General features: G+C 70.7%; 58 protein-coding genes (2 of these 58 only partly in view). 28 read left to right on the plus strand and 30 right to left on the minus strand.

Annotated features, from left to right (window positions below):
• A protein-coding gene (locus E5F05_RS11020) for an AAA family ATPase (protein WP_129118674.1) crosses the window boundary here: on the plus strand, positions 1–156 show its 3' end. 336 nt of this gene lie to the left of the window's left edge; the window shows 156 of its 492 coding nt (coding positions 337–492); its start codon lies off the left edge, out of view; it ends in the stop codon at positions 154–156.
• 28 nt (positions 157–184) lie between these two features.
• Here E5F05_RS11020 and pdxR read toward each other — a convergent pair whose 3' ends face one another.
• Positions 185–1,651, minus strand: coding sequence for a MocR-like pyridoxine biosynthesis transcription factor PdxR (gene pdxR / locus E5F05_RS11025; RefSeq protein ID WP_129118675.1), 1,467 nt, complete (start codon positions 1,649–1,651; stop codon positions 185–187).
• Between the two features lie 17 nt (positions 1,652–1,668).
• On the opposite strand from pdxR, the gene E5F05_RS11030 reads away from it, so the two are divergent.
• From E5F05_RS11030 to E5F05_RS11055, 6 genes are all read left to right on the plus strand, one after another.
• The gene (locus tag E5F05_RS11030) at positions 1,669–2,025 is read left to right on the plus strand and encodes a cupin domain-containing protein (RefSeq protein WP_129118676.1); all 357 of its coding nucleotides are present in this window, start codon (positions 1,669–1,671) and stop codon (positions 2,023–2,025) included.
• Complete coding sequence (locus E5F05_RS11035; protein WP_129118677.1) at positions 2,022–2,468, plus strand: GNAT family N-acetyltransferase; 447 nt, start codon at positions 2,022–2,024, stop codon at positions 2,466–2,468. The genes E5F05_RS11030 and E5F05_RS11035 overlap by 4 nt, the downstream gene beginning before the upstream one ends.
• Positions 2,465–3,085, plus strand: coding sequence for a pyridoxamine 5'-phosphate oxidase family protein (locus E5F05_RS11040; RefSeq protein WP_129118678.1), 621 nt, complete (start codon positions 2,465–2,467; stop codon positions 3,083–3,085). The genes E5F05_RS11035 and E5F05_RS11040 overlap by 4 nt, the downstream gene beginning before the upstream one ends.
• Entirely contained in the window at positions 3,082–3,957 is an 876-nt protein-coding gene (locus E5F05_RS11045) for a DMT family transporter (RefSeq protein WP_129118679.1), read from the plus strand. Before E5F05_RS11040 ends, E5F05_RS11045 begins: the two co-directional genes overlap by 4 nt.
• Before the next feature lie 75 nt (positions 3,958–4,032).
• Positions 4,033–5,274 carry an aspartate aminotransferase family protein gene (locus E5F05_RS11050; protein WP_129118680.1) on the plus strand — a complete coding sequence of 414 codons (1,242 nt, stop codon included), beginning with the start codon at positions 4,033–4,035 and terminating at the stop codon, positions 5,272–5,274.
• Positions 5,275–5,383: 109 nt separating this feature from the next.
• The gene (locus E5F05_RS11055; protein WP_129118681.1) at positions 5,384–6,784 is read left to right on the plus strand and encodes an MATE family efflux transporter; all 1,401 of its coding nucleotides are present in this window, start codon (positions 5,384–5,386) and stop codon (positions 6,782–6,784) included.
• 103 nt (positions 6,785–6,887) lie between these two features.
• On the opposite strand, the gene E5F05_RS11060 is transcribed toward E5F05_RS11055, so the two are convergent.
• The 10 genes from E5F05_RS11060 to E5F05_RS11105 form a co-directional block, all read right to left on the minus strand.
• Positions 6,888–7,631: an ABC transporter ATP-binding protein gene (locus E5F05_RS11060; RefSeq protein WP_129118682.1), complete on the minus strand. Its 744-nt coding sequence runs from the start codon at positions 7,629–7,631 to the stop codon at positions 6,888–6,890.
• Complete coding sequence (locus tag E5F05_RS11065) at positions 7,628–8,461, minus strand: ABC transporter permease (protein ID WP_129118683.1); 834 nt, start codon at positions 8,459–8,461, stop codon at positions 7,628–7,630. The genes E5F05_RS11060 and E5F05_RS11065 overlap by 4 nt, the downstream gene beginning before the upstream one ends.
• A gap of 4 nt (positions 8,462–8,465) precedes the next feature.
• Positions 8,466–9,413 carry an ABC transporter substrate-binding protein gene (locus E5F05_RS11070; RefSeq protein ID WP_129118684.1) on the minus strand — a complete coding sequence of 316 codons (948 nt, stop codon included), beginning with the start codon at positions 9,411–9,413 and terminating at the stop codon, positions 8,466–8,468.
• Between the two features lie 74 nt (positions 9,414–9,487).
• Positions 9,488–10,660, minus strand: coding sequence for a sulfate adenylyltransferase (sat, locus tag E5F05_RS11075; protein WP_129118685.1), 1,173 nt, complete (start codon positions 10,658–10,660; stop codon positions 9,488–9,490).
• Positions 10,661–10,805: 145 nt separating this feature from the next.
• Positions 10,806–11,525 (minus strand): phosphoadenylyl-sulfate reductase, encoded by a 720-nt coding sequence (locus tag E5F05_RS11080; RefSeq protein WP_129118686.1) that lies wholly within the window; start codon positions 11,523–11,525, stop codon positions 10,806–10,808.
• A complete protein-coding gene (gene cysC / locus E5F05_RS11085; RefSeq protein WP_129118687.1) occupies positions 11,522–12,067 on the minus strand; it encodes an adenylyl-sulfate kinase in 546 nt (181 codons plus the stop codon). The genes E5F05_RS11080 and cysC overlap by 4 nt, the downstream gene beginning before the upstream one ends.
• Positions 12,064–13,629 carry a nitrite/sulfite reductase gene (locus E5F05_RS11090; RefSeq protein ID WP_129118688.1) on the minus strand — a complete coding sequence of 522 codons (1,566 nt, stop codon included), beginning with the start codon at positions 13,627–13,629 and terminating at the stop codon, positions 12,064–12,066. Before E5F05_RS11090 ends, cysC begins: the two co-directional genes overlap by 4 nt.
• 408 nt (positions 13,630–14,037) lie before the next feature.
• Positions 14,038–14,283, minus strand: a complete 246-nt coding sequence (locus E5F05_RS11095; RefSeq protein ID WP_129118689.1) for a hypothetical protein — start codon at positions 14,281–14,283, stop codon at positions 14,038–14,040.
• 92 nt (positions 14,284–14,375) lie between these two features.
• Positions 14,376–14,843, minus strand: a complete 468-nt coding sequence (locus tag E5F05_RS11100) for an Rrf2 family transcriptional regulator (protein WP_129118690.1) — start codon at positions 14,841–14,843, stop codon at positions 14,376–14,378.
• A 26-nt stretch (positions 14,844–14,869) separates the two neighbouring features.
• Complete coding sequence (locus E5F05_RS11105; RefSeq protein WP_129118691.1) at positions 14,870–15,751, minus strand: DUF1028 domain-containing protein; 882 nt, start codon at positions 15,749–15,751, stop codon at positions 14,870–14,872.
• Positions 15,752–15,800: 49 nt separating this feature from the next.
• On the opposite strand from E5F05_RS11105, the gene E5F05_RS11110 reads away from it, so the two are divergent.
• From E5F05_RS11110 to E5F05_RS11120, 3 genes are read left to right on the plus strand one after another with little or no spacing between them, the layout of a single operon-like run.
• On the plus strand, positions 15,801–16,520 hold the full coding sequence (locus E5F05_RS11110) for a 3-keto-5-aminohexanoate cleavage protein (RefSeq protein WP_129118692.1): 720 nt from the start codon (positions 15,801–15,803) through the stop codon (positions 16,518–16,520).
• Positions 16,517–17,317, plus strand: coding sequence for an orotidine-5'-phosphate decarboxylase (pyrF, locus tag E5F05_RS11115; RefSeq protein WP_129118693.1), 801 nt, complete (start codon positions 16,517–16,519; stop codon positions 17,315–17,317). Before E5F05_RS11110 ends, pyrF begins: the two co-directional genes overlap by 4 nt.
• 9 nt (positions 17,318–17,326) lie before the next feature.
• Entirely contained in the window at positions 17,327–17,788 is a 462-nt protein-coding gene (locus E5F05_RS11120; protein ID WP_129118694.1) for a DIP1984 family protein, read from the plus strand.
• Positions 17,789–18,015: 227 nt separating this feature from the next.
• On the opposite strand, the gene E5F05_RS11125 is transcribed toward E5F05_RS11120, so the two are convergent.
• Complete coding sequence (locus E5F05_RS11125) at positions 18,016–19,296, minus strand: replication-associated recombination protein A (protein WP_129118695.1); 1,281 nt, start codon at positions 19,294–19,296, stop codon at positions 18,016–18,018.
• Positions 19,297–19,366: 70 nt separating this feature from the next.
• On the opposite strand from E5F05_RS11125, the gene E5F05_RS11130 reads away from it, so the two are divergent.
• The 3 genes from E5F05_RS11130 to E5F05_RS11140 are packed head-to-tail and all read left to right on the plus strand — an operon-like array spanning position 19,367 to position 21,422.
• Entirely contained in the window at positions 19,367–19,906 is a 540-nt protein-coding gene (locus E5F05_RS11130) for a hypothetical protein (RefSeq protein WP_129118696.1), read from the plus strand.
• Between the two features lie 31 nt (positions 19,907–19,937).
• Positions 19,938–21,122, plus strand: a complete 1,185-nt coding sequence (locus E5F05_RS11135) for a hypothetical protein (RefSeq protein ID WP_129118697.1) — start codon at positions 19,938–19,940, stop codon at positions 21,120–21,122.
• Between the two features lie 18 nt (positions 21,123–21,140).
• Entirely contained in the window at positions 21,141–21,422 is a 282-nt protein-coding gene (locus E5F05_RS11140; RefSeq protein WP_129118698.1) for a hypothetical protein, read from the plus strand.
• Between the two features lie 78 nt (positions 21,423–21,500).
• On the opposite strand, the gene E5F05_RS11145 is transcribed toward E5F05_RS11140, so the two are convergent.
• The 4 genes from E5F05_RS11145 to E5F05_RS11155 form a co-directional block, all read right to left on the minus strand.
• Positions 21,501–22,937, minus strand: coding sequence for a phytoene desaturase family protein (locus E5F05_RS11145; RefSeq protein WP_129118699.1), 1,437 nt, complete (start codon positions 22,935–22,937; stop codon positions 21,501–21,503).
• Between the two features lie 39 nt (positions 22,938–22,976).
• Positions 22,977–23,837: a M28 family peptidase gene (locus tag E5F05_RS11150; protein WP_241687131.1), complete on the minus strand. Its 861-nt coding sequence runs from the start codon at positions 23,835–23,837 to the stop codon at positions 22,977–22,979.
• A gap of 8 nt (positions 23,838–23,845) precedes the next feature.
• A complete protein-coding gene (locus tag E5F05_RS21625) occupies positions 23,846–24,154 on the minus strand; it encodes a hypothetical protein (protein ID WP_241687132.1) in 309 nt (102 codons plus the stop codon).
• A 119-nt stretch (positions 24,155–24,273) separates the two neighbouring features.
• Entirely contained in the window at positions 24,274–24,930 is a 657-nt protein-coding gene (locus E5F05_RS11155; protein WP_129118700.1) for a hypothetical protein, read from the minus strand.
• 56 nt (positions 24,931–24,986) lie between these two features.
• Between E5F05_RS11155 and E5F05_RS11160 the strand changes: the two genes are divergently transcribed.
• From E5F05_RS11160 to E5F05_RS11180, 5 genes are all read left to right on the plus strand, one after another.
• Positions 24,987–26,927 carry a serine/threonine-protein kinase gene (locus E5F05_RS11160; protein WP_129118701.1) on the plus strand — a complete coding sequence of 647 codons (1,941 nt, stop codon included), beginning with the start codon at positions 24,987–24,989 and terminating at the stop codon, positions 26,925–26,927.
• Between the two features lie 99 nt (positions 26,928–27,026).
• Entirely contained in the window at positions 27,027–27,344 is a 318-nt protein-coding gene (tatA, locus tag E5F05_RS21910; RefSeq protein WP_129118702.1) for a twin-arginine translocase TatA/TatE family subunit, read from the plus strand.
• A gap of 100 nt (positions 27,345–27,444) precedes the next feature.
• Positions 27,445–28,302 (plus strand): DegV family protein, encoded by an 858-nt coding sequence (locus E5F05_RS11170; protein WP_241687133.1) that lies wholly within the window; start codon positions 27,445–27,447, stop codon positions 28,300–28,302.
• Entirely contained in the window at positions 28,302–29,801 is a 1,500-nt protein-coding gene (locus tag E5F05_RS11175) for a YifB family Mg chelatase-like AAA ATPase (protein ID WP_129118703.1), read from the plus strand. Before E5F05_RS11170 ends, E5F05_RS11175 begins: the two co-directional genes overlap by 1 nt.
• A 100-nt stretch (positions 29,802–29,901) precedes the next feature.
• Positions 29,902–30,918 carry a hypothetical protein gene (locus E5F05_RS11180; RefSeq protein WP_129118704.1) on the plus strand — a complete coding sequence of 339 codons (1,017 nt, stop codon included), beginning with the start codon at positions 29,902–29,904 and terminating at the stop codon, positions 30,916–30,918.
• A 125-nt stretch (positions 30,919–31,043) separates the two neighbouring features.
• Here E5F05_RS11180 and E5F05_RS11185 read toward each other — a convergent pair whose 3' ends face one another.
• From E5F05_RS11185 to abxC, 4 genes are all read right to left on the minus strand, one after another.
• Positions 31,044–32,708 carry a HAMP domain-containing protein gene (locus E5F05_RS11185; RefSeq protein ID WP_129118705.1) on the minus strand — a complete coding sequence of 555 codons (1,665 nt, stop codon included), beginning with the start codon at positions 32,706–32,708 and terminating at the stop codon, positions 31,044–31,046.
• A gap of 307 nt (positions 32,709–33,015) precedes the next feature.
• Complete coding sequence (locus E5F05_RS11190; RefSeq protein WP_129118706.1) at positions 33,016–33,441, minus strand: DUF8082 domain-containing protein; 426 nt, start codon at positions 33,439–33,441, stop codon at positions 33,016–33,018.
• Positions 33,438–34,265 (minus strand): hypothetical protein, encoded by an 828-nt coding sequence (locus E5F05_RS21635; RefSeq protein ID WP_129118707.1) that lies wholly within the window; start codon positions 34,263–34,265, stop codon positions 33,438–33,440. The genes E5F05_RS11190 and E5F05_RS21635 overlap by 4 nt, the downstream gene beginning before the upstream one ends.
• A 222-nt stretch (positions 34,266–34,487) precedes the next feature.
• On the minus strand, positions 34,488–35,132 hold the full coding sequence (abxC, locus tag E5F05_RS11200) for a monothiol bacilliredoxin AbxC (RefSeq protein WP_129118708.1): 645 nt from the start codon (positions 35,130–35,132) through the stop codon (positions 34,488–34,490).
• A gap of 84 nt (positions 35,133–35,216) precedes the next feature.
• On the opposite strand from abxC, the gene E5F05_RS11205 reads away from it, so the two are divergent.
• Positions 35,217–35,453 carry a hypothetical protein gene (locus E5F05_RS11205; RefSeq protein WP_129118709.1) on the plus strand — a complete coding sequence of 79 codons (237 nt, stop codon included), beginning with the start codon at positions 35,217–35,219 and terminating at the stop codon, positions 35,451–35,453.
• Positions 35,454–35,457: 4 nt separating this feature from the next.
• On the opposite strand, the gene E5F05_RS11210 is transcribed toward E5F05_RS11205, so the two are convergent.
• From E5F05_RS11210 to E5F05_RS11220, 3 genes are all read right to left on the minus strand, one after another.
• The gene (locus tag E5F05_RS11210; protein ID WP_129118710.1) at positions 35,458–36,414 is read right to left on the minus strand and encodes a class I SAM-dependent rRNA methyltransferase; all 957 of its coding nucleotides are present in this window, start codon (positions 36,412–36,414) and stop codon (positions 35,458–35,460) included.
• A gap of 95 nt (positions 36,415–36,509) precedes the next feature.
• Positions 36,510–37,424, minus strand: coding sequence for a phospho-N-acetylmuramoyl-pentapeptide-transferase (locus tag E5F05_RS11215; protein ID WP_129118711.1), 915 nt, complete (start codon positions 37,422–37,424; stop codon positions 36,510–36,512).
• A 58-nt stretch (positions 37,425–37,482) separates the two neighbouring features.
• Positions 37,483–38,463, minus strand: a complete 981-nt coding sequence (locus E5F05_RS11220; protein ID WP_129118712.1) for a helix-turn-helix transcriptional regulator — start codon at positions 38,461–38,463, stop codon at positions 37,483–37,485.
• A 104-nt stretch (positions 38,464–38,567) separates the two neighbouring features.
• Between E5F05_RS11220 and E5F05_RS11225 the strand changes: the two genes are divergently transcribed.
• The 3 genes from E5F05_RS11225 to E5F05_RS11235 all read left to right on the plus strand — a co-directional run bounded on the left by E5F05_RS11225 (position 38,568) and on the right by E5F05_RS11235 (position 40,245).
• Complete coding sequence (locus E5F05_RS11225) at positions 38,568–39,068, plus strand: DinB family protein (protein WP_129118713.1); 501 nt, start codon at positions 38,568–38,570, stop codon at positions 39,066–39,068.
• A 169-nt stretch (positions 39,069–39,237) separates the two neighbouring features.
• The gene (locus E5F05_RS11230; protein WP_129118714.1) at positions 39,238–39,762 is read left to right on the plus strand and encodes a hypothetical protein; all 525 of its coding nucleotides are present in this window, start codon (positions 39,238–39,240) and stop codon (positions 39,760–39,762) included.
• A gap of 27 nt (positions 39,763–39,789) precedes the next feature.
• A complete protein-coding gene (locus E5F05_RS11235; RefSeq protein ID WP_129118715.1) occupies positions 39,790–40,245 on the plus strand; it encodes a DUF421 domain-containing protein in 456 nt (151 codons plus the stop codon).
• 61 nt (positions 40,246–40,306) lie between these two features.
• On the opposite strand, the gene E5F05_RS11240 is transcribed toward E5F05_RS11235, so the two are convergent.
• The 5 genes from E5F05_RS11240 to E5F05_RS11260 form a co-directional block, all read right to left on the minus strand.
• Entirely contained in the window at positions 40,307–41,308 is a 1,002-nt protein-coding gene (locus tag E5F05_RS11240) for an isocitrate/isopropylmalate dehydrogenase family protein (RefSeq protein ID WP_129118716.1), read from the minus strand.
• Positions 41,309–41,343: 35 nt separating this feature from the next.
• Entirely contained in the window at positions 41,344–42,345 is a 1,002-nt protein-coding gene (locus tag E5F05_RS11245; RefSeq protein WP_129118717.1) for an NAD(P)/FAD-dependent oxidoreductase, read from the minus strand.
• Entirely contained in the window at positions 42,318–43,007 is a 690-nt protein-coding gene (mnmC2, locus tag E5F05_RS11250) for a tRNA (5-methylaminomethyl-2-thiouridine)(34)-methyltransferase MnmC2 (RefSeq protein ID WP_129118718.1), read from the minus strand. Before mnmC2 ends, E5F05_RS11245 begins: the two co-directional genes overlap by 28 nt.
• Positions 43,008–43,141: 134 nt before the next feature.
• The gene (locus E5F05_RS11255) at positions 43,142–43,594 is read right to left on the minus strand and encodes a DUF2382 domain-containing protein (protein ID WP_129118719.1); all 453 of its coding nucleotides are present in this window, start codon (positions 43,592–43,594) and stop codon (positions 43,142–43,144) included.
• Positions 43,595–43,682: 88 nt separating this feature from the next.
• Positions 43,683–44,576, minus strand: a complete 894-nt coding sequence (locus tag E5F05_RS11260) for a PRC and DUF2382 domain-containing protein (protein ID WP_129118720.1) — start codon at positions 44,574–44,576, stop codon at positions 43,683–43,685.
• Between the two features lie 317 nt (positions 44,577–44,893).
• On the opposite strand from E5F05_RS11260, the gene E5F05_RS11265 reads away from it, so the two are divergent.
• The 6 genes from E5F05_RS11265 (at position 44,894) to E5F05_RS11290 (ending at position 50,967) form a co-directional block, all read left to right on the plus strand.
• Positions 44,894–46,879 (plus strand): elongation factor G, encoded by a 1,986-nt coding sequence (locus E5F05_RS11265; protein ID WP_241687137.1) that lies wholly within the window; start codon positions 44,894–44,896, stop codon positions 46,877–46,879.
• Positions 46,880–46,939: 60 nt separating this feature from the next.
• Positions 46,940–47,683 (plus strand): hypothetical protein, encoded by a 744-nt coding sequence (locus E5F05_RS11270; protein ID WP_129118721.1) that lies wholly within the window; start codon positions 46,940–46,942, stop codon positions 47,681–47,683.
• 103 nt (positions 47,684–47,786) lie between these two features.
• On the plus strand, positions 47,787–48,809 hold the full coding sequence (locus tag E5F05_RS11275; RefSeq protein WP_129118722.1) for a threonine aldolase family protein: 1,023 nt from the start codon (positions 47,787–47,789) through the stop codon (positions 48,807–48,809).
• A gap of 71 nt (positions 48,810–48,880) precedes the next feature.
• Positions 48,881–49,855 (plus strand): CPBP family intramembrane glutamic endopeptidase, encoded by a 975-nt coding sequence (locus tag E5F05_RS11280; protein ID WP_129118723.1) that lies wholly within the window; start codon positions 48,881–48,883, stop codon positions 49,853–49,855.
• A 7-nt stretch (positions 49,856–49,862) separates the two neighbouring features.
• Positions 49,863–50,255, plus strand: coding sequence for a YkvA family protein (locus tag E5F05_RS11285; protein ID WP_129118724.1), 393 nt, complete (start codon positions 49,863–49,865; stop codon positions 50,253–50,255).
• Between the two features lie 22 nt (positions 50,256–50,277).
• Complete coding sequence (locus tag E5F05_RS11290) at positions 50,278–50,967, plus strand: hypothetical protein (protein ID WP_129118725.1); 690 nt, start codon at positions 50,278–50,280, stop codon at positions 50,965–50,967.
• A 220-nt stretch (positions 50,968–51,187) separates the two neighbouring features.
• Here the strand turns inward: E5F05_RS11290 and E5F05_RS11295 are convergent, their stop codons facing one another.
• Both E5F05_RS11295 and E5F05_RS21915 read right to left on the minus strand, forming a co-directional pair.
• Positions 51,188–51,688 (minus strand): DUF456 domain-containing protein, encoded by a 501-nt coding sequence (locus tag E5F05_RS11295; protein ID WP_129118726.1) that lies wholly within the window; start codon positions 51,686–51,688, stop codon positions 51,188–51,190.
• Between the two features lie 48 nt (positions 51,689–51,736).
• Positions 51,737–52,877: the 3' portion of a GGDEF domain-containing protein gene (locus E5F05_RS21915; protein WP_129118727.1), read on the minus strand. It continues 452 nt past the right edge of the window; only the last 1,141 of its 1,593 coding nucleotides appear in the window; its start codon lies beyond the right edge, outside the window; the stop codon is at positions 51,737–51,739.

Raw genomic sequence — 52,877 nt, forward strand, 5'->3', positions numbered from 1 at the left:
TCGGACGCCGAACAGACCGAGATTCTGCGCCACCTGCGTGAGGTCGAACCCCTGCTCCGGGCGGGGGCGGACCTGGAACTCGATTCTTCCATCTACACCGCGGGCGAACTGGCCGACATTCTTGACCATCTGGGAACAAGCGGCGGAGAAACCTGACGGCGGCGCAGGGCGAACGCTCGCCCGTTCACAGCCCCGCCCGCACCACCCGCACGATCTCCCGCGCGCCCCGCTCGATCTGGGCCACCGTCAGGCCGCCGTAGCCGAGCAGCAGCGCGTTGGGGGCCGCCCCCTCAAAGGTGTAGGGGGTGAGCGTGGAGACGTGGACACCCCGCCCCGCCAGGGTGGCCGTGACTTCCCCGGCAGGCAGGCGGGAGGGCAGGTGCAAGCAGGCGTGCAGTCCGGCCTCAATGCCGCCCAGCACGGCGTCCGGGGCGAGGGGGGCGAGGGCGCGGGCCAGGACGGCCTGCTGCTGCGCGTGCCAGCGCCCCGCGCGCCGCACGTGCCGGTCGAGGTGGCCGCCTTTCAGGAAGTGGGTCAGGGCCGCCTGCGTGACGCGGTCGTGTCCGCCGTCCGCCAGTGCGCGGGCGCGCACCAGGGCAGGCACCAGGGCGGGCGGGGCCACCAGAAAGCCCGAGCGCACGGCGGGCGTGAGCAGCTTGCTGAGGGTGCCCAGGTACAGCACGCGGTCTTGCGCTCCCTCCAGCCCTGCCAGCGGGGGCAGGGGCGGCGCGCCATAGCGGAATTCCCCGTCGTAGTCGTCCTCCACGATCAGCGCGTCGTGCGCCCTCGCCCAGCGCAGCAGCGCGAGCCGCCGGGGCAGCGACATCCGGACGCCCAGCGGGTACTGGTGGCTGGGCGTGACGACCACCAGCCGGGCGGGGGGCAGGTTCTCCGTCACCAGCCCGTCCGCGTCCACCGGCACCGGCAGAACCTCCAGCCCGGCGTCTTGCAGCACCTGCCGGGCGGCGCGGTAACCCGGATTCTCGGCCAATACCCGGCTGCCGGGCGGCAGCAGCCTCGCGATCAGCCCCAGGGCGCTGAGGCTGCCCGCCGTGACGACCACCCGCCCAGCCTCCGCCCGCAGGCCCCGCGCCCGACCCACGAAGGCCGCGAGGGCCGCCCGCAATTCCGGTTCGCCCGCCGGGTCGCCGTAATCGCCGTCCGGCACGTTCCGCGCGGCTGCCGCCCAGGCCGCCCGCCAGGCCCGCAGGTCCAGCACCCGCGTCCCGGCCACCCCCGCCCGGAAATGAAGGCCCGGCGCGGTTATCGGGCCGTCCAGCGGGGCAGGCGTGGGCAGCGGGAGCCAGTGGGGCAGGTCGCCGGTCCCGTCCCGCGTGTTGCCTTCCGCCACACCCGGTGCCACCCGCGTTCCACTGCCCGGCCGCGCCTCCAGCGTCCCGTCGAGCAGCAGCGTCTCGAACGCCGCCGTCACCACGCCGCGCGTCACCCCCAGCGCCGCCGCCAGCGAGCGCGAACCGGGTAGGACCGTGCCCGCCGGGAGTGTCCCCGCCAGCGCCGCCGCCCGCACCTGCCCGGCCAGTTGCGCGTGCAGCGGCGTGGGTGCCGAGCGGTCCAGCGTGAGGGGAATGGGAAGGGTGCCAAGTGGACCGGTGATTTGTGCCTGTTCCGGCTCTGTCGTGAGGTCCAGCATGGCTCTAGGTTAGCGGTATGACCTCCGGTGTTTCGTTGAAAGAGGCCCGTGCTTACGCCCCCGTCCCCGGCTTCGCGGAAGTGTTCGGGCGCGGCTCGCTGCGCGTGGAACTGTACCGCCCGCGCGGACACGATCCGCAGACGCCCCACACGCAGGACGAGCTGTACGTGGTCGTGAATGGGTCAGGCATCTACCTCTGTGCGGATGAACGGCGGGCGTTTGGCCCCGGCGACGTGCTGTTCGCCCCGGCTGGCGCCGAACACCGTTTCGAGGCGTTCAGCGACGATCTGGAACTCTGGGTGGTCTTTTACGGCCCTGAAGGCGGCGAGCGGCCCGCCCGGCGGACAGTGCTGGGACAGGAGGTGCCCGAATGAGCGACTTGCGCCCGGTTTCCCCCGCCCAGGCGGCGCTGGCCCTGCCTGCCCTGCGTGCATTGCGCCCGGACACTCCCGCCACGGCCAGCGCCGCCACCCTCGCCGCCCACCTCCATTCGGTGGAGGCCGAGGGTTACCGGCTGGTCGGCGCGTTCGAGCCGGGCCGGACGGAAGCAGCGGCGGTGGCGAGCTACCGCACCTTCACCATGCTGGCTTTCGGCCGGGCGCTGTACGTGGATGACCTCTCCACCCTGCCGGATGCGCGGGGCCGGGGCCACGCGCGGGCGCTGCTGCACTGGCTGGAGGCCGAGGCGCGGCGGCTGGGGTGCCGGGGCCTGCACCTCGACTCCGGGGTGGGCGAGCGGCGCTGGGCCGCGCACCGCCTGTACCTCACGCACGGCCTGAACATCACCTGCCACCACTTCGAGAAGGAGCTGTCATGACCGACTTTTACGACCCCCAGTTCCGCGACCCGTCCATCAGCCGACGCCCCCAGAACCGCCGCGACGACGCCTGGATTCGTGCCCTGCTGGGCCGGGTGAACGTGGGCCGGGTGGCGACCGTCTGGGAAGGGGAGGACGGAGCCGCCTTCCCGTTCATCACGCCGCTGGCCTTCGCCTACCGCCCGGAGACGCACGACCTCGTCTACCACACGAATGTCGCCGGGCGGCTGCGGGCGAACACCGAGCACGGCCAGCCTGCCCGCGCCACCTTCGAGGCGTCCGAGATCGGCGCCCTCCTGCCCAGCAACGATCCCCTCGAACTGACGGTGCAGTACCGCAGTGTGATCGCCTTCGGCGCGGCCCGTCTCCTCACCGAACCGGAGGAGGCGCGCGAGGCGTTGCGCGTCCTGTCCGAAAGGGCTTTTCCTGATCTGCGGGTGGGCGTGCAGACGCGGCCCATCTCGGACACCGACCTCGCGCGCACCACCGTCTATTCGCTCGCCATCGAACGCTGGAGCGGCAAGGAGAACTGGGCGGAGGCCGCGACGCAGACGGAAGACTGGCCCGCCCTGTCGCCGCGTCTGCTGCGGCCCCGGCCCCTCACGGTGACGTCATGACCCGCCAGGACTTGCTCCAGATGTTGCTGCTGTCCGCCCTGTGGGGCGTGTCGTTCCTGCTGATCCGGCTGGCGGGCGAGGCGTTCCCGCCGCTGTGGGTGGCGCTGCTGCGTTCGGTGTTCGGGGTGCTGGTGCTGGGGCTGGCCCTGAGGCTGGGCGGGCACGCCCTGCCGCCGCTGCGGCTGTGGAAACCGCTGCTGCTGGTGGCGCTGCTGAACAACGTCGTGCCCTGGACCTTCTTCGCCTGGGGCGAGCAGACGGTGTCCAGCAATATCGCCGCCGTCCTGAACGCCACCACGCCGCTGTTCAGCCTGCTGATCGGCCTGGGCCTGCGCGACGCCCACCTGGGCACGCGGCTGCTGCTGGGGGTGCTGCTGGGCTTTGGCGGCGTGGGCCTGACGGTGCTGGGCGGCGTCCACGGGGGCCACGCGACCCTGTTCGGCGTGCTGGTGATCGCGGCGGCCAGCCTGAGCTACGCCGCCGCGACCGCCATCGCCAAGCGTACCCTGGGAGGCCTGAACCCCATCGGGCTGGCGACCTCGCAGCTCGGGCTGTCTGCCCTGATGCTGTTCCCGCTGGCCCTGCTGGGCGCGCCTCCCGCTCAGGTCAGCCTGACGGCCTGGGCCGCCGTGCTGGTGCTGGGGGTATTCGGCAGCGGTCTGGCCTACCTGCTGTATTACGGGCTGCTCGCGCGCATCTCGGCCACGCAGGTGGTGGCCGTGACCTACGTCCTGCCGGTCTGGGGCCTCTTCTGGGCGGCGGTGGCCGGGGAAAGGCCGAGTGTGGTGTCGGGCGTCGGTGTGGTCGTGGTGCTGGCCGGGCTGCTGCTGATGAATGCCCCCTCGCGCCGCCCCCAGCCCACGCCTGCCTGACGGACGGGCTGGACACGCCTGCCCCTTTCCCGCCCTGAACGCCTACACTGGGACCGGATTCCGAGGAGGTTTTGCATGACCACAACCAACACCAGCAAGTGGCTCGACGCCGAGATGCGCTATGACTCCGGCGTCTACAACAAGCACCAGGTCGTGATGGTGCGCGGCCAGGGCGCGACGGTCTGGGACGAGCAGGGCCGCGCCTACATCGACTGCGTGGCCGGGTACGGCGTGGCGAACATCGGCCACTGCCACCCCGACGTGGTGAAGGCCATTCAGGAACAGGCCGCCCGCCTGATCGTGATGCCCCAGACCCTCCCCAACGACAAGCGCGCCGAGTTCCTGGCCGAACTGGTGAGCGTGCTGCCCGGCGACCTGGACCGCGTCTTCCTGTGCAACAGCGGCACCGAGGCGATGGAGGCGGCCAAGAAGTTCGCCATCACCGCGACAGGCCGCTCCCGCTTCGTGAGTATGAAGCGCGGCTTCTCGGGCCGCTCGCTGGGGGCCCTCGCCTTCACCTGGGAACCCAAGTACCGCGAGCCGTTCGGGGAGGCGGTGGACAACAAGCACGTGGACTTCGTGTCCTACGGGAACATTGACGAACTGCGCGCGGCGGTCACCGACCAGACTGCCGCCGTCATTCTGGAACCCGTGCAGGGCGAGGGCGGCGTGCGGCCCGTGTCTCCCGAGTTCATCCAGGCCGCCCGTGAGATCACCCGCGAAAAGGGCGCCCTCCTGATCCTCGACGAGATTCAGACGGGCTTCTGCCGCACCGGCAAGATGTTCGCCAGCGAGCATTTCGGCGTGGTGCCCGACGGTATGACGCTGGCGAAGGCGATGGCGGGCGGTGTGCCGGTCGGCGCTTTTGTGATGACCTCGGAAGTCGCGGACCGGATGCCCGCGGGCGGCCACGGCACCACCTTCGGCGGCAACCCGCTGGCGATGGCCGCCGGGATCGCCGCCATCCGCGCCATGAAGAACGAGAACATGGCCGAGCAGGCCCGTGAGAAAGGCGCCTACTTCATGGAGAAACTCCGCGCCATCCGCTCCCCCAAGATCCGCGAGGTGCGCGGCCTGGGTCTGATGATCGGTGTGGAACTCAAGGAAAAGAGCGCCCCCTACATCGCGGCCCTCGAACACGAGGAAGGCGTGCTGACCCTCGCCGCGACGCCGCTGGTCGTGCGCTTCCTGCCACCCATCACCATCAGCAAGGAGCAGATCGATCAGGTGGTCGACGCTTTCGAGCGCGTGCTGGAGAGTGTCAATCCCCGCGCGGTCCCGGCACAGGAGGTGCGGGAGGACAAGCAGACGGAGTAAAGGAGTAAGGCAGAAGGCTGGGGGAAGGTGATCCCCGGCCTTCCGCCTGTCTGGCCCTCCGTCATTCGGCTGACGTTCCCCTCCGGCGGGAGGTGTACCCTGACACGTTATGTCTGCTGTCCCTGTCCCCCGGTCTGAATCGATTCAAGCCCGCTCGCCCACGCGCGAGATCGCGTCCATCGCCGTGCCCGTCAGCCTGGAGATGGTGCTGCAACTGGTGCTGACCTTCGTGAATCAGGTCGTCGTGGGCACGCTGGGGGCGGTGGCCGTCGCGGCGGTGGGCCTGTCGGGGAGCGTGAGCTTCCTGTTTTTCGTGACGCTGGGGGCGCTGGGTTCGGGAACCAGCATCCTGGTCGCGCGGCGGGCCGGGGCGGGGGACCGGGCGGGCGTGAACGGGACGCTGACGGTGGCCCTGCTGGTGAGTGTGCTGCTGGCGGCGGTGGCGACGGTGCCGATCATCCTGGGGGCCGGGAGCCTGCTGCGGCTGGCGGGCGGCGCGCCCGACGTGACGCGGGCGGCCCTGCCGTACCTGCAAGTCAGCATGTTGTCGCTGGTGCCAGGCGTGGTGGGCTGGATTCTCAGCGGGGCGCTGCGGTCCCTGGGCCACGCCCGCACACCGATGGTCGCCACCATGATCACGGTTGCGGTGGAAAGCCTCGCTGCCCTGGGCCTGGTCTTCGGCGTCGGCCCCCTGCCGGAGCTGGGGGTGGTGGGGGCGGCGTGGGCGCTGGTGATCGCGCAGACGCTCAAGGCGCTGCTGCTCGCGGCGCTGGTGTATGGGCCGCGCCACCTGGCCGCCTTCGCCCTGCCCGCGCCGGGGACACGCCGGGCCGTGGCGCTGCCCCTCCTCACCCTCTCGGCCCCGATCGGGTTTACCGAGTTCGTGTGGAGCCTGGGGGGCTTCATCTACGCCGCCGTGTTCGCGCGCGTGGGCACGCAGGCGCTCGCCGCCAGCCAGATCGTCGGCACGCTGGAGGGCATCTTCATCGTGGGGTCTTTCGGCCTGATGAGTTCGGCCACCGTGCTGGTGGGGCGGGCGCTGGGCGCGGGCGACGGCTCCGGCGCGCAGGCCTGGCTGGGGCGGGTGAGCCGCGCCGGACTCCTCACCGGGCTGGGCTTCGGCCTGCTGTTCGCCCTCAGCGCCCTGTTGCTGCCGCTGCTGTTTCCCGCCGTCGGTGCGGATGTGCGCGCCATCGCGGTGGGCGGCATCCTGATCAACGCCGCCGCGCAGGTCGTCAAGGTCCGCAACATGATCCTGGGCGGCGGCGCCCTCCCCAGCGTCGGGGACGGCAAGGGCGTGATTACCGGCGACGTGGTCGGCGCGTTCGTGGTGGGGCTGCCGCTCGCTATTTTCCTGGGGCTGTACACTCCGCTGGGCGTCTGGGGCGTGTTCCTGGCAAGGATCGCGGACGAACTCGCCAAGGTCAGCATCTTCGAGTGGCGGCGGCGCCGGGTGAACTGGGAGGCACTCGCGGCGGCGCAGCGGGGGCAGGAGGTGGCGGCGCACTGAGCGGAGCGGAACAGGATGGCGGGGACCTCGCGTTCTGGGCCGACAAAAAGAGGGGGAGCTGAGGCTTTTCGCTTCAGCTCCCCCTCTTTTTGCTCAAAGCTGCCTACCCCTCCAGCGTCTCCCGCAGCCGCCCCACGTTCAGCTCGCGCGCCGCCCCGTCCAGCACGATCTGGCCGCCGCGCAGGGCCACCACGCGCTGCCCCAGCGCCAGGGCCTCGTCCAGATTGTGCGTGACGAAGACCACTGTCACCTTCTGGGACCACCAGATGCCCAGCAGCTCGTCGGAGAGGGCCGTGCGGGTGCGGTCATCCAGGGCGCTGAACGGCTCGTCGAGGAGGAGGAGGCGGGGCCGCACCGCCAGCGCGCGGGCCAGGCTGATGCGCTGGCGCTGGCCGCCCGACAGCTCGTGGACGCGGCGGGGACCGTAGCCACTCAGGCCGACCAGCCTCAGCGTGTCCTCCACGCGGGCGTCCCGCTCGGCGCGGGGGAGGCGCTGACGTTCCAGGCCGAAGGCGACGTTTCCGGCGACGGTGCGCCAGGGAAAGAGGGCCGCTTCCTGCTGCACCAGCGTCAGGCGCGGGTCGGGGCCGCGCACGGGCGTGTCGCCCAGGCGAATCTGGCCCGCCTGGGGGCGCAGGAAGCCCGCCAGCAGCGAGAGCAGCGTGCTTTTGCCGCTCCCCGAGGGGCCGACGATGCACAGGAACTCGCCCGCGTTCACCCCGAGGTCGAGGGGGCCGACCCCCGCGTGGCCGCGTCCGTAGCGGTAGGTCACGCCGTCCAGCGTCAGGCGGATGCCCTGGGGGGCAGCACTGGCGGTGGTGGCGGGGCGGGTCATCGTGGCGGTCATTGTGCCACCTCCAGGCCGTAGTCGCGGCGGACGCGGCCTTCCACCGCCCGCAGCAGCGCGTCGAACAGGCCACCTATGATGCCGATGATCAGGATGGTGGCGATCACCAGCGCCATGTTCGCGGTGTTGCGCCCCACCTCCAGTTGTGCGCCCAGGCTGGCGCTCGCGCTGACCAGCAACTCGCCGCCGACGAGCGCGCGCCACGCAAAGCTCCAGGCGGTCCGCAGGCCGGTCAGGATGCTGGGCACCGAGGCGGGCAGCAGCACCCCCGTGGTGAGGCTGAGGCCATGCGCCCCCAGCGTCCGCCCCGCGATCCGCAGCGCCGGGGGCACGTTCATCAGCGCCCCCGATACCGCCAGCGCCACCGGGATGAAGCCTTCCAGAATCACCACGAACAGCACTGCCCGCTCGTTCAGCCCGAAAAACAGGATGGCGAAGGGCACGAAGGCGATGGAGGGCACGCTCTGAACCCCGGTCAGGTACGCACCCACCGTGTCACGCAGGGGCCGCCACCCGCCCATCAGCAGGCCGACCACGCCGCCCAGCAGCACGGCGCTGGCGTACCCGATCAGCACCCGGCGCAGGCTGTTGCCAATCGCGGCCAGCAGCTTGCCGTCCTGCGGCCCGCTGCCCCACAGCCCGTAGCTGATTTCCGTCCAGACCGCCTTGGGGCTGGGGAAGACGTAGGGCGGGTAGAGGTGCAGGCCGTCGGTGATCAGCCACCAGAGGGCCAGCAGCAGCGCGAGGCCGCCGAGTTGCCACAGCAGCCGTCGCCAGCGCGAGGGGCGGCGGGTGGTCGGGGCGGTGTCCAGGGGAGAGGTAATGGTCATGGCTTCACTTCTTCACAAAGGCCTTGAGGTCCGGCACGCTGCGCGCGTATCCGGCTTCCACGTTCAGCGCCGCATATTCGTTCAGCGCGCCGAGGTCGAGGTTGGTCGTGAAGCGCGTGCGGGTGAAGGCCCGTTGCAGCACGCGGGGGTCGAGTTTCTGCCCGGTTAGCTTCTCCAACTGGTTGTTGACGGCAGCCTGCGCGGCGGCGGGTTTCTGGTTGAGGAACGCCACCGCGTCCGCGTGTGCCTTCAGGAAGGCCGTCACCAGCGCCGGGTTCGCCTGCGCGAACTTCGTGTTCACGATCAGGATGGTGCTGGGGTACTGCCCCCCGCGCCACACGGTCTTCTCGTTGCCGACCAGCCCGTGCCCCTGCGCCTCCAGCGCCGCGCCCCAGGGTTCAGGTACCAGCGCGGCGTCCACCCGGTTCGCGGCGAAGGCGGCCAGCACGTCGGCGGGCGGGACCGGCGTCACGTTCACGTTGCCGCCGTCCGTCTGCGCCTTGAGGCCCTGCTCCTTGAGGATGTGGCGCAGACTGATGTCCTGCGTGTTGCCCAGGCTGGGGACGGCCACCCGTTTTCCGGCCAGGTCCTTGTACGTCTTGATGCCGCTGTCCCTGCGCGCCACCAGCACCGCGCCCGCCTCGCTCGCGCCCGCGATGAACTGAAGGGGCATCCCGCGCGTGGCCGCGTTGATGGCCGGGCCGGGACCGACGTAGGCGATATCGAGCTGCCCGGCGGCGAAAGCTTCCATCAACGTGGTGCCGGAGACGAAGCTCCGAGCATCCAGCTTCACGTTCCCCAGAGCCTTCTGGAAGGTGCCCCGCTCCAGCCCGATCAGCGCGGGCGCGTGCGTGAGGTTGGGGAAGTAGCCGAGGCGAACGCTCGTGGCGGTCTGCGCGTGGGCGGCGGTGGCGAGCAGGGTGGCGGTCAGCAGGCTCAGGGTTCGGGTCATTCGTCCCTCCATTGGATTGAAAACAGTGAACACGGTTCCAGTGAGGGCCGTGCATGGCCCGGATGGGAATGGAATTAACCCTGCGCGGCGTACGCTTCGCGGAGCACTTCGGCCACCTCGGGGCGGGTGAATTCGGTGGGCAGGCGCTCCCCGGCGCGCAGCTTCTCGCGGACTTTCGTGCCGCTCAGCACCAGGTGATGCTCGCTGCCGTGCGGGCAGGTGCGCGGGCTGACGAGCTGGCCGCAGGTCTGGCAGTAGAAGGTGTGTTCGAACTTCAGAATCTTGAGGCCCAGTTCTTCCTCGGTGAAGTTCCCGAAGATTTCCTGCGCGTCGTAGGTGCCGTAGTAGTTGCCCACGCCCGCGTGGTCGCGCCCCACGATGAAGTGCGTCACGCCGTAGTTGCGCCGCGACAGGGCGTGCAGGATCGCCTCGCGCGGCCCGGCGTAGCGCATGGCCGCCGGGTACACGCTCAGCAGCGTGCGGGCCTGCGGGTAGTAGCGGTCCAGCAGCACCTCATACGCCTTCACGCGCGTCGCGGCGGGCACGTCGTCGCCCTTGGTCTGCCCCACCAGCGGGTGCAGCAGCAGGCCGTCCACCAGTTCCAGCGTGACCTTGTGCAGGTACTCGTGCGCCCGGTGAATCGGATTGCGCGTCTGGAAGGCGACGGTGGTGCGCCAGCCGCGCGCCTCGATCACTTCACGGACCTCGGCGGGGGTGCGGTGGTGGCGGGGGAAGGTGCCGCGCGGCACCTCGAACAGCGTCACCGGCCCGGCCAGGTTCACGTCCCCCTGGGCGTAGAGGGCGGCCACGCCGGGGTGCGCGGCATCCTCGGTGCGGTACACCTCGCGCGCCTCCAGGCTCTTGCGTGCGTCGTAACGTTCCTGCACGTCCAGCGTGCCCACGGGTTCGCCGCCGCGCGTCAGCACCACTCGGCCCGTGTACTGTCCGGCCTCTTCCCGGTTCACGGGCAGCGTGATCGGAATGCTCCAGGGCGTGCCATCCGCCAGCCGCAGGTGCTCGATCACGCTCAGGTAGTCGGCCTCGCCCAGAAAGCCGGTCAGCGGCGAGTACGCACCCGTCGCCAGCATTTCCAGGTCGGCGGAGGAGCGGTCCGAGAGTTCCAGCCGCGGCAGCCCTTGCAGTTCAGCCGGGTCGAAGTCGTGTCCGGGGCGCTGCACACGGTTCACGAGGGTGCCTCCCAGGGGCGTGGGCAGGAGGATGGGGGAGGAGGAGGGGAGAGTCGTCATGGGGGAACCTCGTCAAGAAGAAACAGTGGATGAAGTTGGTCAACTTTTGGGGGAAGCGGAGGGCAGAGCGCAGAGAGCAGAGGGCACCGGGAGCGATTGCTTTTGCTGGAGCAGGTCAGGCCCTCCGCCCTTTGCTCTCAGCGCCCTACAGGGCATTCCCCCCCGCCCACAGCCCGCATTCCGTCTTGCCCTTCCCGGCCCAGCGGCCCGCGCGGGCGTCCTCACCGGGGCGGACGGCGCGGGTGCAGGTCCAGCAGCCGATGCTCAGGAAGCCGTCCCAGTACAGCGGGTTGACGGGCAGGTCGTGTTCGCGGGCGTAGGCTTCCAGCCGCTCACGGGTCCAGTGGGCCAGGGGATTGATCTTGACGCGGGCGCCGCCAGCCTCCACAAAGGGAATGTCGGCGCGGGTGGTGGCCTGGTCGCGGCTGCGGGCGTTCAGCAGGGCGGAGGGGGCCTTTTCGCGCAGGTAGGCCTGGAGGGGCGCCACCTTGCGAACCGCGCAGCAGGCGTCGGGATCGCTGGCGTACAGGTCGGGCGGCGTCTGCCCGTCTTCGGGGTGCGCCCCCGCGTTGAGCGTCACGAAGGTCATCTCAGGGTAACGTGCCGCGAGGCAGTCCCGGGTGGCGAGCGTCTCGGGAAAGTGGAAGCCGGTGTCCACGAACACCACCTCGCCCCGGTAGCCTGCCCGCGCCGCGAGATCGAGCAGCACCACGCCGTTCAGATTGAACGCACTCGGCATCAACAGGTCGGGGTGCGCGGCGAGCGCGCAGCGGATCACGTCGAGCGGGTCAGTGTCGGGCGTGAAGGTGGGCAGGCCGGGTTGTGTCAGGCGGCTGGCCTGTGAGCGGTCTTCCAGCGCCGTCATGCGCCGTACCCCAGATGGGTGAGCAATTGCCGCAAGCCCTCCTCCACGCTGATCCGGTCGGTGCGCAGGTGCAGGTCCGGGTTCTCGGGGGCCTCGTAGGGGTCGGAGACGCCCGTGAAGTGCGGAATCTCGCCCGCCAGCGCCTTCAGGTACAGGCCCTTTACGTCGCGCTCGGTGACGACTTCCAGCGGGGCGTCTACAAAAACTTCGGTTGGATTGGGCAGGGTGGACAGCACCTCGCGGCGCGTCTCAGCGTAGGGGCTGATCGCGCTCACGAGGACGGTCACGCCGTGTCTGGCGAGCAGGCCCGCCACGAAGGCAATGCGCCGGACGTTGGTGTCGCGGTCCTGCTTGGAAAACCCCAGCCCCTTGCTGAGGTTCTCGCGCACCGCGTCTCCGTCGAGCAACTCCACCGCGACGCCACGCGCCGTCAATTCGTCATACAGGACGCTCGCCAGCGTACTTTTGCCCGCGCCCGACAGCCCGGTGAACCACACCACGCGGCCAGTCCCGACTTCAGGACGGTTCAGGGTCGCGGTCATGCGGGCACGACCTCCCGTTCCGGCTTCAGGACGGTGTCGGGCGTGAACCGCTCGTGGCCCACCCGGTCGGCGTACTCCACGAAGCTCTCGCCGGGCAGCTTGCCGCTGCGGAAGTCGCCCAGGACCGCCTCCACGTACTCGTTCAGGCGCACGGCGGGCACGAAGCCCTTCAGCTTGTCGCCCGTCCGCTGGGCTTCCCCGATGCTCCCGGCGAGGTGGACCTGATAGACCTCCTCCTCACCGCCGCGCAGACTGCCCATGAAGCCCAGGTCGGCCACCTGGTAGCGCGTGCAGGCGTTCGAGCAGCCGGTCAGGTTGATGGTGAAGGGCACGTCCAGGTCAGCGAACTTCGCCTCGATATGCTCGACGAGGTTGGCGGTGCGCGCCTTCGTCTCGGTCAGGGCCAGGCGGCAGAACTGGGTGCCGGTGCAGGCGATGGTGGTGCCGCGCAGCGTGGTCTTCGGGGCGAGGTCGATGGCTTCCAGCTCCGCTGTCAGCGCGGCCACGTCTTCGGACTTCACGTGCGGGATCATCATGTTCTGGAAGGCGGTGGTGCGCAGCACGCCCTGGCCGTAGCGGTCGGCCAGGGCGGCCAGCCTGCGCGCCTTGTAGGGGTCGATACGGCCTACCGTCGTCGCCACGACCACGTAGTTCAGACCGTCCTTCTGCGGGTTCACGCCCAGCACGTCGTTGCCGCCGAAGCGGGCCACCGGGGCGGGGGGACCGTCGCGCAGCGGGCGGCCCAGGTACTCGGTTTCCACGATCTCGCGGAACCTCTCCGGGCCGATGTCCTTGATCAGGAACTTCAGGCGGCTCTTCTTGCGGCTCACGCGGTAGCCGTGGTCGCGGTAGGCGGCGGCGATGGCGCGGCCCACCTCCACCACTTCCTCCGGGCGGACGAACACGCCCAGCCGTTTGGCGAGGTGCGCCACCGCCCCCAGGCCGCCGCCCACCCACACGTCGAAGCCGACCTCGTCGCCCACCCGGTGCGCCAGGAAGCCGATGTCGTTGACGAGGTGGATGCCTTCCAGTTCGGGCGTTCCGGTCAGGCTGATCTTGAACTTGCGCGGCAGGTCCTGAAAGTCGGGGTTGCCGCTCAGCGTCCCTTCCATCGCGGCAGCGATGGGGCGCACGTCGATCACCTCGCGGGCGTCCAGTCCGGCCAGCGGCGAGGCGATCACGGCGCGCACGGTGTCACCGCAGGCGCCCTTGGTGTGCAGCAGGCCGACGGGTTCCAGGCGCCTGAAGATTTCCGGCACCTTGTCGATGGTCAGCCAGTGGAACTGGAAGGCCTGGCGGTCCGTCACGTCCAGAAAGCCGCGCCCGTAGTCTTCCGAGATGCTCGCCACCACGCGCAGCGTGTCCGAGTTGAACTCGGCGGTGGGCACCTTCACGCGCATCATCAGGTAGCCGTCTTCCTGCGGGCGCTGGGGATAGATGCCCGCCCACTTCAGCAGGTCGGTGTGTTCGGGGTTGATGAATCCCTGCGCCGCGTACTGCGGGATCAGGTCGAAAATCTGGAACGGCGGAATCTCTTTTTTCAGGGCTTCGATGTCGCTCATAGGGATGCTCCGTGGCGGTGAGAGTGGAGGAGAGGTGACGGGGCGGCCAGGGTCAGCAACATCGCCGGGCCGCAGCCAGCCGGGGCATTCGCGGGGGAAGGAGCGCGGGCCACAGATTCATTGACAAAAAAGGTAAGCTTTTATGGCTGATAAAACAAGTCAACTAAGCCGGGTTGTCTCGACGGGTGGATGGAGGAGGGGTGAGGTCATGCCACCACCCGCGCCCCTCGGCCGCGCGTCTGGTGAACCGGGCAAGAATGCGGGCCTGAGGCCCCGGCTGCTTGAGGACGAATTCTGTGCCAGGGATGACCCCCGACCAGCAATACCGCATCTCTTCGCATCCAAAACCCGTAAACTGCTCTCCCAAACATCCTTGAGCTGCCCTCAGTCAAGCCCTAAACGGAGTGCTTACTCGACCAGTTCCCCCAGCCTCACTAGGCCGTCACGCAGGCCTGCGCGGTAGGCCCGGTCCACCATGTCCTGCACAGGGGCGTACAGGTTCAGGTCCGCCTCGCTCAGCGTGAGGCCAGGGAGTTGCCCCTCCATGATCTGACTCACGCGTAGGCTCACAATGCCGTCCAGGGGCGAGAGTTGGAAGTCGGGTACTTCATGCTGAGCTGTGCTCTTGATGCTGGGCAGGTCATCTGAGGCCATACCGGTAGGATAGATGGCAGAGACACCTCAAGAGGAAACAGTAGCTATTCCTATCCTCAGCCCTGGTCTGTGCCCTCTGCAGACCTGTCCTCTCACGCATTCGGCTTCAGCAGATGCCCCAGGCAATGCCCGTAGCTCACACCCTGGCGCGCGTCGATCACCAGGTCTTCGACGCTGAATTCCTGCAACACGCCCAGCATCGCGTCGCGCATCCGGGTGTAGACCGTGGCGCGGGCGTGGCAGCGGTCCTCCTCGACACACGGCTCATGCCAGTTGAGGCTGATGCAGGAGAGGGGCGCGACGGGGCCATCGATGGCGCGCACCACCTCGCACAGCGAGATCAGCCGGGGCTTGCGGCTGAGGGCGTATCCGCCGCCGATGCCCTTTTTGCTCTTGACGATGCCCTTGGCGGTCAAGGCGGCCAGAATCCGCACCAGGTAGGGGCGGTGGACGCCGGTCGCCTCGCTGATCTCCTCGCTGGACACCCAGCGCGTCAGCTCCTGCGTGCCCAGGAAGCCCAGCGCCTGGAAGGCATAGACATCGGTGGCCGAGAGCCGCATGGGAAGAAGCTATCAGCAATCAGCCATCAGCGGTCAGCCGCGCCGTCTTGAAGGCTTTCCCCGAACCTTTCCCGCAGATAGTCCAGCGCCACCGGGTCGAAGCGCCCGCCCGGTACCCAGCGTTCCTCCAGATTCTCGGTGCCGTACAGGGCCCAGGCTGCCGCCTCCGTTTCGGCGTCCCAGGGACCAGCGGGGAGGGAAGTGGCGTAGTCCTCATAGATCAGCAGGGCGCGCAGCCATTCCAGTTCTTCTCCCGTCAGTTCACGGGTGGTTGTGGGCCGCCCGAACAGCAGGTCGTGGAGGCCCAGCAGCCGCTCCAGTTCCGCGCAGGGGTCAGGGTGGTCGTCGGCGCGCAAGTTCACCCAGTCGTCGGTCAGCCCGCCGTACCCGCGTCCCGGCCCCACGCACAGCAGGGCCGCCGACTGTCGTCCGCGTTTGTCGCCGCCCGCCGCGTCCCCGGCTTGCAGCGCGGTCAGCAGCCGATGGGGGAGAGGCTGCCCCGCACCCGCCTCCCACGCCGCGAGCATCGCTGACACCACCTCCGGCCCCGTCAGGATGTTGCCCTGTACGGCCATGTTCTCCCGCGCCTCGCCGCCCGCCCAGGCATGACAGCCCTCTCCCGTGAAGGTGACGCTGCGCCCGTCCGCGCCCACGATCCCGAACTGCCGCTGCCGGATAGCGGGGTCCTCGGCCTGAAACTGCCCGGCCACTTCCTCCGGCCCCAGGCCCGAGGCGAGCAGGCCCAACCCGTCCGGCCCGTAGTTGGGATTCACGTAGCTCTGGGTGGCGACGGCGCCCACGCCCGCCCACGCGAACGGGACCAGCGCGCCCACCGCCAGAAACTTGCTCGCCACCGCCACACCCAGGTCACCGGTGAGAGGATCGCGGCCCACGATGGAAAAGGTCATGGGCCGAGCGTAGCAGCCGGGGTGGTGGGCCGGGCGGGTAAGCTGACCCATGCGTCTGAAGTGCTGCCTGAACGGCAACCGTCCGCCCGGAAGTCATCCGGCGTTGCCCGTGACCCCGGCGGAACTGGCACGGGAAGCGCGGGCCAGCGTGGTGGCCGGTGCGGAGGCTCTGCACCTGCATCCCCGTGACCCCGCAGGCCGGGAGTCGCTGGAGGCGGAGGTGGTCGCGGCGGCCCTGATCTCCGTGCGCGCCGCCTGTCCCGGCATTCCGGTGGGCATCTCCAGCGGTTTCTGGATTCTTCCGGAGGTCGAGGGGCAACTGGCAGCTGCCCGGGCCTGGGACGTGCGCCCCGATTTCGTGTCGGTCAACTGGCATGAACCGCACGCCGTACCCCTGGCCGAGACGTTGCTCGCGCTGGGCATGGGCGTGGAGCCGGGCCTCTGGAACGTGGAGGCGGCGCAGGCCTTTCTCTCCTGGCCGGGACGGGACCGGGCGCTGCGGGTGCTGATCGAACTGCCCGACCGCGAGGGCACGCGGTCGGAAGTGGAGGCCATCCTCGCCCTGCTCGACCGCGCCGGAGTCCCCACACCCCGCCTGCTGCACGGCGCGGGCCGGAGTGCCTGGCCCCTGCTGCACGAGGCGGCCCGCCGGGGGGTCCAGACCCGCATCGGGTTGGAGGACACCTTGACCCTCCCGGACGGTACGCTCGCCGGGGGCAACGCCGATCTCGTGCGGGCCGCGCGGCGCGTGTTAGCCTCGCCCGGATGACCTTCGTCGCCGCCGTCACCGACCGTACCCGCCGCCTCCAGACCCGGCTGTGCGTGGGCCTCGACCCCCGCGCGAGCGCCTACCGGGACGCGGCGCACCTCCGCGCGCACACGCTGGACGTGCTGGAAGCCGCCGCGCCCTACGCCGCCTGCGTCAAACCGCAACTGGCCTTCTTCGAGGCGCTGGGCCTGCCGGGGTTCACGCTGCTGGAGGAAGTCTGCGCCGCCGCGCGGACCCTGGGGCTGCCGGTGATTCTCGACGGCAAGCGCGGCGATATCGGCTCGACTGCTGCCGCCTACGCGCAGGGCTGGCTGACCGGGCCGCACGCGGGAGACGCGCTGACGGTGAACCCCTTCCTGGGCTTCCAGACCCTCACGCCCTTCGTGGAAGCGGCCCGTGCGAACGGCGGCGGCCTCTTCGTCCTGGTCAAGACCAGCAATCCCGACCAGGCGGACCTTCAGGGGCAGGGCATCAGCGAGCGCGTGGCCGTCGAAGTGGCCCGCCTGGACGCGCAGGAGCAGGGCGAATACGCCAGCGTCGGCGCGGTGGTGGGGGCGACCCACCCGCAGGACCTCGCCACCTTCCGTGCGCTGATGCCGCGGGCGCTGCTGCTGCTGCCGGGGCTGGGCGCGCAGGGGGGGACGGCGGCCGAGCTGGCGCCAGCCTTCCACCCAGGCGGGACGGGTGCCCTCGCCAGCGCCAGCCGCGCCGTGCAGTACGCGGACGGGCTGGACGTGGGGGCGAGCCGGGAGGCGGCGCGGCGGCTCAGGGACGAGTTGAACGCGGTGATGCCCTAATCTGCCCCCATGAAACTCGCGGAGGCCCTGATCGACCGCGCCGACCTGCAAAAGCGGGCCGCGCAACTGGAAGCGCGCATTCTGGCGAACATGCAGGTGCAGGAAGGCGACCTCCCCGCTGAGGACCCTCTCCTCCTGCTAAATGAGTTCCTGACCGTCGCGGCGGCGCTGGAAAGCCTCTTGCCCCGCATCCACCGCGCCAACCTGACGACCACGCTGGAAGGCGGCGGCCTCACGCTGACCGAAGCTCTGACGCGCCGCGACATGCTCGACCTGCGCCTGCGCGTGCTGCGCGGCATGGCCGAGGCCGCCACCCTGAAACAGACCCGCTACAGCAACAGCGAGGTCAAGCTGGTGGCCGTGGTCCCCGCCCGCGACCTCCAGAAGCAGGTGGACGCCCTGGCCCAGGAGCGCCGCGAACTGGACACCCGTATCCAGCAGACCAACTGGTTGACCGACCTGCCCGAATAGCTCAGAGTGAAGGCGGGGGCGCGGGCGGCGGGCGGAAGCCAACCCCGCAGCAGGGTCAAGCTGCAACCGTATGGCGACGCGGGGCTGCGTCCGGGTTCGACTCCCGTTTCACACGTCACGCCCAGCACGGTTCACTCTTCACCTCGCACACGTCACACCTCACGACCACGGTTTCGACGTCACCCGCGCCCCCCGAATGCCACTTCCCCCGCTGGAGGTGGCGTTCTTTACTCGTCCGTCCCTTCCCCATGCGCCTCCCGCAGCTTTCGCCACCGCTCGGCCACCCGAGCTTCCCAGCCCTCGCCGGTCGGTGCGTAGAGGTCGAGCCTCACGCCGTCCGGGAGGTAGTTCTGCTGGAAGCTGCCTTCCGGGTCGTCGAAATAGTAGGCGTACCCCTGGCCGTACCCCTGCGCGCGCATCAGCGAGGTGGGCGCGTTGCGGAGGTGAACCGGTACGGGCAGCATCTCGCCTTCCTGCACGGCGCTGCGGGCTTTTTTCCACGCGACGTAGACGCTGTTGCTCTTGGGCGCCAGGGCGAGATACACCACCGCCTGCGCGAGCGCCAGTTCGCCTTCCGGGCTGCCCAGAAACTCCATTGCATCCCGCGCGGCGATACACAGCCGGAGGGCCTGCGGGTCGGCCAGGCCGATGTCTTCCGACGCCATCCTCACGATCCGCCGGGCGACGTAGAGGGGGTCGGCGCCGCCTTCTAGCATCCGGGCCAGCCAGTAGAGCGCGCCGTCCACATGACTGCCGCGCACACTCTTGTGCAGGGCGGAAATCAGGTTGTAGAAGTCCTCGCCGTTCTTGTCCATCGCCGGGAGGTGCCGCCCGAACGCCTCCGTCACCGCTTCGGGGGTGACCGGGTTGGCGAGGGTGGCCGCCACCTCCAGCGTGCCCAGCGCCCGCCGCGCGTCGCCCTCGGCCAGCCGCGCGAGCAGGTCCAGCGCCCCCTCGGAGGCCGTGACACCCGGCAGCCCGCGGGGGTCCGCGAGTGCCCGTTCCAGCAGGCCGCGCACCTCCTCCTGGGTCAGTGCCTCCAGCACCAGCGTCCGCGCCCGTGAGCGCAGCGCCGGATTGACCTCGAAGCTGGGGTTCTCGGTGGTCGCGCCGATCAGGGTCAGCAGGCCGGATTCGACGTGCGGCAGCAGGGCGTCCTGCTGCGCCTTGTTGAAGCGGTGAATTTCGTCGAGAAAGAGGATGGTGCGCTGGCCTCTAGCCCGCAGCCGCTCGGCCTCGGTCACCGCCTCGCGCACGTCTTTGACCCCCGCCGACACCGCCGAGAGCGGGATGAAATGCGCGCCCACCTCGGAGGCGATCAGCCGCGCCAGCGTCGTCTTGCCCACGCCCGGCGGTCCCCAGAAGATCAGCGAGCCGAGGCGTCCGCTTTGCAGCAGGCGTGTGAGCGGTTTGCCCGGTCCCAGCAGGTGCCCTTGCCCCACCACTTCTGCCAGCGTGCGCGGGCGCAGGCGTTCGGGGAGGGGGGCGGGCGGGTCGAAGAGGGTCACGGGGGGAGGATAGCGAGCTTCCGTCGTCAAATCTGCGTGCCCTTTCCGGGAGGGCCGGGTACAGTGCCCTATGCCCCTCAAGCGCGTCGGTGCGGCGGCGGCCCTCGCCTTTCTGCTTTCCGGCTGCGGCCTTGTTTCCCTTCCGGAGAGTCGGCCAGCGGACATTTACTTCGTCAGTACCCTCGCCCCCGGCGAACTCACGCCCGGGATGGTCGCCTACATGGCCGAGAATCAGTTCGGCGCCCGGACCATGCCCGGCTTGCCGTACCGGGGCATGACGATTGACGGGGACGCTATTTACCGGGGAGTGTCGCCGCGCCTGCGCCTGCAAGTGTTCGTGTCTTCCCGCCGCCCCGACTGCCCCCTCGTCCCGAGTGGCCGTGAGGGCGTCAGGCCAGCGCTGCTGTGCGACGGGCCGGGCGGTGGGGTGGTGCTGGCGGAAGCCGTCCTCCAGCCGAACGTCTCCACTGCCTTCCACCTCCAGGGCGAGGAACTGGACCGCGCCGCGCGGAACAAGACCCTCTACCTCGGCGTGCGCGTGCTGGAGGGGCAGCTCACCCCCGACGAGTGGGTGGAGGTGAAAAACATCGTGGTGCGCGGGCGGGTGTAGCTTCCTTTCCCGGGCGGCTATCCTGCCCCCTATGGACATCGCAGAGCGTTACATCCGCCTCGCCCACGCCATCGACGCGCACTCGGAAGGCTTTATCGACGGCTACGGCGGCCCGCAGGAATGGGCCGACCGGACGCGCCGCGACCCCGTTGAACTCCGCGCCGAGGCCGAGGCGCTGCTGGACGAGGTGGCGGGGGTGGAGGACGGCGCGCGGCGGGCCTTCCTGACCGTGCAGGCGCGGGCGATGCACACCATGACGCGGCTCCTTTCGGGCGAGACGCTGCCCTACGCCGAGGAAGTGCGCGGCCTGTACGACATCGAACCCGTGCGGGCGGACACGGTGGAACTGGAAGCGGCGCTGAAGGCACTGGACGCGGCGCTGCCCGGCTCCGGTGCCCTGGAGGGGCGCGAGGAGGCGTTGCGGGCGCGCGTCGTTGTCCCCAAAAACGACATTCTGCGCGTGGCGGAACCCATTCTCGCCGTGCTGCGCGAGCGGACGCACGAACGCTTCGGCCTGCCGGAAGGGGAGAACTTCAGCATCGGCCTGGTGCAGGACAAGCCCTGGAGCGGGTACAACTGGCCGCTGGGGAACCTCCAGAGCCGCATCGACCTCAACACCGACCTTCCCGTCCTGCTGCCCGCCCTCCCCGACCTGCTGGCCCACGAGGGCTATCCTGGCCACCACACTGAACACGCGACGAAGGAAGCGCGGCTGGTGCGGGAGCGCGGCTGGCTGGAACACGGCATCCAGCTGATCAACGCCCCCGAATGCGTGGTCAGCGAGGGCATCGCCGTGAACGCTCGCGCCGCCCTGCTGGACCGTGAGGAGCTGGAAGCGTGGCTGACGGGTGAGCTGTCGGAGGTGGCCGGACTGGACCCCGACGACGTGGCTGCCTACCTGGGGGCCAGCCGCGCCCGCGAGGGGTTGAAGAACGTCAGCGGCACGGCGGCCCTGATGCTGCACGGGGACGGCGCCCCCGAGGCCGAGGTGCTGGCCTTCCTGAAGCGGTACAACGTGGCGAGCGAGGAGCGTGCCCGCCAGAGCCTGCGCTTCATCTCGCAGCCCAACTTCCGCGCCTACATCTTCACCTACAGCGTGGGCGGCGAGATGGTGGAAGGCTGGGTGGGGCAGGCCCCTGGCAACTTCGCGCGCCTGCTGCAAGAACCCGTCACGCCCGGCCAGCTCCGGGAAGCGGTGGGGGCCGGGGCGGCCTGAAGCGGGCACAATGGCCCCATGGACCTGACAGAGCTTCAGGCGCAGATCGAACGGGAAGGCTTTCCCCCCGGCACACGAGTCACCACGCGGTCTGAACCCGGCGGGCAGGTCTTCCGCGTGACCCGGGGAGACGGTGAGCACGGCCTCGAAATCCTGCTGACGGGTGAGGCGAGCAAGATGTACGGCGAGGGACCGACCGTCGCCCTGGTGCTGGGCCGCCTGCGCGAACGGGCCGAAACGGGCCTGCCAGTCGCCCCGGCCCCCGGCGTCTACGTGCGTGAGGTGTTCGTGGGGGACTGAGGGGCAGTGAGTGGTAAGTCGTCAGTGGTGAGTGGATGGGCTGCCATCTTTTCCCGCTGGCTCCTGCCCACTCACCACTCACCGCTTCCCGAACACGTCCCGCAGTGCCGCCCGCGCCGCCCAGTACCCGCTCATCCCGTGAATGCCGCCACCGGGGGGCGTGGCGCTGCTGCACAGGTACACGCCGGACACGGGCGTCCGGTACGGCGTGGGGGAGGGGACAGGGCGGGCGAGCAGGCCCCACAGGTCGCCCCGCCCGCCGTTCACGTCGCCGCCCTGGAATACGGGGCTGAAGGCCTGGAGTTGCCGGGAATTCGTGAGGTGCCGCGCCAGAACGAGGTCGCGGAAGCCGGGCGCGGCCCGCTCGATCTGCGCCTGGATGACCTCCGCGTACGTGTCCGGCGTACCCGGCGGTGTATGCGCGTAGGCCCAGAGGATGTGCTGTCCGGCAGGCGAGCGGGACGGGTCGAAGAGGGTGGGCTGCGCCGCCAGGACGTAGGGCCGCTCCGGGGCCACCCCCCGCGCCACGCTCGCCTCCGCGTGGGTGATGTTCTCCAGCGAGCCCCCCAGATGCAGCGTGCCCGCACGCCGTAAGGAGGGATCGCGCCAGGGGACCGGGCCGCTCAGCGCGTAATCGAGTTTCAGCAGGCCGGGGCCGTAGCGGTAACGGCGCAGCCAGGCGCGGTAAGAGGGAGTGGCCCGGTCCCCCAGGAGAGCCAGCAGCACGCCCGGGCTGGAATCCACCAGGACGGCGCGGGCCGGGGGCAGGTCACGCATTGAGCGCACCTCCACCCCCGTCTCGATCTCGCCGCCCAGAAAGCAGAGGTGGGCGGCCAGCGCGTCCGCGAGGGCCTGCGCGCCGCCGCGTGGAAAGGGCCACTGGGCGGCGTGCGCCAGCGTGCCCAGCAGCAGCGCCGCCGCGCCTGAGCTGGGCGTGCCGAGCGGCAGATTCGAGTGCGCCGCCAGGCCCGCCCACACCGCCCGCGCTTCCGGCGTTTTCAGAAGCCGGGCCGTCCACGTGGCCGGAGGGACCCCCCGCACCCCGAAGCGGGCCAGCGTCAGCGGATGCCGGGGCAGCCGGGGCAGAGGCTTCAGCACGTCGTCCAGCAGGCCGCGCCAGTCGTCCACCAGCAGCCCGAAGAGGGCCAGCCACGCCTCAGCGTCCTCCCCGAAGTTCTGCGCCGCTGTCCTCAGATCGCGCTCCACGACCACGCCCGTCCCATCCTCCAGCACGTGACCGAAGGGGGCGTCCGGCTGCACCCACGTCAGCCCGAAAGCGTGCAGCGGCCACGCGCGGAAGGCGGGCGAGGCGAACCCCAGCGGATGAATCGCGCTCCCCACGTCATGCACGAAGCCGGGGAGGGTCAGCCCGGCGCTGCTCAGTCCCCCGCCCACCCGCGCGTGACGCTCCAGCACCCGCACCTTCAGCCCGGCCCGCGCCAGCGTGACGGCAGCGGCCAGGCCATTGGGGCCAGCACCCACGATCACGGCATCGAAGGGGTGGGAGGAAGGCATGCCTGGAGCCTACAGGCTGAGCGCAACGAACGCCTGCCGTCACTTCCCGGCGGAGGCCACACTCAGCACCGCGTCCACCGCTTTCAGGGCCGTGTCCACCGCCCCCCGGATGAGCGCCGGGTCCGCGAGCGTGTCTCCCGGCTGGTGATAGTGCTCGTCCAGTCCCCGGTGGAAGAACAGGACCGGCACCCCTGCCTGGGAGAACGGGGCATGGTCACTGTCTCCGCCTGCCCGGAAGGTCCCCAGCGTCGGTACCGCCTGCCTCGCGGCTTTCACCAACTCGCTGTCCCCGCCCACCGCCAGGGGCATGACGTTCACGCCCACCATGTCGAAGTTGAACATGGCCTTCAGGTGCTGCACCACGCCGGGGTGGTCCTTCACGAACACCCGCGAGCCGCGCAGCCCGTCCTCCTCCCCGTCGAACAGCACGAAGGAACTGCGGGCGGCGATGGGGGTGTTCACCGCCCGGCGGGCCAGTTCCAGCACGGCCACGCTCCCCGAGAGGTTGTCGTTCGCGCCCGGCGCCCCCGTGACAGAATCCAGGTGTCCGCCGAACAGCCAGTCGGGTTGCGTCACGCCCGACTTGAAGGCCACCACGTTCACGCCGCGCACCTCACCCTCGTGCACGCGCACCCGCAGGGTGACGGGCTGGCCTTCCCGCAGGGCCGCGCCCACCGCAGGCGTGACCGCCAGCACCGGCAGGACCGTCCGCTCCCCCAGGGTGCCGTGCAGGTCCCCCGCCTCATTGTTCACCACGATCAGACCTGCCGCGCCCGCCGTCAGGGCATTCCTGGCCTTCTGGCCGAAGGGAATCTGACCGCGGTTCACCACGGCCACCTTGCCCCGCGCGTCCACCTTCTGGAAGTCCTCGGCCGTGCCGACGCCGGGAACGAGGATCACCGGCGCACTTACCTCGCCCCCGCCGTGCCCTGGAGGGCCAGACCGGAAAGAGGCCGGTCCCCCACCCGCACGTCCGAGCCGAGGTCGTCGAAGCGGGCGTAGGTGAAGTCTTCCCGCCGGGTGTCGTACCCCAGGGCGCGGAACTGCTCCTCGAAGTAGGTGCGGGCCTGCTCGCCCGCCGCGCTGCCAGTCACGCGGGGACCGAACTTTAGAACGGTCGCCAGGTCGCTCTCGACGGTCGCCGGGGCGGCAGAACCCAGCGCCGAGGAACACAGCAGAGCCGCGACCAGCGCGGCCCGCAGTCCGAATTGAGGCATGGAGACAGCAGAACACGGGCGGGCATGAGTTGCACGCGGCGAACATGAGCCGAGGCTCTGACCCGCGCGCGGCCTCCCGCGTCCCGCATCGTCCCCCGAAAAGCCGCTTAAAGCTCAGGTCACCCCTGAAGAAACGCTTTCATCGAGCCGACGATCTTTTCCAGGTTGCCCACAGAGGCCATCACGTCGCCTGCATTCTCGAACACGTGGTCAGTCCCTTCCAGAACAAGAACCGTCGTTCCAGCCGCAGCGAGTTCATTGAGCCAGTCCGTCTGATAGTGAGGGTCCTGCGTGCCGATCACGACCAGGGAGTGAGCCCCCCGCTGCCTGATGCTTTCCCGAAGCTCCGGGCGGCTGAGCAGCGGCGTGAGCCAGATCAGGCGTGCCTGGGGCGGCAACGGCTCCTCCGTCAAGAGGAGATGCAGGCCCAGGGTTCCCAGGGACTTGGCGACCACGCAGAGTTGCGAGGAATTCCGCGCACCTCTCGCCGCAGCCAAAGCAGCCGCGAAGTCCGCTCTCAGCCATTCCTGCGCTTCCTCTTCGGAAACATTTCTGAAGGCCTCGCTGGCGTAGCGGGTTTCCAGGCCGAACGTGTCAAAGCCCAGCTCATCCAGCAGCAGGGCGGAATAACGGAGCCCCGGGTGCGCGAGGCCGTAGCCCATGCCCGGCAGGAGCAGCCCCAGTCCCGCTGGTTCGGTGTCCTGCCGCCGGTAGCGGTGCTCCAGCGGTTCATTCCGGTAGCCGCGAACCTCCAGCTCTACACGTTGGGAGGACATACCTCAGATGGTATATGTCCACTACGGCTCTGCCCCCCGGCGCTACACTCCCCCCAATGGAGATCGGCGCGACCCTCAGTGACCGCTACGAGTTGCGCGCCCTGCTCGGTGAGGGTGGCAGCGCCCGGGTCTACCGCGCCCACGACACCCGCCTCGACCGCGAGGTGGCCGTCAAGGTGCTGCATGCCCACCTCCCCGAAGGCGACCGCGCCCGCTTTCTGCGCGAGGTGCGGACGCTGGCCCGCCTGACCCATCCCGGTGTGGTGCCGGTGCTGGACCTGGGCGTGACGCGGGAGGCCAGCGGCGCGGAGCGCGTGTTCTTCACCATGCCGCTGCTGACCGGCGGCCCGTTGACCGCCCTCGGCCCGCTGGAAGACGCGCCGGGACCGCTGGCCCACTTCCTGACGGCGGCGGCCTTCGCCTCCCGCGCGCTGGGCTATGTCCATGCCCAGGGCATCGTCCACCGCGACCTGACGCCGGGCAACGTGCTGCTGGACGACGCGCGGATGCCGCGCATCATGGATTTCGGGCTGGTGGCGCTCAGCGAGCATTCGCGGCATCTCACCCGCAGCGGGGTCACGCTGGGGACGCCCGCCTACATGGCCCCCGAGCAGGCGCGCGGCGTGGGCGTCGGGCCGCGCAGCGACCTCTACGCGCTGGGCGCCGTGCTGTACCGGGTGGCCTGCGGCAGCCCGCCCTTCGTGGGCGACAGCGACCAGAGCGTGCTGTTCCAGCATGTCTACGAGAAGGTGCCCGATCCGCGCGACCTCAACCCCGCCGTGCCGGACGCCGTGGCGCGGGTGCTGCTGGCCCTGCTCGCCAAGCGCCCGGAGGACCGCCCGGAGAGCGGCGAGGCGGCGGCCCACCTCTGGGCGCTGGCCCGGCGGGACGTGTGGGCCGGACATGCGCGCGGGCAGTACCGGGGAGGCCGCACGCGGACGGGCGAACAAGCCGACGGCCCCGCCCGCGTGGAGCAGTTGCGCGAGGCCTGGAGCGTCCCCCTCCCCGGCGAGGTGACCTGGCCCGCCGCCGTCGTGGGGGAGGACGACCTGCTGGCGGTCGGCACGCGCGGCGGCCAACTGGTGCTGATGCACGCCTCGGGGCGGCCCTACGCGACCTACGCCGCCCGCGACGAGGTCACGGCCCCCGCGACCTTTCTGGAGGGCCACATCCTGTACGGCGCGTGGGACGGCACCCTGCGCCGCGTTCGCCTGCAAGACGGACAGGAGGGCTGGCAGCACCAGGCCCGCGCCGAGTTCACGGGTGCCCCGACCCTGTGGGGAGGCCGGGTGCTGGCCGCCAGCCGTGACGGGCACCTGCACGCGCTGGATGCCCGGACCGGCGAACTCGCCTGGGCCTACCGCGCGGGCGGCCCGGTCGCCGCCTCGCCGGTCGTGTGGGCGGGCGCGGCCCTGCTGTGTGACGAGAACGGCTGGCTGCATGCCCTGGACGCCCGCAGCGGCAGCCCGCTGTGGAAGGTGGAGGTCGGCACCGTCCACGCCACACCCGCCCTGCTGCCCACCGCCCCCGGCGAGGCCACCCTGATCGTGCCCACCTGGCCGGGCGAGGTCCACGCGCTGAGCCTGACGGCCGCGTCGGGCCGCGCGCAGCTCGCCTCGCCCGAACCGGCCCTCTGGACCTACGACCTGGAGGACGAGATCTGGGCCGCGCCCGCCGTCACGCCGGAGCTGGTGATCGTGGCAGGGTGGGGCGGCACGGTGCGCGCCCTGGGCCTGGCGGACGGCGAGGACGTCTGGACCCACACGCTCGAAGGTCGCGTGACCGCCAGCCCGGTCGTGAGCGCGGGCCTGGTGTTCCTCGCCTCCGAGGCGGGTGAGCTGGTCGCCCTGGACCTCCGCAGCGGCGCCGTCCGCTGGCAGCACCGCGAGCGCGACGGCGTGCAGGCGACGCCGCTGGTCGCCGCCGGGACGCTCTACGTCGCCTTCATGAATGGGACATTGCGGGCCTACCGCAACCTGCCTGCGCCGCCGCCCTGACCTTCTCATCCCCTCCTGACGTTTGGCTGGCCTTTCCGGGCATACACTCTGGGCAGGACGCCGCCACCCAGCTCCGTCCACGTTACGGAGGTCAGAACTATGCCCAATATCGGACCCGGTGAACTTCTCGTCATCCTCCTCATCGCGCTGCTGGTGTTCGGCCCCAAGAAGCTGCCCGAACTGGGCAAGAGCCTGGGCGCGGGCATCCGCGAATTCCGCAAGGGCACAGCGGGCCTCAAGGAAGAGCTGGAAGGTAGCTTCCGCGAGACGCCCGCCCCGCCCGTGCAGACGGTGGTGGCGCAGGCCGTCGTGCCCCCCGTCGCCCCCCCGCAGACCGCGACCCCGGTCGCTCCCCAGGCCGTGACCCCCCAGGCGGTGATGCCCGCCCCGGCGAGTGACGACGCGCCGCGTTCCTGACCCCGCTTCCAGGCGCCGCCTCCACTTCCGGGGGCGGCGTTCCCCTGCCGGGCGCGGAGTTGTGGCGCGGACGGGGCGGCGGGGCTGCTAGATTGACGCCGTGACCCGGGAGCGTGTGGCGCTGATCACCGACAGCACGGCCGACCTCGGTGCCGAGGAAAGCGCGGCGCTGGGCGTGACCGTCGTGCCGCTGACGCTGGAGGACGGCGGCGTGGTGTACAGCGACCCCGGCACGCTGATCCGCCCCGGCCTGGAGGTGATGGCGGGCGAAACCCTGCGCGCCCGGATGGTGGTCGGCGCGGCCCCGCGCACGAGCATGGGCACCCCCGAGGACTTCGCCCGCCACTACGAGGCCGCCCTGAATGCGGCCGACTGCGCGCTGTGTCTGCCCATTGCCTCGACCCTCAGCGGGACCTTCACTTCGGCGGTGCAGGCGGCGCGGGACTTCGCGGGGCGGGTGCGGGTGGTGGACACCCGGGCGGTCAGCGTGGGGCTGGGGGCCGCCGTGCGCCAGGCGCGGGTCTGGCTGGACGCGGGCCGGGAGGTGGGCCACGTGGCCGACGCGCTGACCGGATACGGCGACCAGGTATTCCTGCGCTTCGTGCCCCAGGACCTGCGCTGGCTGATCGCGGGCGGGCGGCTCTCCCGGGTGGCCGGGGCGGCGGCGCGGTTCCTGAATGTCCGCCCCATCATCCGCGCGGAGGGGGGAAAGGTGGAGGCCGTCGCCCGCGTCCGGGGTTTTCAGCCTGCGCTGCGCGAACTCGTTCGCAGCTTCCCGCAGGACCGCGAGGCCTATGTGCTGCATGCCGGGAACCCGCGCGACGCGCGCTGGCTCGCCGGGGAACTCGCGCTGCGGAACGTGCGGGTGCTCGGAACCCGCGAGGTCGGCGCCGTGCTGCTGGTCCACGCGGGACCGGGCACAGTTGGCGTGGCGGGCGTGCCCCCGGTGGTGCCCTGATGCTGGCCCGTGCCCGCAGCGTGGCCCTGATCGGCGTGGACGCCGTGCCGGTCGAGGTGGAGGTGGATGTCAGCCCTGGCCTCCCGGCCTTTACGGTGGTGGGCCTGCCCGATCAGGCCGTCAGCGAGGCCCGCGAGCGGGTACGCGCCGCCGTCCGCAACGCGGGCCTGCCCTTTCCCGCCGCGCGCATCACCGTGAACCTCGCCCCCGCCGATCTCCGCAAGGAGGGGCCGCTGTACGACCTGCCCATCGCGCTGGGATTGCTGGCCGCGCAGGAGCTGCTGCCCGCCGCCGCCCTGGCGGACGTGGTGAGTGCCGGGGAACTCGCCCTAGACGGGACCCTGCGGCCCATCGCCGGGGCGGTGAACCTCGCGCTGCTGGCCGCGCAGGAGGGGCGGCCCGCCCTGCTGCCCCACGGCAACGCCCCCGAGGCGGCTCTGATCGACGGCGTGACCGTGTACGGCGCACGAACCCTGCTGGACGCCGTGCGTCACCTGAGCGGGCAGGCCCCCCTCGCCCAGACCCCGCCGCCCGAGCCGGACCCCGGCGCCCCGGCCCCCCTCGACCTTGCGGACCTGAAGGGGCAGACGGCGGCCAAGCGCGCGCTGGAGATCGCCGTGGCGGGCGGGCACAACCTGCTGCTGATCGGCTCGCCCGGCAGCGGCAAGACCATGCTGGCCCAGCGGGCGCCCGGTCTGCTGCCACCCCTCACGCGCGGGGAGGCGCTGGAGGTCACGCGCATTCATTCGGCCGCCGGGCTGCTCGCGGCGCGCGGCGGGCTGGTCGGGCAGGCCCCCTACCGCGCGCCGCACCACACCGTCAGCGACGCGGGCCTGATCGGCGGCGGCAGCGTTCCGAAGCCCGGCGAGGTGTCCCTCGCGCACCGGGGCGTCCTCTTTCTCGACGAGTTCCCGGAGTTCTCGCGCAAGGCGCTGGAAACCCTCCGGCAACCGCTGGAGGACGGGGCAGTGACCATCAGCCGCGCCCGCGCCACCGTCAGCTATCCGGCCCGCTTTCAGCTCATTGGCGCCATGAACCCCTGTCCCTGCGGGCACCACGGCGACCCGGAAAAAGCCTGCACCTGCACGCCCACCGAACGCACCCGCTACGCCGCGCGCCTGAGTGGCCCGCTGCTCGACCGCATCGACCTGATCGTCCGCGTTCCCCGCCTGACGGTCGACGAGCTGACCCGCGCGCCCGACACCGAGGGCAGCGCCCAGGTCCGTGAGCGGGTCGGGCGTGCCCGCGACACCATGCTGGCGCGGCAGGGCACCCGCAACAGCGACCTGGCCGGGCAGAACCTCCGCCACCATGCCCCGCTGGCTCCCGGCCCGGACGCCTTCATCCGCGCCGCCGCCCGGCAACTGAACCTCACCGGGCGCGGCTTTGACCGGGTGCTGCGGGTGGCACGCACCGTCGCGGACCTGGCGGGCAGCGCCGACATCCGCGAGGCCCATCTGGCCGAGGCCGTCACATACCGCCCGCGCGACCTGGGGTAAGGGATTCTCCCATGAAGATGCCGCCGTCCCCTGTTCTGTTAGCCGCCCCGTCGCGGCCAGCTCCTGGCGCGGAAATGGCGACAGGCCTGCGGGGGGCCGCGTGCCCCTGACGCTGCTGCCCGACCTGGGGGACCTGCTGCGGCTGCACCCGCAGTTCAACGCGGGGACGGTCGTGGAGTTGCTGCGGCACCTGCGGGCGAACGGCGTGGGGGGCCAGGAGGTGCTGTGGGCCAGCGGCCCCGACCCCGACCATCCCCTGCGCGACGCCCTGCCCGCCGCGCGCTTCACGGTGCGGGAACTGCCCGGGTCGGGTGCGGACACCGAGACCGACCACGCGCAGCTCATCTCGTTTCTGGAGCAGTATCCCCAGGGCCGCGCCCGGCTGCGCGAGGCGGCGCAGGCCGAACAGGCGTTCGCGGCGGTCCTGACCGCCCCCATGACCGCCCCGCGTGCCTTCAGCGCCGAGGTGCAGGCGGCGGCCCGTGACTACCACGCGGCGATGCGCGCGGCGCTGGGCGAGGGGCCGGGTACCCACTGGCGGGCGCGGCGGCTGGAAGAGGTCATGGCGGCCCTCGCGGCCGTGGAGGACGGTGTGGTGCTCGTCCCGCTGGACGACCTGCCCGACCTGCTGGAACGGCTGCCCGGTGCGCGGCTGCCCGATCTGACGGGCTTCGAGCCGGGCGAAACGTCCCGCCTGCGTGCCCTGGCCGACCGCGCCTGGCAACTGCGCGAGGACGATGACCTGGCGGCGCTGCTGGACGCCCTGGAACGCGAGACGGGGGACACGGTCACCCCGAAGGCCGAACTGGAGGCCGCTGCCGCCGGGGTGTACCTCGCCGTGGGTGACCTGGACAGCGCGCGGGCGCTGCTGGAACGCGCCGCCCACGCCCTCACCGACGAGGTGCCGCGCAGTCTGCCGGGGCTGGTGCTGGCGCGGCTGGGGCAGGTGCGGGACGCGCAGGGGGACCGCGAACTGGCCGAGCGGACATACCGCGCTGTGCTGGCGCTGAATTATGTGCCTCAAGTGGCGCGGGAAGCGGCGGAGGCGGGGCTGCGGGAGCCCTTCCGGCTGGAGGGCCTCGGACCGGCACCGCAGGGGCCAGCTTCTCCGGGCTGAGGGGTCCGCCTCCAGCCCGTTCTCACGGAGGCCGCCCCCGGTCATCTGCCTTGAAACGGCGATGAAAAGGGCGAACAGCGCGAAAGGGCGAGGCTCAAGTCCCCGCCCTTTCGCGCTGCTCCGGCTCAGCCCCTTTTGCGGCGGCGCAGGCGGTCCATCGCGGATTCCAGGCTCAGGCGCATGCGTTCGAGGGCCTGGGCCAGGTCGCCGATCTCGTCGTTGCGGTCGGCCTGCACCGGGCGGGTCAGGTCGCCCATGCTGATCGCGTCGGCCACCTTCACCAGCCGCTCGATGGGCTGCACCACGCGGCGGGCGGAGCGCACGGCCAGGGCCGCCGCCAGCAGCAGCGCGAGCAGCGACACGCCCAGCACCAGCAGCAGCGTGTTCCGCAGGTTGGCCTGGGCCTCGTTGGTCGGCACGCCCACCGCGATGCGGTACAGCAGGTCAGAACTGTCCTCGGTGGCGGGGGCGGTCGTCCGCTGATTGCTCCCCGTCTCCATCACGCCCAGGCGGCTGACCACGTAGCTGGTGCGCTCGGAATGCTGGTTGTCCCTGTTCTGGGCCAGGTTGCGCAGTTCCCGCGCCTGGGGCGAGTCGCCCGCGCCCACGTCTTCGAGCTGCTTGAGCTGTTCGCGGTAGGCGTCGGCGGCGCTGCCGCTGGTGACCAGCGTGCCGGTTTCCGGATGCTCCTTGAGGAAGGCGGCGACGCGGCCCTGCAGCGTGCCGTCGAGCTGCGGATTCTGGCTGCGGAAGTAGGTGGTGCCGTCGGGCAGCTCCACGCGCACGAAGCCCACCGCCGAGCGTTTGAGCAGCGCGTCGAGCTGGGCGTTCACGGTTTCCTGGTCCCGGGTGTCGAGGCTGGTCCCGACCGCCACCGCGACCGCTTCGGCGTTCTGCTGCACCAGTTGCCGCTGGAGGCTGGGCAGGATCGCCGTCAGCAGCCCGAGCGTCAGCGCGGTGGACAGCGCCAGCGGCGCGAGCGCCCCGAAGGTCATCTGCCGCGCCAGGCTGCGGCGTCGGCCCAGCGGCCCGCGCGTCTCGTCGGCCAGGGCCGTCAGGAACGTCTCGGGAGCGGCCGCCTGAGCCTCCTCCTGCGGTTTGGCGTCCTGAAGGGTCAGCGCCCCGGTGAAATCCGACCAGATGTCACTGCTGTCGGGCGTGGCGGCCGGAGGCTGGCCCGCTGTTCCGGACGGTGGCGCGGCAGGCGGCACGTCCCCGAACGGTGAGGCGGCGAGGCCATCCGGCAGCGCGGCGGGAGTGACGGCCGCCGCGAACGGGTCGGCGTTCAGGGCCGCCGGGGCGAAGGGGTCCGCCGCGAGGTCGGCCCAGGCGTCGTCGGCGGGCAGGGTCAGCACGCCCGGCTCGGGGGCCTGGAGGGCTGGCTCCAGAAGGCTCTCGCCGGTGCGGGCGGCGCTGGATTCCCGCCGCGCCCCGGGCGCCCCGAAGGCCGCGAAGTCCGTCAGGGGTGGGGCGAGCGCCACGCCGCCTTCCGGGTCGGGGACGGCGCGCACGGTCACCGGGGTGGCTGGGGCGGCCTGGAACGGCACTTCCAGCACGCCCGTCTCCTCGCGCACCTCTTCCAGCGCCACCTGCGCGCCCACGTCCTGAAAGACCCGCAGCAGCAGGTCGGCGCGGGCGCGGCCGGTGGGTTTCATCAGGCGGCCCGAGCGGCGGGCGGCCAGGCGCTCGGCCTGTTCGGCCGACAGCCCGAAGCGTTCCACGAGCTGCTGTTCCAGAAGCGGACGCACCTCGTCCGGGACGGATTGACGGATCACGACCGTGTACTTCATGGGTTGCCCTTCCTGGCTGCCGGAGCAGTCACCCCTGCGTGGGGCGCGCGGCCCGGCAGCCGCTGCTTGAATTGCCGGAGAAGGAGAATGGACTGCATTCCGAGAGCTTCCAGATTGGGACCGAGCTGTTCCGGACGGAGCTGCAAGGCGGCGCAGCAGAGGTGCAACGCGCCGCAGGAGAGCGAGAGGGACAGGCCCCGGAGGGCGTTCGGCGAAGGGGCAAAGCTGCGGAGCAGGGGACTCCCCGGCCCTGCCCCCACAAGTCCGGAAGGCAGCGGAGGCCACAGGAGAGGAGACGGCGCGCGGGTCACGCGATCCCCCGGGCGCGCAGGTGGCGCACAAAGGCCTGCACCTGCGCCTCGCTGAGCTGCGCGGCCACCCTGGACAGCAGCGTGCTGAGGGCCGCCCCGTCTCCCAGTTCGTCGAGTACGTCATCCACCATGAATTCCCCCATCGGGCCGACCACCGCGATCACGCACTGCGTCACGGCCTGCGCGGAGGCGTCCGTCACCGGCTGGGTGCGCTGCGCGGCGCGCGTGGCCCAGGCCGCCGCCTGATTGAGCGCCGCCATGACGTCTTGCGGCGTGGTCCGGGCGAGCTGCGCGACTTCCGCCGCGTTCCGCTGGCCGTCCACGTGATGCAGCACCCGCCAGACCGCGAAGGGCAGCGGCGTGTCGGCGCTCAGCCCGGACGGCCAGGCCAGCACCCCTGCGGCGGACTGCGGCGCGGTCACGCGACCTCCAGACCGGCCGACGCCCACTCGGGCCGGGCGCGCAGCTCAGCCAGCGGCAGGTCCGCCAGGCGCAGGCCCACCCGGGCCAGGGTGGCCTGGAACGCGCTCAGCAGCGCGGGCTGCACCTCGGCGGCGGGCACGTCGGGCTCGACCTGGAGCTGCCCGCCCTGCACCGTGACCTCGCGGGCGAAGGGGTCCAGGCAGGGGTACTCCCCGGCCAGCCGCAGGCTGACCAGCCGCCACGCCTCGTCCAGCGGCGTGACGCGGTGCGCGGTGGCGATCAGTTCGCGCCAGAAGCCCAGCAGGGCCGCGTGTGCCTCCGCGCCGCCCGGCAGCCGCGAGAGCGTGAGGCACGGCACGCCGGGCGGGGGCAGCGTCCCGCCGACCGTCCGGCCGCCCTCCCAGAAGCTGCACGCCTGTCCGGCCAGCAGCACCCCCGAGAACCGCTGGCGCTCCAGCGTGGCCTGCGGGCCGGGCCAGGGGGCCTCCAGTACCTGGGGCGTCTGGTCGCGGCTGATCCACACCAGGTCCGCGACGGCGGGGTCCAGCGCCGTGAGCGTGACCTGCGCGCGGGGCAGGGCGGACAGGGTGGCGGGCCAGGTCACGTCTCCGGCCGCCGAGAAGCCGCCGCGCAGCGTGCCGCGCACCCACACGAACCGCGCCCAGTCCGGCCCCTGCTGCGCGTCGAACACGCCGCTCAGGCCCTCGGCCTGCCGCCGGGCGAGGTCCACCGTCACCTCGGTCCAGGGGTAATGGTCGGTCAAGAGTTGCCGGTAGACGGCGCGGTCCAGCGGAACGGCAAGGCGGGGATGGGGGATGGGCATGGCAGTCAGGGCATCCGTGAGGAGAGAAGGAAACGTCGTCAGGTCGTGGTCCGTACCCGGAGCGTCACGACGGATAAGGAAAACTGCACCTATCACACCTCAAGGGGTCTTACGCGCCGCTTACATTCATAGACCTGCTCATGCCCTTACCACCCGGCCCTCATGTGGAGCGCAACAAAAACCCGCCCGGGCAGCAACCGGGCGGGGAGGGAGTGGGAGGGCTCAGCCCAGTTCGTTCAGCAGCGCCTGCACGCGGGCCTTCAGGTCGCCGCGCTGCCCGGGGGCGCCGAGCTGGTGCAGGCCGCCGTGGTAGGCGTCGGGGTCACCGAACAGGCGGGAGAGCGCCTCGAACTCGCGCTGGCTGCGGAGGCTGGCGTCGTCGCGGAACAGCGTGACGTACTGGTCCTGGAATGCCCAGTCGCTCAGTTGCCCGTCCAGGTACGCGCGCATCAGGCGGCGGTACGGCTCCACGTTGTCATCGGTGGCGACGGCGGCTTCCCCGCTGCGGCGCGGCACCTGCGCCTCGAACACGGGGGCGAGGGCCTGCGGCGTGATGTCCCAGTTGTTCACCTCGAACTGCGGCTGTCCGTCTCGGAACAGGATGAACTGCGGGCTGTGATGCTGAATCCCGGTCAGCTCGGCCACGTGGTTGCTGGCGGGCCGCCAGTCCACCACGCGGATAAAGCCCACCGGCAGCTCGTGCTGTTGCAGGAACGTCTCCAGCACGCCGAAGCCCTGCATGGTCTTGTGACAGGTCCCCGCCTTGAAGACCGCCGCCAGCGGGTACTCCTTCAGGAAGCTGTCCACGTCCTCCGGCGTGGTGAGGGGCACCAGCACCTGCTTCTGCTCCGTCGCATTCTGCGTCATGCCCCCAGCATACCGCCTGCTTTAGAAAATGAAGTGAGGTGGGCCACAGGGGGAGGTGGAGCAACAGGGGCCGTACAGTGGTTCATGCCCGGAGCCTCCGAATTCGTCAGCTTCACTTTCGGCAACGTCACGGCCAGCGGCTTCGTGACCCCGGAGGCGCTGGCCCGGATCGATGCGGGCGAGGTGGTGGACGTGATCCTCCATGACGTGGTCGCCGTTCACGGCGATGTGGGTGAGGAAGTCCCACTTGGAGACGTGGCCTGCACCTTCATCGGCGGCGAGCCTACGCCGTTCGTTCCGGGCCAGGGGAGACAGGAGTGAGCCTTCAGTCCAGCGTCCACACCTGGGCCTTGAGGTGCGCCGCGCCGGGATAATCCTCGCCCGCGCCCAGCCTCGCCCCGGGACGCCCGCGCCGCCCCGCCTCGCCCAGACCCGCCGTGGTCATCCGCTCGAACGCCGCACCCGTCAGCCCCGCGTGGTTCGTCATGGCGAGGAGCCGCCCGCCCGGTGCCGTCACGTTCGCTGCCAGGGCCGCCAGCCGCCCGTAATCTTGCTCGGCCCGCCATACCCCCGACTTGCCCCGCGCGAAACTCGGCGGGTCGAGGATCACCAGATCGAAGGCGTCCCCGCGTTTTGCCAGCCGCCTGAGCCACTCGAACACGTCGCCGTACAGAAAGTCGGTGTCCGGGGCGGGCAGGCCGCTGAGGGCGTAGTTCTCCTGCCCCCAGGCCAGCACCTTGCGCGAGAGGTCCACGTTCTTCACGGCGCCCGCCCCGCCCAGTGCGGCATTCAGCCCAAAGCCGCAGGTATACGCGAAGGTGTTCAGCACCCGGCCGCCCACCGGGACCTGTTCCCGCACCCAGGCGCGAAGGGGCCGGGCATCCGTGAACAGGCCGATGCTCAGGTCCGCGCCGGGCCGCAGCAGAAAGGGAACGCCGTTTTCCAGTGCGACCACCTCGGGCCGGGCCTCGCCCCACACCGGTTCGGGCGGAGCCAGCCACTCCCGCGCCACGTTCGCCGCGTGCCGGGCCTCCACCGGGCGGCGCTTCAGGTACACGCCCGCCACTCCCGGCAATGCCCCGCACGCCGCCGCCAGCCGCACTTCCTCCTGTGCTGTCAGGTCCGCGTACAGGCTCAGCACCCCCGCGTCCCCCGCCATGTCCAACGCGAACACCCCGCCCGTCTCGGTCGTGTGCGCCGCACGAAAAACGGTGGTGCCTTCGCCCGGCAGGTGCGCGCGTCGGGCGAGGAGGGCCGGGAGGTCGGGGAGGGAAAGGGGCACGGGGGCAAGTGTAGAGGGTGAGTGGGGAGTGGTCAGTGGAAAAAGAAAGCGGGAGCAAAAGCCTTTGCTCCCACTCACTCCTCACCACTGACCACTCACGGCCTCCCCCCCAGAATCCACCACACCGCCGCCGTCGCCACCGCCGTGATCACCCAGAAGCGCGTGGTGACGTGGGTTTCGGGCCAGCCGCTCAGCTCGAAGTGGTGCTGGATGGGACTCATGCGGAAGACACGCTTGCCGCGCGTGCGGAAGGAAATGACCTGAATGACCACGCTGAGGACCGCCACGACCGGAATGATGGCCGCGAGGGGCAGCAGCCACACGTCCGCGTACAGCACGTAGGCCCCCGCCGCGACCGCGCCGATGGCGTGGCTGCCCATGTCGCCCATGAAGACCCGCGCCGGGTGCGCGTTGAACCACAGGAAGCCCAGCAGCACGGCGACCAGCAGGGCGCAGACCGGCGACACCGCCAGCAGCGGCAGCAGCACGATGATCGCCACGCCCGCCAGCAGGCCGTCCAGCCCATCCGTGAAATTAAAGGCGTTTACCGAACCCACCATCACCAGCGTCAGCAGGAGGATGTCGGGCACGCGGCCCAGGCTGGGCAGCAGTTCGTGGCTGGCGAGCGGCGCGGCGAAGTACGCGAAGACCAGGCCCACCAGGAATTGCAGCGGGAACTTCTCGCGGGCCAGCAGTTCCTTCTTGCCCTTGCCGCGCATCCGCGAGCGGATCTTCAGCAGGTCGTCGATGCCGCCGATCAGGCCCATCGCCAGCGCCGCGAGCATAATGATCAGTTCGCGCTCGCCGCCCGCGTGCCCGGTGAAGTAGAGCGGAAAGAACACCAGCGCCAGCGCCAGCACGAAGGGCACGCCGCCTGCCGTGGGCGTGCCTTCCTTATGGAGGTGCGGCGGCCCGTCCTTGCGGACCGGCTGGCCCCAGCCCCGCGCCCGGCTCACGCGGATGAACAGCCCCACCAGGAACCACGACAGCAGCGCGCAGGCGACCATCATGCGCGACCCCGGAATGTGACCCGAACCAGAATAAGCAGCGGCATCTCAACCGGGGAGCCTAGCACGCGGGTTCGCGGGAGGCGGGATCGAGGCGCGCGGCATTCGCCCGGTCCGCCAGCACGCCGAAGATTTCCCGCAGTTCGCGGGGCCGGTGAACGGCGACGGCGCACCCCAGCCTCAGCAGCAGGGCCGCGAAGGGTTCCAGCGCCTCACGTCTGCACCGCAGCCAGGTGCCGCCGCGCCCGGCGTCGGGTTCCAGCGCCACCCGCCCGGGCGAGAAATGCAGGGCGGCGTCCTCGGGGCACAGGTCCAGCCAGACCTCCACCTCATAGGGGGCCTGGAGGAAGGGCAGCGTGGACCGCAGGTAGGCCCGCGCATCAAAGTCCCGGGGACGGGTAAAGGGCAGCTCCAGTTCGGTCAGTTCCGAAATCCGGTCCAGGCGGAAGGTCCGCAGGGCGTCCCGCTCCCGGCAGCGCCCCACCGCGTACCAGCGGCCATCCAGGTGAACCACGCCGTACACCTCGACTTCCCGCCGGGTGGCCTCGCCCGCGTGCGAGCGGTACGCGAAGGCCACGACCCGCCCGGCCTGCATGGCAGCGAGCAGGGCCGAGAGAATCTCCGCGTCGGTCGGCACAGTCCAGGGGAAGGCGTCGAGCTGCACCGCCTCTTCCAGCGTCTGCATCCGCTCGCGCAGGGCGTGGGGGAGAGTGCGGCTCAGTTTGGCGCTGGCGCCCGCCACCGCCGGGGCCAGTGCGGTCAGCCCCAGGTGATGCAGGGCGTGCAGGCCCAGCGCCAGGGCCAGCGCCTCCTCGCCCGTGAACATCAGGGGTGGGAGGCGAAAGCCCGCCTTCAGCCGGTACGCGCCGCCCACCCCCCGGGTGGACTCCACTGGAATGCCCAGGTCCTGAAGGCGCGCGATATACCGCTGCACGGTGCGCGGGCTGACCTCCAGCCGCCGCGCCAGTTCCGCACCCGTCACGCGCTCGTGCGCCTGAAGGAGTTCCAGCACGGTCAGCACCCGCATGGAGGGGTCGTACATGTCCCCAGCTTGCCACCAAAATGCGACAGGTGTTGACGGGAATCCCGGTTACGCTGAAAGCGGAAAGCCAGCTTCCCCTTTCGGCTGGCCCCACTGGAGGAACCATGACGCAGGCTGACACCGCATCCACCGTCCTCACGCCCTCCCTGATGACGCCCGAGTATCTGCTGGCCGACTGGCAGGGTCACCGCCGCCTGACCCGCCGGGTGATCGAGGCATTCCCGGAAGACCAGCTCTTCACCTTCACCGCCGCCCCGCCCATGCGGTCCTTCGGGGAGATGGCCTGGGAACTCTACGGCGTCGCGCTCTATACCCTGGAAGGGCTGGTCACCGACGAGTGGCCGAATCCCGACTGGACCGAGAAGCCCCCGCACGAAAAGGCGGCGCTGCTGGCCGCCTGGGACGAATTGACCCGCCGGATGGACGCTGAGCTGCCCACGGTGCCGCCTGCCCGCTATCAGGAAGAAAAGGCGCTGTTCTGGGGCACCATGTCCGCGCTCACCACGGCCCTCTACGCCATCGACAACGAGATTCACCACCGGGGGCAGGGCTACGTCTACCTGCGCGCCCTCGGGATCGAGCCGCCGCCCTTCTACGAGCGGTGAGCTGAGTTCGGCGGCAGGACAGCCGGGCAGAGGCCGGAGCACTCAAGCTCTGGCCTTTTTCTGTTGCTGGCCCACCCGGGAGCTTGGTCAAGAAGTTCTTTAGACTTCATCTGTGTGTCTGCGCGTACTGTCAGGCCATGAACAAGCCGAGGAATGAGGAGAGCCTCCCGTGACCAGGCCACGCCGGATTGGTGACCTGGAACTGGCGCAGGATCTGGAGTTTCACCGCCGCGAAGTCAGGATAGAGCGCCTCGGCTGGGCGGCCATGCTGCTGATCGTCCTGGCCGCCCTGCTGGGGCTGTTCGGCTCCGGCCCGCTCAGCGAGAAGCGGGTCCAGACCCCGGACGGCGGCTTGCAGGTCAAGTACAACCGATTTGCGCGGTACATGGCGCCCACCGAACTCCGGCTGACCTTCAGCCCCGGGGCCGTGCGCGACGATCAGGTCCACATCTGGTTGAGCCGCGAGTACCTGCAACACATGGAAATCCAGAAGATCATCCCGGAGCCGGATTCGGCGCAGCTCGAAGGCAACCGCCTGACCTATACCTTCAACGCGCTGCAAAACGGCCAGCCGGGGCAGATCTTGTTCGAGCTGCAAACGGAAGCCATCGGCCGCCTGAGAGGGGCGGCGGGCCTGGCCGGAGCGTCCGGGAACACCCAGGAAGTCCGCTTCACGTCATTTATTTACCCCTGAATTCCCTGACCCCCAGAGGAGGCCCCGATGGACGCCGTTTTACGTTCCGCCGCCATTTACCTGTTCCTGCTGCTGATCTTCCGGGTGGCCGGAAAGCGGACGCTGACCCAGATCACCACCTTCGACTTCGTGCTGCTGCTGATCATCAGCGAGGTGACGCAGCAGGCGATGGTGGGCGATGACTTCTCGCTCACCCAGTCAATGCTGGCGATCATCACCCTGGTCGGGCTGGATATCGGCCTCTCGCTGTGGAAGCAGCGTTCGCCGGGGCTGGAACTTCTGGTGGACAGTGCCCCGGTTCTGATTCTGGAGAACGGTCAGCCGATCAAGGACCGCATGAAGCAGCTCCGCGTCGACGAGTCGGACATCCTGAATGCCGCGCGGGAACTGCAAGGTCTGGAACGCCTGGACCAGATCAAGTACGCCATCCTCGAACGCTCCGGCAGTATCTCGGTCATTCCCAAGCCGAACGCCGCGGGCTGACGGCGCAGGGCGAAGCGGCCGGGGGGATGCTGTCCCGGCCGCCTCGCCCTGCGGTGGCTGATTACTTCAGTTGTGCGATCACCGCGTCGGTGAATTCCTTGGTGCCCGCCGTGCCGCCCAGGTCGCGGGTGCGCGGGCCCTCCGCCAGCACGGTGTTCACGGCCTGGTCGATCCGGCGGGCCACGTCGTGCGCGCCGAGGTGGTCGAGCATCAGCACGGCGGCCAGGATGGTCGCGGTGGGATTGCTGATCCCCTGCCCGGCGATGTCGGGCGCGCTGCCGTGAACGCTCTCGAAGATGCCGAAGCGGTCCCCGACGTTGCCGCTGGCCGCGATGCCCAGGCCGCCCACCAGCCCCGCCGCCAGGTCGGAGAGGATGTCCCCGAACATGTTGGTCATCACCATCACGTCGAACTGGGTGGGGTTGCGGACGAGCTGCATGGCCGCGTTGTCCACGATCATGGTGTTCGTGTTCAGCCCCTCGACGTTCTTCGTCAGGTCGAGGATGGTGTTCATGAAGAGGCCCTGCGTGACGGGCAGCACGTTGCTCTTGTGCACGACCGTCAGCTTCTGGCGGCGCTTCAGGGCGAGGTCGATGGCGAAGCGGCCGATGCGCTCGCTGGCGTCTTTGGTGATCACGGTGTCCGCGATGGCCGTGTCGCCGTAGCGGCGCTCCTGCTCGACATAGAGGCCCTGGGTGTTCTCGCGGACGATCACCAGGTCCACGTTCTCATAGGCGCCGGGGACCGGGCGGGTCTTGGTGGGGCGGACGTTGGCGTACAGGTTGTACTTGCGGCGCAGGTGGCGGATGGCGCCGAAAAAGCCGTTCGGCTTCTCACCGCTGGGGCTGGTCGCCGCGCCGAAGAGGGTCGCGTCGGTGGACTCCACCGCCTCGTAGGTCGCCTCGGGCACGCTGGTGCCGTGGTCGAGGAAGTATTCGTAGCCTGCCTCGGCGGAAACAAACTCGGCGTCCAGGCCGGAGGCTTCCAGCACGCGGCGGGCGGCGGGGATGACCTCGTGGCCGATGCCGTCCCCTTCGATCAAGCAGATGCGGTACTTCGACATAACCTCGTCAGTCTAGAGGTTCTCTGCGGCCGCCGTCACACTCCCAGCGCCGCCAGCACGTCACCGGCAACGTGACGCGCCAGCAGCGGCCCCAGCAGAAAGCCCTTGCTGCCCAGCCCCGAGAGCTGCCACGCGCCGTTTGCCGTTCGCCCCACGGTCAGGCCGGAGAGGCGGGTGCCGCTCCACCGCCCCGTCACCGTTGCGCCGCCCAGGTCCGTCAGCGCCTCCGCCTTGCCCAGCAGCCACGTCAGCGACCGCAGCGGCAACACCGGCTCCCGCCAGGTAGGCGTGGGCGCCTCGAAAGTCGCGCCCAGCACCCCGCCGACCCCGGCCGGGGCGAGGTACGCGCCGAAGCTCACGGGCAGGGCCGTGACCGGGCGCTCCAGCGTCAGGAGGGTCCCTGCCCGGTGCGTTCCCGCTGCGCCTGCCCAGGCCGCTCCCACCGCACCCCCGCACCACACCGCGGCGTCACCCCGCAGAACCTCCCCACTTTCCAGGGTGACGGAGCGGGCGTCCCAGGCCCGTGCCCGTGCCTGCACGACCTCCGCCCCCGAGACGGCCAGCAGGCCCGCCGTGAAGGCCGCGCCATCCAGCCAGCCGCCCTCCGGCAGCCAGAGGGCGTGTCTCCAGCCCGGGGCCAGCGGGACCGGGAACGCCTCCGGCTCCAGCCACCCGTGCGGCCACGCCGGGGGCAGGTTCCGCTCGAATTTCTGCCGCGTCCGGTCGTCGGGCACGGGGCGCAGCACGCCGACCCGGCCGTGAGGGACGGTCAGGCCCGCCTCCCGCAGCGCGTCCACCAGCGCCCAGGTCAGGCGCAGGCCCTCCACCGCGCCCGGTTCCACCTGCCCGGCCTGTCCCCGCACGGGATTGACCAGGGCCGAGGGAACGCGGCTGGCGGCGTGACGTCCGGCATCGATCACCGTCACTCGTGCCCCTGCCCGCGCGGCGAAATAGGCGACGGACGCGCCCGCTACGCCCCCACCGATCACCAGGAGATGCGGGGCAGCCCTCACGCTTCCCGGACCGCCCGCAGGCATTCCCGTTTTCCCGGCGGGCCGGGCCGCTTCTCCACCTTCAGCCCGGCTCCCGCGAGCGTGCGGCGAACATGCCCGGCGGCGCTGTAGGTGGCGAGAAGGCCCCCCGGCGCGAGGGCACGGGCGAGCCGTGCCGCGAGGGCGGGCGTCCAGACTTCCGGGTTGCGGGCGGGGGAGAAGCCGTCGAGATAGAGGGCGCTGGCCCAGCCATGCGGCAGGTCGGCCTCCCGCACGTCGGTGAAGTGGACCGTGAGCGTGGCGCCGGGCACCTGCACGAGCAGGGGGGACGCCTGCCCCCACCCCTTCAGCAGCGCGGCCCAGGCGGGATGCTCCGCCCCCTCACCCCCTTCCCCGACGGCGCGCAGCACCTCAGCGGGGGCGGGATCGAATTCGTAGGCGAGGTAGTCCAGCGGCACGCCGCGCCGCACCACCTCGGCCAGTGTCGCCCGGAAGTTCACGCCCAGGCCGAAGCCCACCTCCAGCACGCGCGGTGCGGGATGCCGGTGCGTCCCGGTGCCCTCCACGAACACGTGCCGCGCCTGGGCCGCCGCCCCGTGCCGCGAGCCGTACGCCTCGCCGAAGCGGGCGCTCAGGGCCGTGCGCGAGCCGGCGGGGGTCAGGATGATCTCGCCCGCCGGACGGTCAGGGATGGGGCCTGGCGGCATGAGGCAGAGGATAGGGGGCGGACGGCGGGAAAGAAACGGGGCGGAGCAGGGGCCCAGGCTTTCAGCCGCTTTACCTGTGGGGCGAGGCAACCTCCTCCCCCGGTTGTCTCGGCCTTTCCTGCCTGCCCGTCCACCTACTCCCGGCGTGGGCCGGGCATCGTCCGGTCGCGGACCAGGCCCTGCGGGTCTTCCACGTCCAGTTCCTCGCGGCGCAGGGTGATGTCCTCGCTGCGGGTGTAGGACCGTGCCTGCCGGGCGATGGTCACTTCGCTCATCGGGTACACCTGTTTCTCGATCAGGGCGCGTTCCTCGTACAGCGGCACCTCGTAGGTCCGGCCGACTTCCAGCGCCTCGCCGTTCAGCGTCACCCGGCCGCCGGTCCCCTCCTGAACGGTGATTTCCAGGTGTTCGCTGTGCAGGGTGATGGGCACGACCTCCTGCCGCTCGGTGACCACCCGGCGCACCTGCACGCTCCCGACGCCCTCGCGGATCACCTCCACCTGGGCGCGTTCCTCGTGCAGGACCAGCCGCTCGATCACCTCGCGCTCCTCGGCGGCCTGTTGCCTCTCCCGCTCTCGTTCGTCCATGGCTTCTCCTTTCTCCCCGGCGGTCCTGCCTGGCGCCTCAGGGCGCAAAAGAGGCGGGGTCGCCCCCGCCCCCGCCTGATCCCGCTGCTCAGCGGTTGTTGCGGTCGCGGTCCGTCACGTCACGGTCCGTCATGGTGCCGGTGGTGTTCGTCGTGTCGGTCATGCGGTCGGCGTTCTCCAGGCGCACGTCGCCGGTCTTGTTCACGTCCAGCACTTCGCGGCCCACGGTGTCGGTGACCGTCTGGGTTTCGGTCACAGTGCGCTTGCCGATCTCGACTTCCTCGGTCACGTAGGCCTGCTTGCTCACGTTGGCCCGCTCGGCTTCCAGGTCCACGCGCATGGTCTGGCTGCCTTCGCCCAGCACGGCGCCCTCCACCGGGCGGGCATCGGTGACGGGGTGACGTTCGATAATCACTTCCTCGCGTTGCAGCGGCACGTTCACCGTCTGCTGGACCGTCTCGACGTGCTTGCCGATCTCCACGCTGCCCGCCTGGAAGCGGTCCTTGTTCACGACCAGCCGCTCTTCGAGGAGCTGGAGACGGTCGGGCGTGCGGAAGGCCCGCTCACGGTAGCTGGCCTCGTCGGTGTCCGTGCCGCGCAGCACGCGCTCGTCGGCGGCCAGCGTGTCGTTCGTCATGTTCTGGTCGTAGGTGTACTGCTGGTCGTAGCGGTACTCGCCCAGGTCGCGCACCTGATCCTTGGTCAGGTTGTCGAAATACACGCCGTTGTCGGCAAAACGGGCCTCACCGACCGGGACCGCCACTTCCTTGGAGGAGAACCAGCCGCCCACATCCACGATCAGGTAGCGGATGCGCCCCGTCGCGGGGTCCACCAGCGCGTCCTTGACCGTGCCGACCTTCTCGCCGTTGTAGCCGTAGGCGGTGTTGCCGCTGGGGTTGTAGACGCCTTCCCCGGCCAGGTCCAACCGGTTGTCGCGGCTCAGGTCGGACAGACGGATCAGGTAATTCTGGTTCTGAGTCATATGGAGCCTCCGTTGTGACTGAAATCGTGTCCAGGCTGTTCCCGGTACCGTCGCAGTCTGCGTGGAGAAGCCCACAATCTGCTGAGTCTGGCCTAAAGCCCGCCCTGAGACGATCTTGAGCCGGAGGTCATGAAAAGGCGGGTGCCTGCGCGCGCCGGGCGTGTACCGCCGGGCGGCCGCCCGGGTGTAAGCTCTTTGCACCTTCAATCGCCCCTGCCCGCGCGGTGGCCGTTCGCCTGCCCTCCTCTTTGCTGGCTTCTCTGCTCTGGAAAGGGTCCGGTGATCTGTTCGTGCAGTCTGAGAATGCTCCTGTTCGGATTGTGAGTGTCGCCGCGCACAGCGGCGCGGGAAAAACCACGCTCTCGGAGGCCCTGCTCGTCGCCAGCGGGGCCTTGCCGCGTGCCGGGCGGGTGGAGGACGGCACCACCCAGAGTGACCACACCGAGGCCGAGAAACAGCACGGTTTCTCCATCACCACCGGCGTCCTGCGGCTGAACCGTGACGGCACCGACATCACCCTGCTGGACACGCCTGGTTACGCCGACTTCGTGCGCGAGATTCGCGGCGGCATCCGCGCGGCGGATTCGGCCCTGATCGTGGTGAGTGCCGTGAGCGGGGTGGAGGTCGGCACCGAGCGGGTGTGGGCCACCGCCGACCGCTTCGAGATGCCGCGCGTGGTGGTGATCGGCAAGATGGACCGCGAGCGCGCCAACTTCTACGCCGTGCTGGCTGATATCCGCGCGAGTTTAAAAGGCCCGGTCGCGGCGGCCTTCCTGCCGGTAGGGGAGGGGCCGGGCTTCCGGGGCGTGCTGGACGTGCTGGCGGCGGACCCGGAAGAGGTGCCGGGCGAACTGCGCGCCGCCTTGCGCGAGGCCCGCGAGGGGCTGGTGGACACCATCGTCGAAACCGACGACGACCTGATGAACCGCTATCTGGAAGGCGAGGAGATCGGCACGGACGAACTGCGCGCCGCCTTCCTGCGCGCCGTCCACGCGGGCAGCCTCTACCCGGTCCTTCCGGTCAGCGCCGAGACGGGCGTAGGTATTCCCGAACTGCTGAACCTGATGGTGGAAGGGCTGCGGAGTGCCCCCGAGCGCGGCGTGCTGACCGGCCTGGACGGGCAGACGCGCGAGCCGACGCCGGACGCGCCCGCCAGTGCCCGGGTCTGGCGCGTCTCGGTGGACCCCTTCGTGGGCAAACTCGCCTACATCCGCGTCTGGAGCGGCACCATCCGCCCCGGCGACACCCTGCGGAACACGACGCGCGGCGTGGACGTGAAACCCGCCCACCTGTACGTGGTGAGCGGCAAGGACCTGACGGAAGTGCCCGAACTCCGCGCCGGGATGATCGGCGTGCTGACCAAGATTCCCGAACTGCACACCGGGGACACGCTGGCCGACCCGGCCCATCCCATCGAGTACGACCCGCTGGTGCTGCCCGACCCGGCGCACACCGTCGCCCTGTTTCCCAAAACGCGCCAGGACGAGGACCGTCTCAGCGCCGCCGTCGCCCGCCTGCTGGACGAGGATCCCACCCTGCACTTTACGCGCGAAGCCCAGACCGGCGAACTGCTGCTCTCGGGCATGGGCGACATGCATACGACCATCGCGGTGGAGAAGCTGGCGGCGCTGGGCGTGAACGTGGAGACGGGGGTGCCGCAGATTCCCTACCGGGAAACCATCCGCGCGTCGGCGCAGGCGCAGGGCAAGCACAAGAAGCAGTCGGGCGGGCACGGCCAGTACGGCGACTGCCACCTGCGGCTCGACCCCGGGGAGGGGACCGCCTTCCGCTCGGAGGTGGTCGGCGGCGCGATTCCCGGCAAGTACCTCCCCAGCATCGAGAAGGGCGTGGGGGACGCGATGCAGAAGGGGCCGCTGGCGGGCTACCCGATGCAGGACGTGCATGTCGCCGTCACGCACGGCAGCTATCACGACGTGGACAGCAGCGACCTCGCCTTCCGGACCGCCGGGGCGCTGGCCTTCCGCAACGCGGTGGAGGGCGCCAAGCCCGTCCTCCTCGAACCCGTGGTGCTGCTGAAGGTGCGCGCGCCCGCGAGCTTCACCGGCGACCTGATCAGCGACCTCCAGACCCGCCGCGCCCGCGTGCAGGGCATGGACCCCGAAGGCACCGTCATCACCATCACCGCCGTCGTCCCCCAGTCCGAGCTTCAGACCTACAGCGCCGACCTCCGCAGTCTGACGGGCGACCGGGGCGCCTTCAGCGTGAAGCCCTACGGCTACCAGGACCTGCCCGAACACCTGGCGAAGAAGGTAATCGAGGCGCGGAAGGCGGCGGCGGGGTAGGGGAGGACAATCATGAGCCAAGCCGAGTCATCGTGAGGGCGGCTCGGTATGCTTCTTCTCATGACGGGGCCGCTTGCACAACTGAGCTGGGCAGCAGTGCTCGCTGGATGGGCTGACAGCTTCCTCACCATCACGGATGTCCGAACGCTGGCGGAAGCACGCATCCTCACGGCGGAAGGCGAGGCGCTGGTTCCGCTGTCCGATCTGGCCAGCCTGCGAGGTGACGAGGAGCGTCAGGACGTACATGCGGCCCTGGCCCGGCTAGCCCGGATGGAGGGATATCCAGTCTATTTTGCCCGTCGGGAATGGCAGGTGTTCCGTTTGGAATGGCAGTTGGACCACCTGGACGAGGACGTTGACCCGGAGGAGCCAGAGTTAGACGCCTACTACCAAATGCAATCCCTGGAATGGGCCTGGCAAGGTATGGGCAAACCATTGGATGTACCACCGCTCAACCCGTTCTTACGTTCGTATGTGGAGGCCGCCGACCCCGTAGCAGGCTTGGTGCTGACGGCCCATGATCTCCGGGCATGGCTCGCTCAGCAGCGAGAAGTGCTGGGGATGGTGGCAGGCTTGCTGGCGGCTGGTCGGGGGCAAGATGTGGCGGTTTTGGCACGTGCATTTGAGACAGCGCAGGTAAACGCTGAAGCACATCTGAACCTTGTTGAACAAGAATGCTCCATCTATCAGAGCCTGAATCTGGAAAGCCAGGCTACGGTGCTTTGGCAGAAGCTTGAGGCATACAACCTGGCCGTATTGAAAGCGCGGCAGCAACGCAGCGGAGAGCAATCGCAACCCGACTGAGGAGCGTTCATGCCTGGGTACTTGTCCAGTTTCCAGGGCGTAGGGGGCGTGAAAAGCAGTCTCCACCGCGCACTACTCCCCGCGCACCGCGTACCATTCCCCCATGACCGTCACCCTCCCCCGCGTGCTGGCCGACCTCCGTTCCGACACCGTCACCACCCCCACGCCCGAGATGCGGGAGGCGATGGCGCAGGCGGCGGTCGGGGACGACGTGTACGGCGAGGACCCCACCGTCAATCAGCTCCAGGTGGAGGTCGCGCGCCTGACCGGCTTCGAGGCGGGCCTCTTCATGCCCAGCGGCACCATGACCAATCAGGTGGCGATTGCGCTGCACACCCGCCGGGGCGAGGAGGTCGTCTGTGCCGAGGGTTCTCATATCTACGAGTGGGAACTGGGCATGATGGCGACCTTTTCGGGCGTGGTGCCGCGCTTCGTGCCCGCGCCGCTCGGCGTGCCCGACCCGGAGGGGGTGCGCCTGGCGGTCCGGCACTCCATCCATCAGTCGCCCACCGGCCTCATCAGCCTGGAGAACACCCACAACAAGGCGGGCGGCACAGTGATTCCGCTGGAGGTGCTGGCCGCGATCCGGGGCGTGGCAGACGACGAGGGCCTGCCTCTCCACCTCGACGGGGCGCGGGTGTTCAACGCGGCCGCCGCCCTGGACGTGCCCGTTTCGGAGATCACCCGGCACTTCGACACGGTCAGCATCTGCCTCAGCAAGGGGCTGGGGGCCCCGGTCGGCAGCGTGCTGGTGGGCAGCGCCGCCGCCATGAAGCAGGCGCACCGCTACCGCAAGATGATGGGCGGCGGGATGCGGCAGGCCGGAGTGCTGGCCGCCGCCGCGCTGATCGCCCTGCGCGATGGTCCCGCCCGCCTGAAGGCCGACCACCGCCGCGCCCGCCGTCTTGCGGAGGCACTGGTGGAGGCGGGCTTCGACGTGGACCTGGCCGCCGTGCAGACGAACATGATCTACGTGACGCTGCCGGACGCGGCCGCCCAGGTGGCCCGCTGGGCCGAGCAGGGGGTGCTGGCAAGCGCCCTCGGCCCGGACTCGGTGCGCTTCGTGCTGCACCATCAGGTCGGTGACGAGGCGCTGGAGGAGGCCATCCGCGTGTTGACGGCATAAAGGCCCGGGCCAGGCGACCTCGGCCTTTCGGGGGACGCCCCCACCGGGTACCACGCGGTAGGCTGACGCTCATGACGGTTCCGGACGTGCCCCCCGCCGTTTCCCTCGCCACCCCGGACGTGCCGGTCCCGCCGCCCGTTCGCGGCATCCGCGCCGTGGACGGCAACCGCGCCGCGCTGACGCTGCTGATCACGCAGAACGTGGTGTCGGCGCTGCTGCTGGCCGTGCATGTGCCGCTGGGGATGACCCTCCTGGGCGCGTTCGTGGTGACCGTGCTGGTCGGCCTGCTCTTTTTCCGGCCGACCCTGACCGCCCTGGTGCGGGACACGCGCTGGCGCACGCCCCCTTCCCCGGGGCTGGCGCTGGCGGCCTTCGTGCTGGCGTTCCTGACCTCCCGCGCCTTCACGCTGGCCTTCGTGACGCTGTTTCCGCAGGGGGCGGGCGCCATCCCGCAGTTTCTCAGCCACGGGGCGGACCTGTGGGCCTTGCTGCTCGCGGCGGGCCTGCTGGTCCCCTTCGCGGAGGAGGTGGCCTTCCGGGGCCTGATGCTGCGCGGGCAGGAGCGGGCGGCGGGCTTCATGGTCGCGGCGCTGGCGACCACCTTCGCCTTCGGGATCGCGCACGGCGTTCCGGCGAGCGTGGTGGGTATCCTGCCGCTCGCCTACGCGCTGGCCCGGCTGACGCAGCACACCGGCAGCCTGTGGAACGCGGTGATCGTCCACGCGCTGAACAACACGCTGGCGGTCGCGCTGGGCAGTTTCCTGGCGGGCCGTGACCTGGGCGGCACGGCGCAGGCGAGCATGGTGCTGAACAACCCCGGCCTGGCCGTGCCCGTCGCCCTCGGGGCGCTGCTGTTCGGCGTGGCCGTGCTGGTCGTGCTGCACCTGTGGCTTACGCCGAAGCCCGATCCCCAGGTCCGCAGCGCGCCCGGCCCCTGGCTGAGCGGCGCATACGTGGTCATCTTGCTGTTCGGCCTGGCGTCCGCCGCCTTCACCTTCCCCACCGTGCAGGAGGCCCTCACCCACCTGCGCGGGGCCCTGCGGTAAGGCCGGGATGTGGCAACGGCTGCGCGAGTTCGCCCGGCACCTCAAGGCTGAACTGCTCGCCCTGAGTTTTGCCGCCCGCGACCCGCGCACGCCCTGGCCCGCCCGCGCGCTGGCGCTGCTGGTGCTGGCCTACGCCCTGAGTCCCATCGACCTGATCCCCGACTTCATCCCGGTGCTGGGGCAACTCGACGACCTGCTGCTGGTGCCCGCCGGGCTGTGGCTGGCCCTGCGCCTGATCCCCGCCGAGGTGCTGGCCGACGCCCGCGCCCGGGCCGCCGCCCACCCCGCCCGGCTGGCGCGCAGCGCGTGGGGCCTGGCGCTGATGCTCGCCCTGTACGCGCTGGCCGTGTGGCTGCTGTGGCGTTGGTGGCTGGGTCCCTGGTGGCAGCACCGTTCCTGAAGGGCCGCTAGAGTGATCCGGTATGGCCCGCCGTAATCGCCCCGCCCCCCCACCTCCTCCTCCTGCGGCGCCGCCCGCTGCTGAACTGCTGACCGCGCCGGGGGCATTTTTCGAACAGTTGCGGGCCGCCGAGCCGAAAGCGTGGCGCTACGTGGCCCCGGTCCTCCTGACCGCCCTGCTGGCAGGAGTACTGTACGCGCTGCTGCTGCGGCCGGTCGTCGCGGCGGTGGCGGGTCTGGAGCACACCGCTCCCGCCTTCGCGGCCCACGCCATCAACGCCTTCGGCACCTTCTTCCTGACCGTCGTGGGCGCGGCCGTGATGGCGGGCCTGGGGGTTCTGGGCGCGGGGCGGGAAGGGCGCGCGGCGGAGGTGTACGGCGCCACCTTCGTCCTGCTGCCGCCCGTCTATCTGCTGCTGGCCGCCTTGCTGCTGGTGCTGCCGGGGCCGGAGGTGACCCGGGCGGCCCCCGGCGCGGACCTGCTCGCGGTGCAGCGGGCCGCCCTGCACGCCGTCGCGCAGGCCCCCCTGGCCCGCGTGACCGTCCTCGTCATGCTGCTGGGCACCCTGGCGCAGTTCGCCTTTGCCTACCGGGGGTTCCTGACGCTCACGGGTGACCGCTGGCGGGCGCTGCTGGGCACGCTGCTGCCGCTGGTGCCCGCGCTGCTGCTGACCACGCTGGGCCTCGCGCCGCTGCTGGTGGCGATGTTCTGATACCGACTTGCTCTGATTCCAGAACATACGGGAGAGCTCCGGATGTTCACGTGGCCCCAGGCTCAGGGGCGGCCCCTCGCCTGTCTTGCCGGAAGCGCCAGAGGCTGACCCGCTCATGGTCCATCGCCGCCAGCCGGTACGTTTTGCTGCTCGCGCTGCTTCGCAGCTTTACAAGTCCGCTCGGTTGATTCTCGCGAAGGGGCGCAATTTGGTATGATCCTTACCCGAAGAGGCTCTTCGCGGGGTCCCACAGCCGCCACAGTTCGTACACCCCGAGCAGGAGGTGCAGCACCAGCTTGGCGGCGAGGCCGGTCAGCAGGCCGACGAGGGTGCCCCAGGCGGCGCGCAGGGCGGCCGGTACAGGTTTGCGGACCACGAACAGCTCCACGACCAGCGCCCCCGCCAGCGGCCCCACGATGAGCCCGAACGGGATAAAGAGGCCGACCAGCCCGCCGATCAGGGCCCCCCAGACGGCCTGCCTGCTGCCACCGTACCGCCGCGCCCCCCACGCCGAGGCCACGTTGTCCACCAGGCTGATCAGGAGCGTGAGCACCGCGAAGGTCAGCAGGAAGGGCAGATCCGGCCAGACCTGAAACCCGTCGATAAAGGTCGCGGCAACCGCCCCGGCAAAGATGATGACCGTCGCGGGCAGGGCGGGCACGAAGGTGCCGATCATCCCGATGATCCACACGACCAGAAACACGAGAAAAGCCAGGCTCATACATCAGCCGGGTACGGGCGTTGGGGGGTTTGGGTTCCGCGCCGGATCTCAGGGTGCGGCGGCCACCCGGTTGCGCCCCGCCTGCTTGGCGGCATACAGCAGCGCGTCCGCACGGGCCAGGAGCGTCAGGGCGGAGTCGTCCTCCCGGACCTGGGTCACGCCCAGGCTGATCGTCACGCGCTCCGGGCGCTGGTCGGGCCAGGTGAGCCGGTCGATCTGACCGCGCAGGCGTTGCGCGAGCCGTTCGGCCTCCCCGAGCGGCACGTCCGGCAGCGCCAGCAGCAGCTCCTCGCCCCCGTAGCGCGCAGCCAGGGCCTCCGGGTCCCCGATCTCGCGCAGGGTGGCGGCCACCCGGCGCAGCACCCGGTCCCCGACGGCGTGCGAGTGCCGGTCGTTGACGTGCTTGAAGTGGTCGATGTCCACGAACAGCACGCTGAGCGGGCGGCGCAGCAGGGTGGCCTGCTGCACCAGGCCGGGCAGCAGATCGTCCAGTTGCCTGCGGTTGGCGAGGCCGGTGAGCGGGTCGCGGCGGGCCAGCGTCTCGGCGGCTTCGAGCTGCGCGCGCAGGGCCTGGGTATCGGCAGGCCCGGCGTCCTCGGGGGCGTCGCGGCGGGTCTGGGTGGCGAGCTGGCCCCGCAGCGTGGCGACGAGCTGCTTGGTCCACGCCAGGGCTTCCGCCGCCTGGCCCTCGCTCTCCGCGAGCGCGGCGAGGGCTTCGAGGGCCTGGAGGCGACCGGGCGTATGCCCCAGCCGCTCATGCCACGCGAGGGCGGCTTGCAGCTCGCTGCGGGCGGCGGGCAGGTTCCGCGCGCGCAGCAGCGCCTGCCCGCGGGCCAGGCTCAGGCGGGCCTCGCCGTGCGCGTAGCGCCCCGCCGCCCGTGCCAGCGCCCGGCCCAGCAGCGCGGCGGCCTCGGCGTGCCTGCCCTGCTCGTCGAGCAGGCGGCCCTCGATGACCGCGTGGTCGGCATCGAGCATCACCGGGTTCTGCGGCCGGGGCAGCCTCTGGGTGGACGCCAGGGCCTCCAGCGCTGCCGCGAGGTGGGCCTGCGCTTCCTGGGGCCGCTCCAAGGTGCGTGCCCGGTGGGCCAGGCCCAGGTGCGCCTCGGCCCGCACGATGGGCAGGTACGCGGCGGCCTCCTGCCCGGGCGCCAGTTCCTCGGCGCGGTGGGTGTCCAGCAGGTGCAGGGCG

This window comes from Deinococcus metallilatus, from assembly GCF_004758605.1.
Taxonomy (GTDB): Bacteria; Deinococcota; Deinococci; order Deinococcales; family Deinococcaceae; genus Deinococcus; species Deinococcus metallilatus.

Bases quoted from the DNA above. Each gene is read 5' to 3' on its own strand.
- pdxR (WP_129118675.1), bottom strand. From the start codon at position 1,651: ATGCTGGACCTCACGACAGAGCCGGAACAGGCACAAATCACCGGTCCA.
- E5F05_RS11030 (WP_129118676.1), top strand. From the start codon at position 1,669: ATGACCTCCGGTGTTTCGTTGAAAGAGGCCCGTGCTTACGCCCCCGTC.
- E5F05_RS11035 (WP_129118677.1), top strand. From the start codon at position 2,022: ATGAGCGACTTGCGCCCGGTTTCCCCCGCCCAGGCGGCGCTGGCCCTG.
- E5F05_RS11040 (WP_129118678.1), top strand. From the start codon at position 2,465: ATGACCGACTTTTACGACCCCCAGTTCCGCGACCCGTCCATCAGCCGA.
- E5F05_RS11045 (WP_129118679.1), top strand. From the start codon at position 3,082: ATGACCCGCCAGGACTTGCTCCAGATGTTGCTGCTGTCCGCCCTGTGG.
- E5F05_RS11050 (WP_129118680.1), top strand. From the start codon at position 4,033: ATGACCACAACCAACACCAGCAAGTGGCTCGACGCCGAGATGCGCTAT.
- E5F05_RS11055 (WP_129118681.1), top strand. From the start codon at position 5,384: ATGTCTGCTGTCCCTGTCCCCCGGTCTGAATCGATTCAAGCCCGCTCG.
- E5F05_RS11060 (WP_129118682.1), bottom strand. From the start codon at position 7,631: ATGACCGCCACGATGACCCGCCCCGCCACCACCGCCAGTGCTGCCCCC.
- E5F05_RS11065 (WP_129118683.1), bottom strand. From the start codon at position 8,461: ATGACCATTACCTCTCCCCTGGACACCGCCCCGACCACCCGCCGCCCC.
- E5F05_RS11070 (WP_129118684.1), bottom strand. From the start codon at position 9,413: ATGACCCGAACCCTGAGCCTGCTGACCGCCACCCTGCTCGCCACCGCC.
- sat (WP_129118685.1), bottom strand. From the start codon at position 10,660: ATGACGACTCTCCCCTCCTCCTCCCCCATCCTCCTGCCCACGCCCCTG.
- E5F05_RS11080 (WP_129118686.1), bottom strand. From the start codon at position 11,525: ATGACGGCGCTGGAAGACCGCTCACAGGCCAGCCGCCTGACACAACCC.
- cysC (WP_129118687.1), bottom strand. From the start codon at position 12,067: ATGACCGCGACCCTGAACCGTCCTGAAGTCGGGACTGGCCGCGTGGTG.
- E5F05_RS11090 (WP_129118688.1), bottom strand. From the start codon at position 13,629: ATGAGCGACATCGAAGCCCTGAAAAAAGAGATTCCGCCGTTCCAGATT.
- E5F05_RS11095 (WP_129118689.1), bottom strand. From the start codon at position 14,283: ATGGCCTCAGATGACCTGCCCAGCATCAAGAGCACAGCTCAGCATGAA.
- E5F05_RS11100 (WP_129118690.1), bottom strand. From the start codon at position 14,843: ATGCGGCTCTCGGCCACCGATGTCTATGCCTTCCAGGCGCTGGGCTTC.
- E5F05_RS11105 (WP_129118691.1), bottom strand. From the start codon at position 15,751: ATGACCTTTTCCATCGTGGGCCGCGATCCTCTCACCGGTGACCTGGGT.
- E5F05_RS11110 (WP_129118692.1), top strand. From the start codon at position 15,801: ATGCGTCTGAAGTGCTGCCTGAACGGCAACCGTCCGCCCGGAAGTCAT.
- pyrF (WP_129118693.1), top strand. From the start codon at position 16,517: ATGACCTTCGTCGCCGCCGTCACCGACCGTACCCGCCGCCTCCAGACC.
- E5F05_RS11120 (WP_129118694.1), top strand. From the start codon at position 17,327: ATGAAACTCGCGGAGGCCCTGATCGACCGCGCCGACCTGCAAAAGCGG.
- E5F05_RS11130 (WP_129118696.1), top strand. From the start codon at position 19,367: ATGCCCCTCAAGCGCGTCGGTGCGGCGGCGGCCCTCGCCTTTCTGCTT.
- E5F05_RS11135 (WP_129118697.1), top strand. From the start codon at position 19,938: ATGGACATCGCAGAGCGTTACATCCGCCTCGCCCACGCCATCGACGCG.
- E5F05_RS11140 (WP_129118698.1), top strand. From the start codon at position 21,141: ATGGACCTGACAGAGCTTCAGGCGCAGATCGAACGGGAAGGCTTTCCC.
- E5F05_RS11145 (WP_129118699.1), bottom strand. From the start codon at position 22,937: ATGCCTTCCTCCCACCCCTTCGATGCCGTGATCGTGGGTGCTGGCCCC.
- E5F05_RS21625 (WP_241687132.1), bottom strand. From the start codon at position 24,154: ATGCCTCAATTCGGACTGCGGGCCGCGCTGGTCGCGGCTCTGCTGTGT.
- E5F05_RS11155 (WP_129118700.1), bottom strand. From the start codon at position 24,930: ATGTCCTCCCAACGTGTAGAGCTGGAGGTTCGCGGCTACCGGAATGAA.
- E5F05_RS11160 (WP_129118701.1), top strand. From the start codon at position 24,987: ATGGAGATCGGCGCGACCCTCAGTGACCGCTACGAGTTGCGCGCCCTG.
- tatA (WP_129118702.1), top strand. From the start codon at position 27,027: ATGCCCAATATCGGACCCGGTGAACTTCTCGTCATCCTCCTCATCGCG.
- E5F05_RS11175 (WP_129118703.1), top strand. From the start codon at position 28,302: ATGCTGGCCCGTGCCCGCAGCGTGGCCCTGATCGGCGTGGACGCCGTG.
- E5F05_RS11185 (WP_129118705.1), bottom strand. From the start codon at position 32,708: ATGAAGTACACGGTCGTGATCCGTCAATCCGTCCCGGACGAGGTGCGT.
- E5F05_RS21635 (WP_129118707.1), bottom strand. From the start codon at position 34,265: ATGCCCATCCCCCATCCCCGCCTTGCCGTTCCGCTGGACCGCGCCGTC.
- abxC (WP_129118708.1), bottom strand. From the start codon at position 35,132: ATGACGCAGAATGCGACGGAGCAGAAGCAGGTGCTGGTGCCCCTCACC.
- E5F05_RS11205 (WP_129118709.1), top strand. From the start codon at position 35,217: ATGCCCGGAGCCTCCGAATTCGTCAGCTTCACTTTCGGCAACGTCACG.
- E5F05_RS11215 (WP_129118711.1), bottom strand. From the start codon at position 37,424: ATGATGGTCGCCTGCGCGCTGCTGTCGTGGTTCCTGGTGGGGCTGTTC.
- E5F05_RS11220 (WP_129118712.1), bottom strand. From the start codon at position 38,463: ATGTACGACCCCTCCATGCGGGTGCTGACCGTGCTGGAACTCCTTCAG.
- E5F05_RS11225 (WP_129118713.1), top strand. From the start codon at position 38,568: ATGACGCAGGCTGACACCGCATCCACCGTCCTCACGCCCTCCCTGATG.
- E5F05_RS11235 (WP_129118715.1), top strand. From the start codon at position 39,790: ATGGACGCCGTTTTACGTTCCGCCGCCATTTACCTGTTCCTGCTGCTG.
- E5F05_RS11240 (WP_129118716.1), bottom strand. From the start codon at position 41,308: ATGTCGAAGTACCGCATCTGCTTGATCGAAGGGGACGGCATCGGCCAC.
- E5F05_RS11245 (WP_129118717.1), bottom strand. From the start codon at position 42,345: ATGCCTGCGGGCGGTCCGGGAAGCGTGAGGGCTGCCCCGCATCTCCTG.
- mnmC2 (WP_129118718.1), bottom strand. From the start codon at position 43,007: ATGCCGCCAGGCCCCATCCCTGACCGTCCGGCGGGCGAGATCATCCTG.
- E5F05_RS11255 (WP_129118719.1), bottom strand. From the start codon at position 43,594: ATGGACGAACGAGAGCGGGAGAGGCAACAGGCCGCCGAGGAGCGCGAG.
- E5F05_RS11260 (WP_129118720.1), bottom strand. From the start codon at position 44,576: ATGACTCAGAACCAGAATTACCTGATCCGTCTGTCCGACCTGAGCCGC.
- E5F05_RS11270 (WP_129118721.1), top strand. From the start codon at position 46,940: ATGACGGGGCCGCTTGCACAACTGAGCTGGGCAGCAGTGCTCGCTGGA.
- E5F05_RS11275 (WP_129118722.1), top strand. From the start codon at position 47,787: ATGACCGTCACCCTCCCCCGCGTGCTGGCCGACCTCCGTTCCGACACC.
- E5F05_RS11280 (WP_129118723.1), top strand. From the start codon at position 48,881: ATGACGGTTCCGGACGTGCCCCCCGCCGTTTCCCTCGCCACCCCGGAC.
- E5F05_RS11285 (WP_129118724.1), top strand. From the start codon at position 49,863: ATGTGGCAACGGCTGCGCGAGTTCGCCCGGCACCTCAAGGCTGAACTG.
- E5F05_RS11290 (WP_129118725.1), top strand. From the start codon at position 50,278: ATGGCCCGCCGTAATCGCCCCGCCCCCCCACCTCCTCCTCCTGCGGCG.
- E5F05_RS11295 (WP_129118726.1), bottom strand. From the start codon at position 51,688: ATGAGCCTGGCTTTTCTCGTGTTTCTGGTCGTGTGGATCATCGGGATG.